Origin of the sequence: Promicromonospora sp. NPDC050262 (genome assembly GCF_040655935.1) — a bacterium.
GTDB lineage: Bacteria > Actinomycetota > Actinomycetes > Actinomycetales > Cellulomonadaceae > Promicromonospora.
On record NZ_JBFAKX010000021.1, the window covers coordinates 1 to 56679 of the forward strand.

The following is a 56679-nucleotide window of genomic DNA, read 5'->3' on the forward strand; positions in this document are numbered from 1 at the left end:
TGGCCGTGCCGGAGCAGCACGAGCTGCGGGTCGCGCGTGGGCCGCAGGGCGGGGGGCCGCGCCGCGGTGGGCGGGGGCGGCAACGTCTCGCTCCGTGTCTCGACGAGCCCGGCCACCGGTCGCGCCACGCGGGCGTCGCACCGAAGCGACGACACGACGATGACACAGCGGAAGATGACCGGAAGATGACATGGCCGTCCTGACACCTCAACGATCAGCACCGGGGTCCGGTGCACCACAGCGCGAGTCGCGCAGACTCGGCTTCTCCCAGCGGCTCGGCCGCTGGGACGTGAAGCTCTCCCCGTACCTGTACATCTCGCCGTTCTTCATCCTGTTCGCGGTGACCGGCCTGTTCCCCCTCGCCTACACGGCGTACGTGTCGGTGCACGAGTGGAGTCTCCTGGGCGGGCAGGGCGACTTCGTGGGCCTGCAGAACTTCGTGGACGTGCTGAACCAGCCCACGTTCTGGAAGTCCCTGGTCAACACGCTGTCGATCTTCGTGCTGTCCTCCGTACCGCAGGTGATCATCGCCATCACCATCGCCGCCCTGCTGGACCAGAACCTCCGGTCCGCGACCTTCTGGCGCATGGGTGTTCTGATCCCCTACGTGGTCGCCCCCGTGGCGGTGTCGATGATCTTCGGCCGCCTGTTCGCCGACCAGTACGGCCTGATCAACTCGCTGCTCGGCCTGGTCGGGCTCGACCCGATCGCCTGGCACGGCGACCGGTTCGCCAGCCACGTCGCCATCGCGAGCATCGTGAACTACCGCTGGATCGGCTACAACGCGCTGATCTTCCTCGCCGCCATGCAGGCCGTGCCGCGCGACCTCTACGAGGCCGCCGTGATCGACGGCGCGGGCCGCGTGCGCCAGTTCTTCTCCATCACGGTGCCGCAGATCCGCGCCACGATCATCTTCGTCGTGATCACCTCGACCATCGGTGGCCTGCAGATCTTCGACGAGGTCCGCATGTACGACGCGACCGGGCTCGGCGGTCCGGACAAGAACTGGATGACCACCGTCCTGTTCCTGTACGACGTCGCGTGGGGCAACCAGCACAGCCTCGGCCGGGCCTCGGCCGTCGCCTGGATGCTGTTCCTCCTGATCATCCTCATCGGCTTCGTCAACTTCCTGGTCACCCGCCAGATCTCGACGTCGGGCACCGACAAGAAGCCCAAGCGCAAGCGCATCACCAGGGGGAACGCATGAGCTCCGTCGCCGTCACCGCCCAGACCGCCGGCGAGCGCGCGGCCCGGGCCGCCGCCCGCCGCCGGGACCGCAAGGCCGCCGGCAGCGCCACCCGCCGCGCGAGCTGGATCGTCTACGCGCTGCTCGGGATCGTGCTGCTGATCTCGATCTTCCCGCTCTACTACACGCTGCTCCTCGGCTCGTCCGACCCGGTGGAGATCTCGCGCAACGCGGTGCCGCAGTGGTACCCCGACCTGTCGCTGTTCACGCAGTTCCGCACGGTCATCGAGTCGACCCAGATCAACTTCTGGAAGGCGCTGACCAACTCGGTGATCATCGCGGTCGTCGTCTCGGCCGCCGTCGTGCTGTTCTCGACGCTCGCCGGCTACTCGTTCGCGAAGCTGCGCTTCCGCGGCCGCGGGCCCCTGCTCGTGTTCGTCATCGCCACGATGGCCGTGCCGACCCAGCTCGGCGTGATCCCGATGTACATCCTCATGTCGGACCTGCACTGGATCGGCAAGCTCCAGGCCGTCATCGTCCCGGTGCTGGTCAGCGCGTTCGGCGTGTTCTGGATGACGCAGTACCTGTCGGAGTCGCTGCCCTACGAGCTGATCGAGGCCGCCCGCGTGGACGGCGCCTCGATGATCCGCACGTTCTGGAGCATCGCGCTGCCCGCGGCCCGCCCGGCCGCCGCGATGCTCGGCCTGTTCACGTTCGTGCAGCAGTGGACCAACTTCTTCTGGCCGTCGATCGTGCTCAGCTCGGAGAACCCGACGCTGCCGCTCGTCGTAAAGTCGCTGCAGTCGAACTACTTCGTGGACTACTCGTTGGTCATGGGCGGTGTGTTCCTCGTGACGCTGCCGCTGCTGGTGATCTTCGCCTTCGTCGGCAAGCAGCTCGTCGCAGGAATCATGCAGGGAGCCGTGAAGGGATGAACCAGATGACCCGCGACCTCACGCAGAGCTTCAAGACCGACCCGGCGGCGCCGCGTGTGCCCGCCCCCGGCAACGCGCTGCCGTACACGCCGAGCGCGCCGCGCACCGCGCCGTCGTCGAACGCGACCGGGAGCGTGGCCTTCCCCGACGGCTTCCTCTGGGGCGCGGCCACCGCCGCCTACCAGGTGGAGGGCGCCGCCCACGAGGACGGCCGCGAGGACTCCGTGTGGGACGTGTTCGCCAAGGTCCCGGGCGCCGTCCTGAACCAGGAGGACGGCGAGGTCGCCTGCGACCAGTACCACCGCTACCCCGCCGACGTCGCGCTCATGAAGGACCTCGGCATCAAGGCGTACCGGTTCTCGACGTCGTGGTCCCGGGTCGTGCCCGGCGGGCGCGAGGTCAACCCGGCCGGCCTGGCCTACTACGACCGGCTCGTGGACGAGCTGCTGGGCGCGGGCATCCTGCCGTGGCTCACGCTCTACCACTGGGACCTGCCGCAGGCGATCGAGGCCGAGTCGAACGGCTGGGTCAACCGCGACACCGCGTACCGGTTCCGCGACTACGCCGTGACCATGCACGAGGCGATCGGCGACCGCGTCGACGTGTGGACCACGCTCAACGAGCCGTGGTGCGCCGCCTTCCTGGGCTATACGGGCGGCCAGCACGCGCCGGGCCGGCAGTCCCGCGAGGACGGCCTCGCCGCCGCGCACCACCTCATGCTGGCCCACGGCCTGGCCGTGGAGGCGCTGCGCGAGCGCGCGCCGGACGCGAACCTGGGCATCACGCTCAATTTCGAGGTCGAGGACCCGCTGAACCCGGACGACCCCGCTGACGTCGACGCCGCGCGCCGGCTCGACGGGGGCTTCACCCGGATCTTCGCCGACCCGATCCTGCGCGGTGCGTACCCGCTGGACGTGCTGGAGGACGTGCGCGAGTACGGCCTGGAGCAGCACATCCAGGAGGGCGACCTCGAGATCATCTCGACGCCCATCGACTCGCTCGGCGTGAACTACTACCACGGCAACGCCGTGGCCGCGGTGCCGGCCGAGCGCCCGCTGGACGGCGGCGCGCCGGTGAGCCGGCCGTCGTCCAACCCGTTCCCGGGCGGCGACGGCGCGTACACCCACCCGCGCGGCCTGCCCGTGACCACCCAGAACTGGGAGGTGCAGCCCGAGGGCCTCACCCGCCTCCTGCTGCGCCTGCAGCAGGACTACACGGGTCCGCGCGGCATCGCCCTGTACGTCACGGAGAACGGCAGCGCGTACGACGACGTCGTGGGCCCGGACGGGTTCGTGGACGACCAGGAGCGCCTCGGCTTCGTCGACGTACACCTGCGCGCCGTCAAGGACGCGATCGACGAGGGCGTCGACGTGCGCGGCTACTTCGGCTGGTCCCTGCTCGACAACTACGAGTGGGCGTGGGGTTACGGAAAGCGCTTCGGCCTCGTGCGCGTGGACTTCGAGACGCAGGAGCGCACGGTCAAGGCGTCCGGCCGCTGGTACGGTCAGGTCGCGCGGGCCAATGCCGTTCCGGAGCGAAGTGCCGCACCCGTGCCGTACCCGACCGGCGACGACGGCGGAGACAAGGCGGTTCCGACGGAGTGACGACCTCAGGCCCACCCACCCTCGATGACGTGGCCCAGGCGGCCGGGGTGTCCCGGTCGACCGCGTCGCGTGCCATCAACGGCGGCCTGCGAGTCTCCCCCGAGGCGCAGGCGGCGGTCGACGACGCCGTCGCCCGCCTCGGGTACGCACCGAACCGAGCCGCCCGGTCCCTCGTGACCCGGCGCACCGACTCGATCGCCCTCGTGGTGCCCGAGCCGGACCAGCGCATCCTCACCGACCCGTTCCTCTCCGGCACCCTCGCGGGCGTCAGCGAGGGGCTGGCCGGGACGGACCTCCAGCTCGTGCTGCTGCTCGCCCGCCCGGGCGAGCAGCGCGGGCGGGTGGGCCGCTACCTGCGCAGCGGCCACGTCGACGGCGTCATCGTGGCGTCGCACCACAAGGGCGACCAGCTCGAGACGGAGCTCGGGCCGGCGGCGCTGCCGGCCGTCTTCGTGGGGCGGCTGTTCGAGCCCGACCCGTTCTTCTCGCGCGGCCTGCGCTACGTCGACGTCGACAACGTCGCGGGCGGACGCATCGCCACCCAGCGGATGATCGACCGGGGTCGCCGGCGCATCGGCACCATCACCGGGCCGCTCGACATGCCCGCCGGGGTGGACCGGATGACCGGCTGGCGGGACGCCCTGCGCGACGCCGGCCTGCCCGACGACGCGCTGGTCGAGGGCGACTTCACCGTCGCCGGGGCGCTCGTCGCGGCCGCACGGCTCCTGGACCAGCATCCCGACCTGGACGGCATCTTCGCGGCCTCGGACCTCATGGCGGAGGCCACGCTGCGCGTGCTCGCCGAGCGGGGCCGGTCCGTGCCGGGCGACGTCTCGGTGGTCGGGTTCGACGACCTCGGCATCGCCGAGACCACGTCACCGCGGCTGACGACCGTGCACAACCCGGTGGTGCAGATGGTCGGCGCCGCCACGAGCATGCTCGTGGACCTGGTCGCGGGCCGCCCGGTCCGCGACGAGCGCCGGATCTTCGCCCCCCGCCTGATCGAGGGCGAGTCCGCGTAACCGTTGAGTGCTGGGTTTTCGCCCTTCTGAGGTACGAGGAAGGGCGAAAACCCAGCACTCAACGGCGGCTCTACGGTGGCTCTACGCCGTGCGGAGGTGGCCGTAGCGGTGCATCGTGCGGCTGACCGCCTGCTCGCGGAGCATCGTCAGCAGCTCGCGGCGGCCGCTCGCCAGCACCGGTCCGTCCAGCACGGTCACCGAGCCGAGGCGGCTCGCCGCCGCGTCGCGCAGCCCGGGCGCCTCGCCCACCACGCGGATCCGGCCGGTCACCACGCCGTCGGCGACGGACTCGGCGAACGCCTCGTCGCTGGTCTCCTGCCCCACGACGGTCGCCGTGACGCCCGCCCGTGCGGCCGCGGCCAGCACGCGCTGCACCTCGGCGTCCGGCGCGCCCGCTCCGACGCGCACCGTGATGCCCGGGACGGGCCGGTAGCGGAACACGTTCGACTCGACGCCGAGCCCGGACGGGTCGTGCGCCTGCGAGAACTCGGTGAGCCACGCGCGGGCGTCGTCGGCGCGGGCCCAGGCGAGCCAGCCCGCCGGGTCCTCGGTGCGCGACGGCACGTCGGGCGCGTCGGCCCACCGGCCGAGCTGCGCCACGTAGTTGGGCCCGCCCGCCTTGGCGCCGGAGCCCACGACGGAGGCCTTCCAGCCGCCGAACGACTGGCGCTGCACGATCGCGCCGGTGATGTGCCGGTTCACGTACGCGTTGCCGACCTCGACGCGGTCGAGCCAGTGCTCCACCTCGGCGTCGTCCAGCGAGTGGATGCCGCCCGTGAGGCCGAACGACACCGCGTTCTGCAGCGCGAGCGCCTCGTCCAACGTGCGGGCGGTCATGATGCCCAGCACCGGTCCGAAGGCCTCGGTGAGGTGGAAGAACGAGCCGGGGCGCACACCGTCGCGCACACCTGGCGTCCACAGGCGGCCCTTGCCGAGGCCGGCCTCCTGCGCCACCGCGTCCAGCCGGCGCGGCCGCACGAGCCAGCTCTCGCCCGTCTCCAGCGTGGTCAGCGCGCGCAGCAGCTTGCCCTGCGCGGGCTCGGTGAGCGGGCCCATCACGGTGGCCAGGTCGGTGGCGGGCCCCACGGCGAGCGAGGACACGGCGTCGACGAGCTGGCGGCGGAACCGCTCCCCCGTCACGGTGCGCGGGTCGCCCACCGAGCCGACGAGGATCACGAGCGACGCCGCGGAGCACTTCTGCCCCGCGTGCCCGAACGCCGAGCGCACCACGTCGGCGACGGCCAGGTCGAGGTCCGCCGACGGCGTCACGACGATCGCGTTCTTGCCCGACGTCTCCGCGAGCACCGGGAGCTCGGGGCGCCAGGACGCGAACATCTCCGCGGTCTCGATCGCGCCCGTGAGGATCACGCGGGACACGCCGTCGTGCGTGACGAGGCGGCGGCCGAGGTCGCCGTCCGGCACGCGGACGAACTGCGCGACGTCACGCGCGATGGCCGGGTCCAGGCCGATCTCGGGCGCCACCTCGTCGAGCGCCGCGTGCACGGCCTCGACGGCGATCTCCAGGCAGCGCGGCGTGGGCGGCGCGGGCTTGGCGATCACGGAGGAGCCGGACGCGAGGCCGGCGAGCACGCCGCCGATCGGGATCGCGACGGGGAAGTTCCAGGGCGGCGTGACCAGCGTGACGCCGTCCGGCGTGTACCGGGCGCCCGGCCAGGCCTCCGACGTCGGGTCGAGGGCCTCGGCCGCCTGCGCGTAGTAGGCGGCGAAGTCCACGGCCTCGCTGACCTCGGGGTCCGCCTCGGCGACGGTCTTGCCGGCCTCGTGCACCATGGCGGCGACCAGGTCGGTGCGCGCGGCCTCGAGGTGCTGGGCCGCGGAGCGCAGCACGCGGCCGCGGTCTGCGGGGGCCACCTTGGCCCAGGCCGCACCCGCGCGGCGGGCGAGCGCCACGACGTCGTCCACCTGGGCGGATGTCGCCAGCGGCTCGGCCAGGGCCGGCACGTACCCCGAGCGCGTGCCCGTGACCTGCTGGGCCCAGGCCCGGTGCTCGGCGACCGCGGGGTCGGTGTCGGCGGCGTTGTGGAACGGCCCGGTCACCTGCTCCGGCGCGGGGCGCGGACGGCGGCGCGGGGCCACGTCGTCGGGCGCGTAGTGCACGCCCAGCTCGACGGAGGCGCGGAACGCGGCCTCCTGCCGGTCCATCGCTGACGTCGGGACGGCAGCGCTCTGCGGCGCGAACGCCGCGTGCAGGAAGTTCTGCTCCGTGGCGTTCTCCTCCAGGCGGCGCACCAGGTAGGAGATGGCGACGTCGAAGTCCTCGTCGCGCACGACCGGGGTGTAGAGCACCACGCGGCCGCTGTCCTTGGCGACCTCGTCGCGGACGGCGGCGGCCTCGGTGGGCGCCATGCCCTGGAGCATCTCGATGTCGAGCGCCTCGGAGACGCCGCGCGCCCGGCCGAGCAGGATCGCGAGCGCCACGTGGAACAGGTTGTGCGACGCCGCGCCGATGCGGACGGCGTGCGCGCGCTCGGGGCGCAGCGCGTGGTCGAGCATGCGCACGTAGTTGGCGTCGACGTCGGGCTTGGTCGCGTAGGGCGCCTGCGCCCAGTCGTGCAGGGCGGCCTCGACGTGCTCCATGGCGAGGTTCGCGCCCTTGACGATCCGCACCTTGATGCGCGCGCCGCCGTCCGCGACGCGCTTCGCGGCGAACTCGGTGAGCCCGTCCAGCGCGCCCAGGGCGTCGGGCAGGTAGGCCTGCAGCACGATGCCGGCCTCCAGGTCGCGGAACTCGTCGCGGCCCAGGATCTCGGTGAAGACCGCGGTGGTCAGGGCCAGGTCGCGGTACTCCTCCATGTCGAGGTTGAGGAAGACGCCGTGGTCGCGCGCGGCGCGGTAGAGCGGCAGGAGCTGCTCGACGACGCGGTCGCGGGAGCCGTCGAGGTCCCACGTGACGAGCTGCGCGGCGACGCTGGAGACCTTGATGGACACGTAGTCGACGTCGGGACGCTCGACCAGCGCGACGGTGCGGGCCAGACGGCCGGCGGCCTCGTCCTTGCCGAGCACCGCCTCGCCCAGCAGGTTCACGTTGAGGGTGTAGCCCTCGGCCCGGGTGCGGGCGAGGTGGGCGGTGAGGCCGTTGCCGGCGTCGGCCACGAGGTGGCCCACGAGCTGACGCAGCCGGGCGCGGGCGGCGGGGACCACGATGCCCGGGAGCACGGGGGCGGTCAGCGCGCCGGCCCGGAACAGCGCGCGGTCGCTCGCGCTGAGGAACGTGGCACTGCCGGCCTTCTTGCCGAGGCGGGCCAGGGCCTTGGCGGCGACGTGGACGTCCTGCGGGCGGGCGACGTCGTCGACGAACCCGACGGCGAGCTCCAGGCCCGCGGGGTCGGAGACGAGCGCGCCCAGGGCGGCGGAGGCGCGGGCGACGGCCTTGTCGGTCTTCGAGCCGGCGGTGCCGTCGGTGCCGGCGGCGGCCCCGGTGGCGGTGCCGATCCAGGTCCGGGCGAGGGCTACGGCGTCCTCGACGAGGGTGTCGGCGGCGGGCTTCGCGGGCGGCTCGGTCGGAGCCTGCGGCGTCGCGCTGTCCGGTGCGCCTGCGCCCCCGGTCGGGACGTCGGCGGTGTCGGCGCTCCCGCGCCGGGCAGAGGTCTTCATGACACCAGGGTGCACCCGGGGCCGCTCGCGTGTATTGGCAGGATCACTCGCGATCCGCACCTGTTTCGGCCAAGGGGTGGTGGGGTGCGCCGCGTACGATCGGGACCCGATGAGCAACCCGCCGAACGGCGCCGCTCGGCCCGAGGCGCGGGCCCTGCTGGCCGCACTGCACCCCGCCATGGTCGCCCTGATGGACGAGCTGTCCGGCGTCATGTTCTGCGCCAAGGACGCCGACGGCCGGTACGTGCTGGTCAACCAGGTCTTCGTGGGGCGCACGCGCGAGCGGTCGCGGCGCGACGTGATCGGCAAGCGCGCCGTGGACCTGTTCGTCCCCGAGCTGGCCGAGCGCTACGAGAGCCAGGACGAGCTGGTCCGCACCACGGACAAGCCGCTGCGCGGCGAGCTGGAGCTGATCCGGCACGTCGGCGGGGCGCCGGGCTGGTTCCTCACCTCCAAGCTGCCGCTGCACGACGAGTCCGGCGCCTACGTGGGCCTCGTCTCCGTGTCGCAGGACCTGCGGTCGGGCGACGCCGACGACGCGACGATCCAGGCCATGGCCCGGCTGCGCGGGCAGATCGAGGACCTGCTGGAGCACGGCGAGGTGCCGTCGGTCGCGGACCTCGCCGTGCTCGCCGGGTGTGCCCCCGCATCCCTGGACCGCCGGGTGCGCCGGGTCTTCGGCCTCTCGCCGCGGCAGCTCGTGCTCCGGCTGCGCGTGGACCGCGCGGCCCACCTGCTCACGTCGACCACGGTGCCGCTCGCGGACGTCGCGAGCGCGGCGGGCTTCTACGACCAGCCCTCGTTCACCCGCACGTTCGCGCGGCTGACGGGCGAGACGCCGTCGTCGTTCCGAAGAAGGTCACCCTCTCAACGCGACAGCCGCCGGTAGGCGCGCGCCGTCAGCGGCAGGAACACCAGGGTGAGCACGGCCGGCCACAGCGCCGCGAGGAGCAGGGCGTGGTCGGCCAGGACACCCCCGGTGATGCCGGTCGGGTTGCCGAACAGCTCGCGGCAGGCGGCCGCCGTCGCGGAGATCGGGTTCCACTGCGCCAGGACCGCCAGCCACCCAGGCATCGACTCGGGCGCGACCAGCACGTTGGACAGGAACCCGAGGGGCCACACCAGCACCTGGACCGCCGTCACGCCGCCCTCGCCGCGGAACGTGAGCCCGAGGAACACCCCGAGCACGAGCATCGCGAACCGCAGCCAGAGCAGCAGCACGACGCCGAGCACGGTGGCAGCGACGCTGCCGGACGCGCTCCACCCGATGAGCAGCCCGCCGACCATGAGCACCGCGAGCTCGGCCGCGGAGTTCACCAGGTCGGCGCCGGCCCGGCCGAGCGGGACGGCGGCGCCGCTGATCGGCAGCGAGCGGAAGCGGTCGGTGACACCCTTCTTCGAGTCGTTGGCGATGGCGCTCATCGTGGCCTCGATGCCGAACATCATCGAGAGCGCGAAGATGCCCGGCATCAGGTACGCGAGGTAGTCCCCGCCGCCGGGCAGGGCGATCGCGCCGCCCAGCAGGTAGCCGAAGACGAGCACGAGCATCACGGAGAACGCGATCCCGAAGACGGGTGTCCACGGCTCGCGCTGCCAGTGCTTGAGGTCGCGCAGGGTGATCACCCAGCTCTGGCGCAGGGTGGCGGCGACGGCGTTCATCGCAGGGCTCCTTCGGTGGGCGAGATACCGGCTGGCGCGGCGTCGCGCGCCGTGAGGTGCAGGAACACCTCGTCGAGGGTCGGGCGGCGCAGCAGGATGTCGTCGACCTCCAGGCCGGCGGCGTCGAGCGCGCGGACGACGGCGGTCAGCGCCGCCGCCCCGCCGTCCTGCCCCGCCTCGACGGTGACCTGCCGCAGCTCGGCGTCGGCCGTGCCGCCGAGCGCCGCGGCCAGCCGGTCCAGGTCGGCGTGCGCGGGGGCCGTCACGAGCACCCGGTCGCCGCCGAGGCGCCGCTTGAGCTGCTGGGGCGAGCCCTCGGCGACCACCTTGCCGGCGTCCATCACGGTGATCCGGTCGGCGAGCTGGTCCGCCTCGTCGAGGTACTGGGTGGTGAGCAGCACGGTGGTCCCGGCGTCCACGATCTGCCGCACCGTCTGCCAGACCTCGTTCCGGGCCCGGGGGTCGAGCCCGGTGGTGGGCTCGTCGAGGAACAGCAGCGCCGGGCGGCGGATGAGCCCGGCGGCGATGTCCAGCCGCCGGCGCATGCCGCCGGAGTAGGTGGACACCTTGCGGTCGGCGGCGTCCAGCAGCCCGAAGGTGCCGAGCAGCTCGTCGGCCCGCTCGCTCGCGGCGGACTTCGACAGGCCGTACAGGCGGCCGAACATCACGAGGTTCTCGCGGCCGAACAGGATCTCGTCGAGCGCCGCGTGCTGGCCCACCAGCCCGACGGACGAGCGGACAGCGGCGGGCTCCTTGCGCACGTCCCGGCCGGCGACGCGCACCTCGCCCTCGTCGCAGCGGGTCAGGGTGGCGAAGGTGTTGACGGCGGTGCTCTTGCCGGCGCCGTTGGGGCCGAGCAGCGCGTGGACGGCGCCGGACTCGATCTCGAGGTCGAACCCGTCCAGGGCGTGGGTGTCGCCGTACCGCTTGCGCAGTCCGCGGGCGACCAGGGGTGGGAGGGACATGGTGTCTCCTTTTCCGTACAGCGTACGACTAACAGCTCGCCCAGCGTAGCACTCATTCCGTACGGCGTACGAAAAAGTTACGGTGGGTCCATGTCGGACCACCCGGACCCCGTTCTGCGCCTCCTGTGGCGCTACGACGACGGCACGCCGTCCGCGCCGCGGCGCGGGCGCAAGCAGCGGCTGAGCGTGGACGACGTCGTCGACGCCGCGATCCGGATCGCCGACCGCGACGGCCTCCCCGGCCTGTCGATGCGCCTGCTCGCCACGGAGCTCGGGCTCGGCGCGATGAGCCTGTACACCTACGTGCCCGGCCGGGACGAGCTCGTGGTGCTGATGGTGGACCGGGCGCTGGGCCGCCGGGAGCTGCCCGCGATGCCGGACGACCTGCGTGACCGGATGGCGCTGATCGCTCGCTTCCACTACGAGGAGTGCCGGCAGCATCCCTGGCTGCTCGAGGTCTCCGGGCTGCGCGCCTGGGTCGGGCCGGGCGCGTCCGACCTGTACGAGTGGCAGCTCTCCGCGATCGAGGGCGCCGGGCTCGACGACATCGAGATGGACCAGACCGTCGCGCTGCTCATCGGCTTCGCCGGGAACGTCGCGCGCGCCCAGGAGAGCATCCGCGCCGAGGAGCGTGCGTCGGGGATGACCCAGGCCGACTGGTGGGCGGCGAACGCCGACGAGCTCGGCGTGGTGATGGCCGGGCGCGAGTACCCGCTCGCCGGACGCGTCGGCGCCGCCGCGGGCGAGGCGTACCAGGCGGCGACGGACCCCGGCCGGGAGATGGAGTTCGGTCTGGCCCGCATCCTCGACGGCCTCGTCGCCCACATCGAGCACAAGCGGGCGGCCGCGGGCTGATGCCGCACCTGTACGACCCGCACAACTGGGGACACCCGTTCCTGGCCACAGGGACGACTGCCCGACCGGCCGCGGAGCGCCTAGGGTCGATCACCATGACGACCATCGCGTTCCCCCTGGTCCCGCGCTCCAACCCTCGCCGCGTGCTGGCCGACCTGCTTCCGGGCACCGTCGCGCGCGACATCGCGCTCGTGCTCGGCGTCGCCGCGCTCACCGCGCTCGCCGCACAGCTGCGCATCCCGATCCCGGGCCTGCCCGTCCCGGTCACCGGCCAGACCTTCGCCGTGCTCCTCGGCGCGGCGGCCATCGGCCCTGTGCGCGGCGCGCTCGCGCAGGTGCTCTACATGACGCTCGGCGTGGTCGGCCTGCCCGTGTTCACCGGCGGCGCCTCGGGCGTCGAGGTGATCCTCGGCGCGTCCGGCGGCTACGTCGTGGGCTTCGTCGTGGCCAGCTTCGTGGTGGGCGCCCTCGCCCGGCGCGGCCTGGACCGCGGCGTGCTCGGCACGGTGCTCGCGTTCGCCGCCGGCACCGCGACGATCTACGCGATCGGCGTGCCGTGGCTCGCCGTGACGACGGGCATGGCGCCCGGCGCCGCACTCGTGGCCGGCGCGGGGGTCTTCCTCGTCGGCGACGCCATCAAGGCCGCCCTGGCCGGCGTCCTTCTCCCCGGCGCTTGGCGGCTGACGGAACGCTGATTCCCAAGCAATGGCACGATCACCGGAAAATCACCGGCCGACACCCCGCGGCCGGGCACATTCGCCCATCGAAGCGATACGGTGAGACCGAGGCGCAAACCCCGCGCCGCGCAACCCGCGCCCCCGCCCCGAGGCGGTCGGCGCCGTTCTCCCCCGGAGGACCCACGTGACGACGACAACGACGTCCACCACTACCCCACCGCCCAACTTCGCCCCGTCCGACGCACCCGCGGAGGGCTCCGCGCTGGCAACCGCCCACGCGCAGCTCGCCACCGCGGCCGAGATCCTCGGCTACGACGAGGGCCTGCACCGCATGCTGGCGACGCCGCGCCGTGAGATCCACGTCGCGGTGCCGCTGCGGCGGGACACGGGCGAGACCGTGCTGTTCCACGGCTTCCGTGTGCAGCACAACGTGAGCCTCGGCCCGGGCAAGGGCGGCCTGCGCTACCACCCCTCCGTCGACGTCGACGAGGTGCGGGCGCTGGCCATGTGGATGACCTGGAAGTGTGCGGTGGTCAACCTGCCGTACGGCGGCGCCAAGGGCGGCGTCGCCATCGACCCCCGCGGTTACTCGCAGGCCGAGCTGGAGCGCGTGACCCGGCGGTACACGTCGGAGATCATGCCGATGATCGGCCCCGACACCGACATCATGGCGCCCGACATGGGCACCGACGCCCAGACGATGGCCTGGGTGATGGACACCTACTCGGTCAACCGCGGGTACACGATCCCCGCGGTCGTCACCGGCAAGCCGCTGGCGGTCGGCGGCTCGCTGGGCCGCGGCACCGCGACGTCGGCGGGCATCGTGCACGTCACGGGCGCCGCGCTCGCCGAGGCGGGCGTGGGCCTGAGCGACGTGTCCGTCGCCATCCAGGGCTTCGGCAAGGTGGGCTCGCACGCCGCGGAGATCTTCGCGGCGCGCGGTTCGCGTGTCGTCGCCGTGAGCGACCAGTACGGCGGCATCCGGAACGACGCGGGCCTCGACGTGCCGCGCCTCATGGACCACGTGCGGCGCACGGGCTCAGTCGTCGGGTTCGACGAGGCCGACCCGGTCACCAACGCCGAGCTGCTCGCGCTGCCCGTCGACGTGCTGGTCCCGGCCGCGATCGAGGGCGTGCTCGACGAGGTCACCGCGGGCGCCGTCAAGGCCCGCTGGGTGGTCGAGGGCGCCAACGGCCCGACGACGGAGGCCGGCGACGCCCTGCTCGCCAAGAACGGCATCACGGTCGTCCCCGACGTCCTCGCGAACGCGGGCGGCGTGGTCGTCTCGTACTTCGAGTGGGTCCAGGCGAACCAGACCTACTGGTGGACCGAGCAGGAGATCGCCGACAAGCTCGAGCACCGCATGACCACGGCGTACGCCGAGGTGTCGGCGCTGGCCCAGCGCGAGGCGCTGTCCCTGCGCGACGCCGCCCTGGTCATCGGCGTCAAGCGCGTCGCGGAGGCGCACCAGATCCGGGGCCTGTACCCCTGATCCGGCCTCCGGCCCGTGAACGTGCCGGACCCCCAGGTCACTTCGGTGACCTGGGGGTCTGACACGCTCACCTACGCTTGCGGCGTGGAACAACTTGTCGCGCGCCTGCGCGCCGCCGGCTGCGTGTTCGCCGAGGACGAGGCCCGGATCCTGCTCGAGGCCGCGACGGCCGACGGCACGACCGATCCCGTCCGGCTGGAGTCCCTCGTGGCGGCGCGGCTGGACGGGCTGCCGCTGGAGCACCTGGTGGGCTGGGCCGAGCTCGACGGCCGCCGCTGGCTGGTGGCGCCCGGGGTCTTCGTCCCGCGGCAGCGCTCGGAGCTGCTGATCCGGGAGGCGACGGCGCGCGCCCTGTCCGACGCCGTCGTCGGCACCCCCGCGGCCGGTGCGGCGGCCGGCCCCGTCCTGGTCGTCGACCTGTGCTGCGGCTGCGGCGCGCTCGGCGGGGCGGTCGCGGCCCGGCTCCTGGCGGCGGGGCACGACGTCGAGCTGCACGCCGCCGACGTCGACCCCGTGGCCGTGGCCTGCGCGCACGAGAACCTGGAGGCGCTGGCCGCGGAGCCCTTCGCCGCGCGCGCCGCGGGGACCGGACGGCTCACCGCGCACACCTGTTCCGGCGACCTGGCAGATCCGCTCCCGCGCGAGGTGTGGGGCCGCGTCGACGTCCTGGTCGCGAACGCGCCGTATGTGCCCACCGAGGCGATCGGCATGATGCCGCCGGAGGCCCGCGAGCACGAGCCGCACACCGCGCTCGACGGCGGGGACGACGGCCTGGTCATCCTGCGCCGCGTGATCGACGTCGCCCCGGCGTTGCTGCGCCCGGGCGGCCACCTGCTCGTCGAGACGGGCGAGACCCAGGTGAGCGCCGCCGTCGGCCACCTGGAGGCGGCGGGCCTGAAGCCGACGGTCCTGACGGACGACGACCTGGGCGCGACGGCCCTGGCCGGGACCCGCCCGGCTGCCTGACCCGCCGGGACGGGCCCGGCCCGTCGGGCTGCCAGACGCATTTCGAGACCCACGTTTCTGCGCTTCCGGCTGTCGAGAGCGACGAGACGTGGGTCTCGAAGGGGAGGTCGACCGGGGCGAACCGGCCGGCCGGGTCAGCTCAGGGGCTGGCGGTCCGCCCAGTCGGCCAGGAGCGTGCGCGGGCCCGTGAAGAACGGGACCTCCTCGCGCACGTGCCGGCGGGCCTCGGTCGCGCGCAGGTCGCGCATGAGGTCGACGATGCGGTGCAGCTCGTCGGCCTCGAACGCGAGGATCCACTCGTAGTCACCCAGCGCGAACGCGGAGACGGTGTTGGCCCGGACGTCCTTGTAGGGGGCCGCCGCCATGCCGTGGTCGCGCAGCATGGTGCGGCGCTCCTCGTCGGGCAGCAGGTACCAGTCGTAGGACCGGACGAACGGATACACGGACAGGTAGTCGCGCGGCGCCTCGCCGGCGAGGAACGCGGGCACGTGCCCGCGGTTGAACTCGGCCGGGCGGTGCAGGGCGGCGACCGACCACACCGGCTCAAGGGAGCGGCCCAGCTCGGACGCGCGGAGCCGCTGGTAGGCGCCCTGCACGGCCTCGATCGACGGGCCGTGGGTCCAGAGCATGAGGTCGGCGTCGGAGCGCAGGCCGCCCACGTCGTACCAGCCGCGCACCACGAGGTCGCCGGAGGTGGCGGCCGGGTCCACGGCACCGCCGACGGCGGCCTCGGCGTCGGCCACGACGGCCTTGCGCTCGTTCTCGTCCGCCGGGAGCGTCTCGGTCAGCGAGAAGACCGAGAACATCGTGTACCGGATGCCCTCGTTGATCGCGGTCGTGTCGATCTCGTGCCCGGAGTCCCCGTGCACGTGCGTGTCGTTCATGTCTGCCTCTCTGTCATGGGCGGTCGCGGGCACCGCGTGGACCTCAGGAGTACAGGTCCGTGCTGCACAGGACCGGGACGCCGCTCGGCTCGCCGTCCCGGCGCAGGCAGCAGCCCGGCGCGCAGACCGAGCGGAGGGCCGGGAGCGACCCCTCGGTCGCCTCGGTGACCTGCTCGCCACGAGCCAGCGCGGCCCGCTCCAGCAGCAGGTCCACCAGGCCGCTCACGAACGGTTCCCGCACGCCGACCGTACCGGCTCGCACGGCGGTGATGCCGAGGTCCTTCGCCGTGGCGAGCGCCTCGGTGTCGAGGTCGTAGGCGACCTCCATGTGGTCGGAGATGAATCCGATCGGCGACAGGACCACGTCGCGGACGCCGTCGGCGGCGAGCGACTCCAGGTGGTCGTTGACGTCCGGCTCCAGCCACGGCTGGCTGGGCGGGCCGGAGCGCGAGCAGTAGGCCAGGTCCCACGGCACCTCGTGCCCGAGCCGCTCGGCGGCCCGCGCCGCGACGACCGCGGCCAGGTCCAGGTGCTGCTCGGAGTACGTGGCGTGCGAGACCCGCGACGCCGCCTCCATGGTGTCCGGGATCGAGTGCGTGACGAAGACGAGCCTCGCCGCCGCCCCGGACCCGCCGTCGGCCTCGAGCGTGGCGTACGCCTCGACGACGGCGTCGACGTTCGCCTGCACGAAGCCCGGGTGGTTGAAGTAGGGGCGGATCTTGTCGAACTGCACCCCGGTCGACCCCTCGGCGCCGAGCTGGCCGCGCTTGTCCAGCGTGACGGCGAGGTCCTCGCGGTACTGGCGGCAGCCAGAGTAGGACGCGTAGGCGCTGGTCACGAGCGCGACGGCGCGCTTGGCACCCAGCTCCTCCAGCTCGTCGACGGCGTCGTTCGTGTACGGCGCCCAGTTGCGGTTGCCCCACACGACCGGGAGGTCGAGGCCGCGGGCGGCGAGCTCGGCCTCGAGCGCCGCCTTCAGCGCGAGGTTCTGCTCGTTGATGGGGCTCTTGCCGCCGAACCCGTAGTAGTGCTCGCCCACCTCCTCGAGCCGCTCGTCCGGGATGCCCTTGCCCGCGGTGACGTTGCGCAGGAACGGCACCACGTCCTCGGGCTGGTTCGGGCCACCGAAGGAGTAGAGCAGGAGGGCGTCATACGGCGCGGCGTCGTGCGCCGCAGGCTGGGGGGAAATCGCGGGCATGCGCACATCCTTCCACCGTCGGGCACGCGGGACCGACCGGAGAGGCGCCAACGGGACGTGACATCGAACCGACGCCCTGTCAGAACCACCCGCTCAGGCGCGGGCGTGCGCGTTCCCCTCCCGCAGGCGCTCGCGCAGCCCCGGGAGGGCGCCAAGGAGGGCCGGCGGCACGGGGCTCCGCGTCACCATGGACAGCGTGACGCGCCCGCGGAACGGCGCCGGCACCGTGCGGTCGCCGGGGGCCGCGTACCAGCGGGCCACCATGTCGGGCACGACGGCGGCGCACCGCCGCTCCCGCGCCGTCCGGACCGCGGCCTCCGCCGTCGCCCCGGGTCGCGCGTGCGCGCCCAGCTCCGTGAGCCGCCGGTGCAGGACGTCGCCCGTCAGGTCGAGCGGGCAGTAGACGACGGTCTGCCCCTCGTACGGGCGCCGGCCGGATCCCGGCACGGGGGCGCCGGCGGGCAGCAGCGTGACCAGATCGTGCCGCCCCACCTCGGTGACCACCAGACCGCGCGCGATCGGGACCTGCTTGGCGATGCCCGTGAACGCCGCGTCGAGGGTGCCCCGCTCGACCCACTCCAGCAGCCGCGGGCCGTGGTCCACCTCCGGCTGCACCACCACGTCGTCGAGCAGTACGTCGAGCGCCGCGAACAGCGTGCCCGCGATGCTGGGGAACGCGCCCACGGAGACGGTGCGCGACTGCGCCGCCGCCAGGGCGCGCTCGACGATCGTGCCCAGGTGGTCCAGGACGTGGGCGGCCTGATCGCAGAACTCCCGCCCCGCCGCCGTCGGCCGGGCGCCGGTGGTGTCGCGGTCGAACAGGCTCGTTCCCACGCGCCGCTCCAGCGCGGCCAGCCGCTGGCTCGCCGACGGCTGGCTCACCAGCAGCTCGCGGGCCGCGGCGCCGAGCGACCCGTGCCGGGCGACGGCGTCGACCAGCCGGAGGTCCTCGACCGTGGGATATGAGGTCATAGGTCCAGCCTATGGCTCGCCATGTCCGGCAGACGTCTACCGGCCGCCCCGCGCCGGCCGCAGGATGGCAGCGTGCGCCACCCACACCTCGCCACGCTGACCGCCACGACGTTCGTCACCTGGACCGGCCAGCGCATCACCGCCGTCGCGCTGCCGCTGGTCGCGCTCGACCAGACCGGCGACGCCTGGACCACCGGCCTGGTCGGCGGGTTCGCCGGCCTGCCGCTGCTCACCTCCGGGTGGTGGGGCCGGCGCCTGCGCGCGCACCTGGTCTCGGGACGCGCGCTGGCCGTGCTGCTCGCGGTCCAGGTGCTCGGGCTCGCCCTGGTGCCCGTCGCCGCGGCGACCGTGGGCGTCGGCGCGGTGGTCCTGTGCGCGACCGGCCTGGTCACGGGCGCGACGTCGGCACTGCTCTCGCCCGCGCAGCGGGCGCTGACCGCGGACCTGGCCGAGCTGCCCGGCAACGGGCCCGGTGTGGGCGCCCGGGCGCTGGCCTGGCAGGACCTGGCGCACCGCGCCTCCATGATCTTCGCGCCCGCGCTCGGGGCCTGGCTGCTGGTCGCCTGGGGCGCCGAGCCGCTGCTGTGGTGGGAGGCTGCGGCGGTCGCGCTGGCCGCCGTCGCGATGCTCACGGTCCCGGCGGCGCACCCGGGCGAGGCGGGCCCCGCGGGTGAGGAAAGCCGGGGCGCGCCGGGCGAGGGTGAGGCAGCCCAGGCGGGCGAGGCCGGCAGGGCCGCCGCCGAGCCGGCCCCTCCCCTGCGCGCGGTGCTGCGCGGCAACCCCGAGCTGGCCGTCGGCCTCGGCCTCGCGGGCGTCGGCGGCGTCACGTGGTTCGCCTTCGCGCTGGGCCTCGCCCTGCTCGGTGTCGAGCTGGACCGACCGGGTGAGCTGATCGCGGCGGGGATGGCGGGGTACGGCGTCGCGACCGTCGGCGTCTCGTTCATCGTGCCCCTGGTGGTGCACCGGGTGCCCCGCATCCCGGCGATCGTGACGTCGTGGGTGGTGTTCGGCCTGGCGTACCTGGCGCTGCCCGCGGCCGCGCCGAACCTGCTCGCCGTCGGCGTGGTGTCCGCGCTGGGCGGCCTGGCCATGCCGTTCGGCATCGCCGCGCTCAACGCGCTGATCGTGGACCGCACCACGGGCGCCGCACGCCGCACGGCGTTCACCGCGGAGACCGTGCTGCACGCGGGCGGCGCCTCGGCCGGGCTGCTCGTGGGCGGGGCGCTCATCGGCGCGTTCGGCGCCGGGCCGGTGCTCGTGGCGACCGGTGCGCTGCAGGTCGTCGCGGCCCTGGGGGCGACGGTCTGGCTGCGCGCCCGGCGGTCCCCTGCCCGGGTGTCTCCGGCAGCTCGGTCCGGCGAGCTGCTGACCTGAGCCCGGCGCCTTCCACGGTCGCTCCGTGTCGGCGGCTTGCCCGCAGGATCGGCGGCCCGTCCCCGAGGTCGGCACCTTGCCTCCTCGGTCGGCAGTTTGCCCGGAGGTCGGCACAGGCCTGTGCCGACCTCGATGCAAGGTGCCGACTTGCGCGGCAAACTGCCGACCTCACGCAGCTGACTGCCGTCCCCCCCGGGCCGGCCGCCGCTAGCCGCGGGCGGCGCGGACCAGGCTGGTGACGGCGGCCGCGAGGTCGCGCAGGCGGGGAGCGGTGCGGGCGATCAGGTCGTCCAGCCCGACCGGGCCGGGCGCGATCGAGAACGCGGCGGCGATCCCGGCGGCCCGTGCCTGCGCCTCCGGCAGCAGCACCTGGCCGGCCAGCACCACGACGGGCGGCCGGGTGGGCGACGCCGCGGCGAGGCGCGCGACACCGTCGGCCACCTTGCCGCCCACCGACTGCGAGTCGAAGGACCCCTCCCCCGTGATCACGAGGTCGGCGTCCGCGAGGGCGGCGGGCAGGCCGACCGCCTCGGCGACCAGCTCCGCGCCCGGGGTGGTCTCGGCGCCGAGCACCGCGACCAGCCCGGCGGGCACGCCGCCGGCCGCGCCGGCGCCCGGCAGGCCCGCGACGGCGGACCCGGTCGCCCGCCACAGCACGTCGGCCCAGTGCACGAGGGCGGCGTCGAGGAACTCCGCCTCGCCGTCCCGGGCGCCCTTTTGCGGGCCGAACACGCGGGCGGCGCCGTGCTCGCCGACCAGCGGGTTGGTGACGTCGACGGCGAGCCGCCAGCGCACCTCGCGCGCCCGCGGGTGCAGCCCGGACAGGTCGAGGGACGCGACGGAGGCCAGCCCCTCGCCGCCGTCGGGCACCTGGTCGCCCTCGGCGTCGAGGAGCCGGACGCCGAGGCCGGTGAGGATGCCCGCGCCGCCATCCGTGGAGGCGGAGCCGCCCAGGCAGACCAGGATCTCGGCCACGCCCGCGTCGAGCGCGGCGCGGACGAGGTCGCCGGTGCCGCGCGTGCTCGCGTGCAGCGGCTGCAGGGGCACGTCGGAGACGCCGGGCAGGCCGCTGGCCTCGGCGAGCTCCACCACGGCGGTGCGCCCGTCGGGCGAGACCGCCCACCGGGCCGACGCCGGCCGCCCGATCGCGTCCACCGTGGCGGTGACCTCCGCGGCGCCGCCCCAGACGGCGAGCAGCGCGTCGAGGGTGCCCTCGCCGCCGTCGGCCATGGGCAGGCGCGTCACGACGGCGCCGGGTGCGGCGTCCAGGACGCCGTCGGCGATCGCGGACGCGACCTCGGACGCGGACAGGCTGCCCTTGAACGAGTCCGGGCAGACGACGATGTGCAGCGGCTCCACGCGCCGATCGTAGGCCGTCGCGGCCGTCACGCCCCCAGGATCTCGGCCACCGGGACCGCCTCGGCGCCGAACGCCGCGGCCACCCCCGCGTTGGTGATGTGCCCGGCGTGGGTGCTCAGCCCGCGGGCCAGGGCCTCGTCGGCCCGCAGCGCGTCGCGCCAGCCCCGGTCGGCGAGTGCCACCACGTACGGCAGCGTCGCGTTGGTCAGCGCGCGGGTCGACGTCGCGGGCACCGCTCCGGGCATGTTCGCGACGCAGTAGTAGAGGGTGTCGTGCACGGCGAACGTCGGGGCGTCGTGCGTGGTGGGGTGCGAGTGCTCGAAGCAGCCGCCCTGGTCGATGGCGATGTCGACGAGGACGGCGCCCGGCTTCATCACCTTGACCATGGCGTCCGTGACGATCTTGGGCGCGGCGGCGCCGGGGATCAGGACCGACCCGATGACCAGGTCCGCGGCGGCGACCTGGTCGGCCACCTCGTACGTGGTCGACACCCGGGTGCCCACGGCCCCGCCGAACCGCGCCTCGATACGGCGCAGCGCGGGCAGCGACACGTCCAGCACGGTGACGTCGGCGCCCATGCCGAGCGCGTTCGCGGCCGCGTGCTCCCCCGCGACGCCGCCGCCGATCACCACGACCTTGGCCCGGGGCGTGCCGGGCACGCCGCCCATGAGCACCCCCGTGCCGCCGTGCGGCCGCATCAGGTGATAGGCACCCACCTGCGCGGACAGGCGTCCGGCGACCTCACTCATGGGGCTCAGCAGCGGGAGCGAGCGGTCGGGCAGCTGCACCGTCTCGTAGGCGATGGCGGTGGTGCCGGCGGCGAGCAGCGCGTCGGTGCAGGGCGCGGACGCCGCGAGGTGGAGGTAGGTGAACAGGGTCTGGTCCGGGCGCATGAGCTCGTACTCGGGCTCGATCGGCTCCTTGACCTTGACGAGCAGGTCGGCCTCGGCCCAGACCTCCTCGGCGGCGGCGACCGTGCGGGCGCCGGCGAGCCGGTAGGCGTCGTCGTCGAAGCCCGAGCCCTGCCCGGCGCCGGCCTGCACCAGCACGTCGTGGCCACGGCGGACCAGCTCGTGAGCACCGGCGGGCGTGAGCGCGACCCGGCTCTCGTTGTTCTTGATCTCCGTGGGAACGCCGATGTTCATAGGCTGACGGTAAGCACCTCGCGGTGTGCGGGTCCAGACCACGTTCCCGAATAGAATGTTCGGCGAACCTGCACAAGGATGTGCCCATGCTCAACCCGTGGCGCCTGCGCCTCCTGCACCAGCTGCACCTGCTCGGGACGGTGCGCGCCGTCGCCGACGCGACGCACCTGAGCCCCTCCAGCGTCTCCCAGCAGCTCTCCACGCTGGAGACCGAGGCCAAGACCCAGCTCTTCGAGCGCGTCGGACGGCGCATCCGGCTCACGCCCGCCGGCGTCACGCTCGCGGGCCACGCCGCGCAGATCCTCGACCGCATCGCGGCCGCCGAGGCCGACATCGCGGACCTGCACTCGGAGCCCACCGGGGTGGTGCGGCTGTCGGCGTTCACCAGCGTGTTCCACGGCATCGTCGTGCCCGCCGTCGCGGCCCTCGCCAAGGAGTACCCCCGCATCTCCGTCCAGCTCACCGAGGCGGAACCCCAGGTCAGCCGGGGTGCGCTGCAGCGCGGCGAGGTGGACGTCGCCGTCTGCGCGGACTTTCCGGACGCGCCCGTCCCGCCCGACGCCGACCTCGCGCGCCTGCCGCTGACGGGCGACCGCGTGGTGCTCGTGACGGCGCGCGACACCGTGACCGGCGAGCGCTCGGGACGCGTGGACCTGACCACCCTGGCGGACGAGCCGTGGGCGTTCGAGCACCCCGGGGCGCACCTGGCCGACCTCGCCGAACGCCTGTGCCGGCGCGCGGGCTTCACGCCGCGGGCCGTCGCCCGGTTCGAGAGCCACGGCACGCTGCTGAGCCACGTCGAGGCGGGGCTGTCGATCACCCTGCTGCCGCTGCTCGCGGTGCACGACCGCTACGCCGTGCGCACGCTCGACCTCGTCGACCCGCCCCGGCGCGACATCCACCTGGTGGCGCGGCGCACCACGCTGGACCGCGCCGCGGTGCGCATCGTCGTGGAGGCGCTCCGCGGCCAGGCGCGAAGCGCCTGATCAGCGGTCCGGTCCCGGACCCGTCAGAAGTCGTCGATGTCCGCCTGCGCCCCGCGCAGCGCGTCGGCGAGCTGGCGCAGGTGGTCCAGGTCCTCCGCGTCCAGGGCAGGCCCCACGTAGTGGGCGATGGAGCGCACGTGCCGGCGCCCGAGCTCCTTCTGGGTCTCCGAACCCTCCGGCGTGAGGCTCACCAGCACGCCGCGGCCGTCGTCGGGCGAGGGGTGGCGGCGCACCAGGCCGCGCTTCTCGAGCCGCTCCACCATGCGCGACAGCGAGGACTGCGCCATCAGGATGTTCTCGTTGAGCTCCCGCAGCCGGAGCGTCTCGTCGGGCGCGAGCGCGAGCGTGAACAGCACGTCGTACTCACGCATGCTCAGGTCGCCCCAGATGTCGTCCGCCAGGAGCCGGCGCATCACCGTCACCTGAGCGCGAAACAACGACTCCCACGCCTCGGCGGCCTCCCGCGCCGAGGGCACCCGTCGCTCGGTCATCAGTGCGCCCACCTTGTCATCTTCGGCACGCTACCTGACTGAACTTTCAGTCACCTACCTGGGCGCGTGGTGGCGAATTTCACCATGCGAATTCCCAGCCGGTACGTGGTATCGGGCCGCGCCCGGGAAGACACCGGTCACCGTCCGAGGCGGCGTTCCCGGAGGGAGAAGTCGCGCAGCGCGCGCAGGAAGTCGACGCGCCGGAACGCGGGCCAGTAGGCCTCGCAGAAGTAGAACTCGGTGTGCTGGCTCTGCCACATGAGGAACCCGCCGATGCGCTGCTCCCCGGAGGTGCGGATGACCAGCTCCGGATCAGGCTGCCCTTTCGTGTACAGGTGCTCGGCGATGTGCTCGACGTCGATCGACTCGGCGAGGTCCGCGAGCGTGGCCCCGTCCTTCGCGCGCTCGGTGAGGTAGGAGCGGACGGCGTCGGCGATCTCGGTGCGGCCGCCGTACCCGATGGCGACGTTGACCTGGAGGCCCTTGACCCCGGCGGTGCGGTCGGCGGCGGCGCGCAGGGCGGCGGCCAGCCGTGCCGGGAGCAGGTCGAGCCGCCCGATGACGCGCAGGCGCCAGCGGCCGGACTCGGCGAGGTCGGAGACGGCGTCCTCGATGATGTCCAGCAGGTTGCTCAGCTCGTCCGCCGACCGGCTCAGGTTGTCGGTGGAGAGCATCCACAGCGTGACGACCTCGATGCCCAGCGACTCGGCCCAGCCGAGGAACTCGGTGATCTTGTCTGCGCCGCGGCGGTGTCCCGTCGCCGCCGTCTCGCCGAACGAGCGCGCCCAGCGGCGGTTGCCGTCGAGCATCACACCGATGTGCCGGGGCAGCGTGGCGCCGTGCAGGGCGGACGCCAGGCGTCGCTCGTAGAGGCGGTACAGCGGGCTGGGCAGGCGCACGGATACCTCAGGGGATCGGGGCCGTCGGACCCGCGGTGCGCGGTCCGGACGGCAGCTCTGACGCTGGGCTTCGTACCCGGCAGGACGTGGACAAAGGTACCCCTCGAACACGCATGTTCCTGCCGCCCCGGGCCCTTCGAGGCCGCTGGACGGGCGACTCCCGCCAACCCGGCGCAGGATCTTCACAAGGCCGTTGTCCGGCCTGCGAACCCCCAACCTACGCTAGAGTAAGTTACGCGACCGTAGGTAGTGTCCCGGCACCCGGAGGGCACCGGTCGCCCGACGGTGAGGAGACCATGTGGTAGCCCAAGCAGACGGGCCCGACCGCCCGGCCAGCCGCCTGGACGAGGTCACGAGCAAGGTCTCGGAGACGCTCGACGACGTGCGCGACAAGGCCACCGACGTGGTCCAGGTCATCTCCACATCGGTGTCCTCGACCGTCGAGAAGAAGGTCAAGCCCCGCCTGCGCGGCTGGATCCACGCCGGCACCTTCCCGCTGGCCCTCGCGGCCAGCATCGTGCTGATCGCGCTCGCGCCGACCGCGGCGGGCAAGATCTCCGCGTCGGTCTTCGGCCTGAGCGCCTGCCTGCTGTTCGGCGTCTCCGCCGTGTACCACCGCGGCAACTGGTCCCCCCGGACCGAGGCGGTGCTGCGGCGGCTCGACCACACCAACATCTTCTTGATCATCGCCGGGACCTACACCCCGCTCGCGGTGCTGCTCCTGCCGCCGGGCCAGGGCACCGTGCTGCTGGCGATCGTGTGGAGCGGCGCGCTGGTCGGGCTGCTGGCCCGCGTCTTCTGGCTGAACGCGCCCCGCTGGGTCTACGTGCCGGTCTACCTGGCGCTCGGCTGGGTCGCCGTCGCCTACATGGGCCAGTTCTGGGCCACCGGCGGTCCGGCGGTCGTGTGGCTCATCGCCGCGGGCGGCGTGGCCTACACCGCCGGAGCGATCGTCTACGGCACCAAGAAGCCGGACCCGAGCCCCACCTGGTTCGGGTTCCACGAGATCTTCCACGTGTTCACCGTGCTCGGGTTCGCCTGCCACGTGGTCGCGATCTACCTGGCCAACCTCGCCATCTGATCGTCGGCCGCGGTGCCGTTCAGGCCCTCGCGGAACAGCTCCTCGAAGAGCTCGCCGTCCGCCGTCGTGCCCACGTGCTGGGGCGTCCCTCCCGGGACGTCCACCGTGCGGCCCGACGACGGCCCCTCCAGCACGACGTCGACCGGGCGCACCCGGTAGCCGACGCCCTCACCGGTCACGAGCGAGACCGCGGCCAGCGCGTCCCACCAGAACATGACCCCCTGCCCGATCAGCTCGGGCATGCCCGGCTGCGTCACGATGGCGTGCACCGTCCGCGCCTCGTAGGTCGCGGCCCCGGCCGCCAGGCGGTCCACGAAGGCGGGCGTGATCGGCACGTGGTTCGTGGCGTCCAGCCCGACGATGCTCACCCGGGCGCGGGGCACGGTCGCGAACACGTGGTCGGCCGCGGGCGGGTCGATCCACATGTTCACCTCCTGGGTGCTGTCGAACCCGGCGGTGGTCGAGCCGAAGAGGTTGCCGCCCACGTCGAACGCCCCGCCCATGACGACCACGCGGCCCAGGCGGTCGCGCAGCGTGCGCGGGCCCATCCGGTCCAGCGCCGCCGACACGTTGCTCAGCGGCCCCGTGGCCAGCACCGTCACCGGGGTCCGCGAGGCGCGGACGGTGGCCGCGATGAGATCGGCCGCCGACGTCGGCCCCGGCACGTCCGGGACGTCCGCGTCGCCGAGGGCGCCGGACAGGACCTGCTCGAACAGCTCGCGCGCCTCCGGCGGCGGCTCGTTGACCCACTCCGGCGACCCGTCCGCGACCGGCACGTCGGGCAGGCCGCAGTCGGCCAGGATGGTGCGCGCGTGCGTCAGCGAGCGCCCCGGCGTGCCCACGCCGTTGTTCACGACCGTGACGGCGCGCAGGTCGATCAGCCCGCGCTTGTCGGCCTGGCAGAGATACAGCAGGGTCGCGGCGTCGTCGAAGTCCAGGTCGGAGTCGTAGACGACGGGTACGGGCCGGCCTGCTCCGCCGACGTCGGTCCCGCCGGGCCGCTCGACGGCGGCGGCCGGCGTCACCGCGCCACCGGCCACGCCCAGGGCGAGCGCCGCCGACGCGAGTGCGCGAACGCTCGACGGGAACCTCCGGACGACCACCATGGCACTCTCCCTCCGACGACGGATGGAGCCATGGTGCTCGCGCGGCCGGCGCCTGCCCACGACATTCGGCGCTGTCCGAAGGCGCTCAGGCGCCGGTGGGGACGACCGTGTACCGGCGGTTCGCCAGCGACGGGTTGGCCTTGCGCACCTCGGCGAGCGGTGCGGGGTCCAGGTCGACCGTGCGGTAGGCCTGCTCCTCGCCCATCTCCAGCCCCACCACGCCGTCCGGCCCCGCGAGCAGCGTGCGGCCCGTGACGCCCTTGCCCGTCATGCCGACGCCGATGACCACGGCGGTGTTCTCGATGGCCCGGGCCCGGAGCAGGGTGCGCCAGTGGTCGGCCTTGAGCGGGCCGGCGACCCAGGCCGCCGGGTAGACCAGCACGTCCGCCCCGGCGTCGACCACGCGGCGCGCCGACTCGGGGAACCGCAGGTCGTAGCAGGTCAGCACGCCGAAGGTGAGCCCGCCCAGGCGCAGCGTGACCGGGTCCGCGTCCGCGGGGCCCGGTTCGAGCAGCTCCGACTCCTGGTACCCGAACGCGTCGTACAGGTGCACCTTGCGGTAGACCCCGGCGAGCTCGCCCGAGCCGTCGACCACGACCAGGGCGTTCGCCGCACGAACCCCGTCCGATCCCGGCAGCGTGACGCCGGCGATCGCGGCGATCCCGTGCTTGCGCGCCCGGTCCCGCAGCAGCGTGACGAACGGGCCGTCGAGCGGCTCGGCGTGCTCCGGCCCGACCCCGCGCGGGTCGTAGGCGGACGCGTACTCCGGGAGCACCAGCAGGTCGGACCCGACCCGGTCGGCGACCTTGAACGCGTCGAGCACCGTCTGGCGGTTGGCCGCGTGGTCGTCGGAGACCGCGACCTGACCGACGGTCACGCGCACGGCGCCGGCCTGGTCAGCCAACGGAGCCGCTGCCCTTGGTGTTGCCGCTCCCGGCGCCGTCGGCACCGGGTGCGCCGTCACCGTCCGGCGTCGAGGTTCCGTCGGTCCCGGCGTCGGGGCCGTCGCCCTCGCCCGCCGCGCCGTCCTCGCCCGGACGGCTGAAGCTGATGACCTCCGGCTCGGGGACCGGCAGCCCCTGCTGGCGGGCGTTGTGCCCGGCCCGGCGCAGGTGCTTGCTCATGTTCAGGAACAGCAGCACGCACGCGACGGCCAGCGCGAACGTCACGAGGAAGCCGACCAGACCCGGCGAGACCTGCCACGGCTCCAGCCCCGGGCGGAGCTGGCCCTCGGTGGGGTTGGGCGACGGGTCGGCAGCGAGCGCGAGCGCGCCGGCGAACAGCGGGCTCATGCGTGGACCTCCGACCGGACACCCTCGAACAGGTCTTCCTCGTACTCGCCGGGAGCGCGCTCCGGCAGCGGCACGCGCGACTCGGCGAGCTCGTACTCGTCCCAGGGCCAGACGTCGACCTCGAGGTCGCGCGGCACCGCGAAGAAGAACCCGGTGGGGTCGATCTGCGAGGCGTGCGCCGTCAGGGCGGCGTCCCGGTTCGGGAAGAAGTCGGCCACCGGCACCAGCGTGGTCACGGTGCGCTCGGGGATCTCGCGCGCGTCGCGCGACTCGACCCAGTCGCCGAACGGCGACTCCAGCCCGGCGCCCTCCATGGCCTCGTGCACCGCGCGGATGCGCTTCATCGAGAACCCGTGGTTGTAGTAGAGCTTGAGCGGCTCCCACGGCTCGCCCGTCCCGGGGTAGCGGTCCGGGTCGCCGGCCGCGGCGAACGCCTCGAACGACACGTCGTGGCACTTGATGTGGTCCGGGTGGGGGTATCCGCCGGACGGGTCGTAGGTGGTGATGACGTGCGGCCGGAACTCGCGCACCGCCCGCACCAGCGGCTCCGCCGCCTCCTCGAGCGGGACCAGCCCGAAGCAGCCCTCGGGCAGCGGGGGCAGCGGGTCGCCCTCCGGCAGGCCGGAGTCCACGAAGCCCAGCCACTGCTGACGCACGCCCAGCGCCTCGGCGGCCTGGGCCATCTCCAGGCGACGCACGGCCCGGCGACCCTCGATCGACTCGAACTCGTGCCCCTCGGGCACCTCGAACGACGGGTTCAGGACGTCGCCCCGTTCGCCCCCGGTGCACGTCACGACGAGGACCTCCACCCCCTCTGCGGCATAGCGGGCCGTCGTCGCGGCCCCCTTGCTCGACTCGTCGTCAGGGTGCGCGTGCACCGCCATCAGACGGAGCGGCTCGCGCTCGGGTACGGACACTGGGTCCTCCTGTGGGGCAGGGACTGGGACTGAGTCTGAGAGTCTGAGCGTCCGGAGAGACAATCACTCTCATGGACCATGATGGTCCACGGACAATCTTGCTACGAACCACCGACACCCCCGATCCGAGCGAGCTGTGATGAGCGACCAAGACCCAGCCGTCCCCACCGGCGACTCGAACGAGCCGGCGCCGGACCTCGCCGCGCGCTACGGCCGCGGGAGGACCGGCACCCGGCGGCCCGCCGCGCGGACCGGCCAGGACGACCCGTGGGACGAGGCCGACGGCGTCCGCCCGCGGCCCAGGCTGTCGGTCGGCGCGCGGATCGCCGTGGTCCTGGCGCTGGCCGCCGGCGTCGCGATCGCCGCGTGGTTCACGATCGTCGACACCCAGCGCGACCCCGTCAGCTTCGTCGACGTCGGGTTCTCCGTGGCGAGCGCCGAGGAGGTCGAGGTGACGTTCGACGTCAGCATGCCGCCCGGGACCGAGGCCGTGTGCACCGTGACCGCCCTCGCCCGGAACTTCGCCGAGGTCGGCGCGGTCGACGTCGAGGTGGGCCCGGAGGAGACACGCACCACACGCCACGTGGTGACGATCGCCACGACGGAGCTCGCCACCACGGGCCTCGTCGACCACTGTGACCTGCGCTGAGAGTTCGTCCTCGGAAATAGATACACCGTCCGCTCAGAGCGGAACCGGGGAATGTCTTGGCATGTCTTTCCCGGCAATTGGTATTCTCGTCGTTTCACACGCTGTGTTGACCGGCTGACGCGCGTGCCCGATCCGCTCCGTCGGCCGGGACCTGCGCGCTGCCAAAACTGTGGCTCGAACGAGCAACGACGAAAGGAGAGCCCCCGTGGCCGACGCTTCTGTCACCTGGCTCACCCAGGAGGCGCACGACAAGCTCAAGGCTGAGCTGGAGCATCTCTCCGGCCCTTACCGGTCGGAGATCACCGAGCGCATCGCCGCTGCCCGTGACGAGGGCGACCTCAAGGAGAACGGCGGATATCACGCCGCACGCGAGGAGCAGGCGAAGAACGAGGCACGCATCCTCGAGCTCACCGAAAAGCTTCGTAACGTCCACGTCGGCACGCCGGCGGACGACGGCAAGGTCGAGCCGGGCATGGTCGTGACCGCTATCGTCGCCGGCGACGAGATGAACTTCCTCTTCGGGTCGCGCGAGATGGCCGGGTCCACGGACCTCGACGTCTACTCGCCGACGTCGCCCCTGGGCGCCGCCATCGACGGCAAGTCGATCGGCGCGAAGACGAGCTACCACGCTCCCAACGGGAACGACATCCCCGTTGAGATCACGGGGGCCAAGCCCTTCCAGGGCTGATCCCGGCAGTCCGACAGGCCCGCCCGACGTCCGCCCACCTCAGGTGGGTCGAACGTCAGGCGGGCCTGTCGGCGTCCGCCAGCTCCGCGAGCCGCCGGCTCAGGAGCCGGCGGTCCCCCTCCCGGTCCACCTGACCCAGCGCACGCTCGTACTGGACGGCGGCCTCGGCCGGCCGGCCGGCGCGCCGCAGCAGGTCGGCCCGCACCGCCGGGAGCAGGTGGTAGGTCGCCAGCTCGGGCGCGGACGCCACGGCGTCCAGCTCGGCCAGGCCCTCCTCGGGCCCGCGCAGCATCCCCACCGCGACCGCCCGGTTGAGCGCCACCACCGGCGAGCGCGTCATGTCCAGCAGGACGTCGTAGAGCGCGGTGATCTCGGCCCAGTCCGTCTCGTCGGCCGACGCCGCCCGCGCGTGCAGCGCCGCGATCGCCGCCTGCACCTGGTACGGCCCCGGACGCCGCGCCGCGAGCGCGTCGTCGAGCACCGCGAGCCCCTCGGTCGTCTCGTCCTGCCGCCACAGCGAGCGGTCCTGCTCCTCCAGCGTGCGCGGCACGGTGCCGGACTCCTCGCCGGACGCCGTGCCGGACGCCGTGCCGGACGCCGTGCCGGACCCACTGGCGGACCCCTTGCCGGACCCGGCGACAGGTGACCGGACCGGCCCCAGCCGCGCCGCCCGCCGCGCGTGCTGGAGCAGCAGGAGGGCGAGCAGCCCGCGCGCCTCGGGCTCGTCGGGCAGGAGCCGGGCGACGAGCCGGGCCACCCGCACGGCGTCGTCCGCGAGGGCCCGGCGCGCGGCGGCGCCCGCGACATCGCCCGCGGGCTCGGCCCACGCGTCGTAGCCCTCGGTGAACAGCACGTACAGCACCGCGAGCACCGCGGAGACGCGCTCGTGCAGCAGCTCGGGCGGCGGCACCCGGAACGCGATGCCCGTGCTGCGGATCTTGCGCTTGGTCCGGGTCAGGCGCTGCGCCATGGTGGTCTCGGACACCAGGAAGGCCCGCGCCACCTGCGCCGTCGTCATGCCGGTCAGGGAGCGCAGCGTGAGCGCCACGCGGCCCTCCAGCGGCAGCGCCGGGTGGCAGCACGTGAAGACCAGGCGTAGCAGGTCGCCGTCGGGCTCGTCCGGTCCGACGGCGTCCCACGCCGCGCCGTCCAGCGTGCTCACCGCCGCGTCACCCACCGGGTCGGGCTCCGCCGCGCCGTCGTCGGCCCCGGGCACCCCGCCGGCCCGGTAGGCGAGCCGGGCCGCGGTGGCGGTCTTCTCCCCCTCCACCTTGCGGCGCCGCAACCGGTCCAGCGCACGGTTGCGGGCCGTGGTGGTGAGCCAGGCGCCCGGCCGGTCCGGCACGCCGTCGCGCTCCCACGTCCGCAGCGCCACCGCGAACGCCTCCTGCGCGCAGTCCTCCGCCAGGTCGAGGTCTCCCGTGCTGCGCGCGACGGCGGCGAGCACCCGGGCCCACTCGTCCCGGAAGGCGGCGGAGACGGCCTGCCCGACGTCGGTCACGCCTCGGCCGCGGCGCCGTCGTCGAGGCCCAGCGGCCAGAAGGGGCGCAGCTCGATCGCGCCGGTGTGCGCCATCGGGTGGGCGGCGGCGATCCGGATGGCCTCGTCGAGGTCGGGGGCGTCGAGCACGTCGAAGCCCGCGATGACCTCCTTGGTCTCGGAGAACGGGCCGTCGGTGACGATCACCTCGCCGGTGCGCACCTGGACGCCGACCGCGTCCGCGGGCGGGCGCAGCCGGTCACCGAGCACGGCCCGGCCGCTGCCGTAGGTGTCCCGCACCCAGTCCTCGATCTCGGGCACGTTCTCCGGGTCGGCCGGGGCGTCGGGGGTGGACAGGACGAGCATGAGGTAACGCATGGCGTGCTCCCTTCCGGGGTGGTCCCCGGTCACATGGTGGCGCGGCCGGACGGCCGCGTCACCCTGACGACGAACGGGAGCACGCCCGCGCGACACCCGGTCCCGCTCAGAACGCGGCGACCTCGTAGCCCTCGGACTCCAGCCGCTCCACGACGGCGGTCCGGTGCTCCTCGCCCTTGGTCTCGAGCTGCAGGTTGACCGACACCTCGGACACCGAGAGCGAGACGTCGGTGCGCGTGTGGTCCACGGCCACGATGTTGGCGCCGGCGGCGGCGATGGTCTCCACGAGCCGCGCGAGCGCACCGGGCTTGTCCATCAGCCGCACCTGCAGCTTCAGGTACCGCCCCGCGGCGACCAGGCCGTGCTGCACCACGCGGAGCAGCACGAGCGGGTCGATGTTGCCGCCCGACAGCACCGCGACCACCGGCCCCTGGAACACGCCCGGCCCGGCGGCCATGATCCCGGCGACCCCCGCCGCGCCCGCCGGCTCGACCATCAGCTTGGAGCGCTCCAGCACCGCGAGCAGGGCGCGCGAGAGCTGGTCCTCGGTGACCGTGCGGACCTCGACGCCCTCCTTCTGCACGATCCCGAACGGCACGTCGCCCGGCAGGCCCACGGCGATGCCGTCGGCCATGGTGGCGCCGAGCGTGCCCGCCATCGGCTTGCCCGCCTTCAGCGAGCCGGGGTAGGCCGCGGCCGACGCCGCCTGCACGCCCACGACCTTGACGTGCGGCGCGGCCTCGGCGAGCACGGCCGCGATCCCGGCGACCAGCCCGCCGCCGCCCAGCGGCACGACGACGGTGGCGACGTCGGGCACCTGCTCCAGGATCTCCAGGGCGACGGTGCCCTGGCCGGCCACGACGTCCACGTGGTCGAACGGGTGGATGAGCACCCGCCCGGAGCGGGCTGCCTCGACGCGCGCGGCGGCGAGGGCCTCGTCCACGGAGGTGCCCACCATGCGCACCTCGGCCCCGTACCCGCGGGTCGCGGCGACCTTGGGCAGGGCCGCGTCCACGGGCATGTAGACGACGGTGTCGATGCCGAGCATGCCCGCGGCGAGCGCCACGCCCTGCGCGTGGTTGCCGGCGGAGGCCGCGACGACGCCGCGCTCGCGCTCCTCGGGCGACAGGCGGGCGAGCCGCACGTAGGCGCCGCGCACCTTGAACGAGCCGGCGCGCTGCAAGTTCTCGCACTTGAGCAGCACCTTCGTCCCGGCGATCGTGGAGAGCGCGCGGCTCTCGGTCACGGGCGTACGGGTGATGACGCCGTCGAGAAGCTCGGCGGCAGCCCGGGCGTCGTCGGCGGACACCGTGAGGTGACCGCCGTAGGACTCCAGGTCGAACGGATCCAGTGGCACAGCGCGCATGTTGCCCGACTGCGCCGCGAGATGCACGTTCAGGGCTTCGGATCACCCTCCGGCGCGGCGGGCTGATCGTCGGTGGACACGTCCTCGACGGCGTTCTCGGCCAGCACACCGGGGCTGCGGCGGAGCCGGAGCGGGATCGGCGGGGCGTCGGCGGCGCGCCATCGGATCGGTAGCGCGTCCTCGTCGCCGAGCTCGGGGAACTTGTCGTGCCCGTTGAGGTACAGGATCACGGTGTTGAGCACGGCCGCGAGCGGCACGGCGAACAGGGCGCCCACGATGCCCGCGGCGAACGAGCCGGCGGCCACCGCGAGGATCACCGCGACGGGGTGCAGCGAGACGGCCTGGCCCATGAGGAACGGCTGCAGCGCGTGCGACTCGATCTGCTGCACCAACAGCACCACGCCGAGCATGATGAGCGCCGCGACCCAGCCGTTCGACACGAGCACGACGACGACGGCGATGGCGCCGGTGACGATGGCACCGACCACGGGCACGAACGACCCGACGAACACGAGGATCGCGATGGGCAGCGCCAGCGACGGGACGAAGAACACCGCGCCGATGCCGATGCCGAAGGCGTCCACGGCCGCGACCAGGATCTGCGTGCGGGTGTAGGCCGCCAGCGTGACGGCGCCACGCCGCCCCGCCTGGTTGACCCGCTCGCGGGCGGACATCGGGAGCAGCCCGACCATCCAGCCCCAGATGCCGCGCGGGTCGTGCAGGAAGAAGAAGGTGCAGAACAGCGCGATCAGCGCCCCGACCAGCACGCTGCCCGCTGTCGCGGCGGCGCCCAGGGCGCCGCTGACGATGGCGCTCTGCTGCGCCTCGAGCTGGTCGAGGATGTCCGTGCTGTAGCTCTCCAGCTCGTTCTCGAGCCCGAACGTCGCCGAGAGCTGCGACCACAGCTCGTTGAAGCCGCTGATGGCCTGCGTCCGCAGGTCGGCGAACCCGTTCGCGATCGACTGCCCGGCCAGGGTGATCAGACCGGCGACCACCAGGATCAGGCCGATCAGGGAGAGCCCCGCGGACAGCCCGCGCGGTACCCGCAGCCGCTCGTTCAGCAGCCGCCGCACCGGCGTGAGCATGATCGTCAACAGCAGCGCGACCGCCACCGGGACCACGATCGTCTTGAGCAGCGCGAGCAGCCACAGGACCGCCGCGACGAACACGCCGATCAGGAGCATGCGCCACGACCAGGAGGCGGCGGCCCGGATGGCGGGCGGGACGGCGCCCGACTCGTCGGTGCGGGGCGGCGCTGTGGTCTGGCTCGACGTCACGCTTGTCTCCTCGGTCTGCGGCACGGACAACACCCTAGGGGAGCACACCGACACCCGGCCGGCACGCTCACGCGCCGCACGGAAGGTGCACCGGGCGCACACGGATCCGACAGATGTCGGAGGCAACGCCCGACACCTGACCGATGACGCCGCGCGCGGGCGCTCGTAACCTCGCGGCACGGCCCGGTCCGGGTCGTGCCACGGACGATCGGGAGGGCGACCCGCATGAGGCTCCGACGAGGCACACGACCGGCACCGACCATCACGACCAGCGGCGGGACCAGCGGCAGAGTCGTCCGGCGCACGGCGGCCGTCGCGGCCGCCGCCGCGCTCGCCGTCCCGCTCACCCTGCCCCTGGCGGGGGCGACGTCGACCGCGGAGGCGACCGGACCGGCGTCGGGCAGCCCGGTCGCGGCGCCGGACCCGCAGGACTGGACCGACCAGGCCGAGATGACCTGGGAGGACTACACGCCGGTGCGGCCCGCGGAGTGGGACTCGGCGGAGACCTCGTCGGGCAGCGACGTGCAGTACCGGACGGCGGTGATCCTGCTGGAGTTCGAGGACCAGCCGTTCCTCATCACGCAGGACCCGCAGTCGCACCCGTTCGGCAACCCGGCCAGCGGGTTCCAGCCGGTGGCGCCCGAGGACGTGAACCAGTGGTTCTACGACTACTACGCCACCCCGAACGAGTACAACGGCGGCCAGACCCTGCACGGGTACTGGATGGAGGACAGCCACGGCCGGATCGGCGTCGACGTCGAGGTGTTCGGGCCGTACGAGCTGCCGGGCAAGCTGCACGAGTACGGCTACGACGCGTCGTTCAACGCGCCCGTCGAGGAGTTCTGCCCGCAGGGCGACGAGTGCGGCAAGAACATCCGGCAGGCCGGCTTCGCGGCCTGGCACGAGGACCTCGGCGGCTGCGCGGAGCAGCTCTGCGGCTTCGACAACGCCTTCTGGGTGACGGCGGGGCACGACGAGACCTCCACGTGGGAGGAGTTCGGGCAGATGATGTTCGAGTCACCCGAGGACGTGCCGGACGCGCTCGGCCCGCCGCGCGGCCCGGACGGCGAGGCGCCCCTGAACCAGAACGGCGACCCGATGCCGAACTGGGCGCACACCCGGTACGTGGGGTGGACGTCCTGGCAGTCGGCGGCCAACCACTGGCCCAACGCGAGCGGCGGCACCTCCACGCAGGCGGAGAGCTCCGGCCTCAGCGTGTTCGCGCACGAGTTCAGCCACCTGCGCAGCCTGCCGGACAACTACAACAACCCGTTCGCCGACAACACCCGGGCCTACACCGGCTACTGGGAGATGATGAGCCGCGGCTCCTTCAACGGGCCGGGCGGCACCCACAACCGGTGGCAGATCCCGAACGCGGGCGGCTCCGCCCTCGGACCGCACCACATGCTCCACTTCAAGCAGGACCTCGGCGTGCTCACCGAGGAGGACCAGGTGCTGCTGACCCGGTCGGGGCTCGCGGAGCAGGGCGTGGCGGTCGCCACGCTGCAGGCCCGCTCCGCGGTGCCGGCCTCGCAGGGCGGCGACGGCACGGTGGGCCTGGAGGTCGCGCTCGACGGCGGGTACACCGCCGGCCAGTGCGCCGTGGACGTGCCGGAGGACACCGACTTCTGGTGCCCGGACGGCACGGCCTGGACCGACTACACGATGGAGGTCGTGGACCGGGTGGGCAACGACTCGTTCACCGCCGGCCACGGCGTCCTGCTGGCCCAGAACCAGCCCCGGGGCACCCCGCGCGAGTGGGTCGTCGACGCCAACCCCGCGGACATCGGCCGCATCGACTACTACCGGCCGGACGGCACGCCCGTCCCCGTGGTGCGCGGCGACCCCCGCCAGCTCGACGACGCGACGTTCCACGCGGGCACCGGCTCGGGCAGCTCCTTCGAGTACGTGGACGAGCCGAACGACCTGCACGTGTACGTGCTGGACGCCGCCCGCGACGCCTCCGGCACGCTCACCTACGACGTCGCCGTGCGCAACCGCCAGGCCTCGGGCACGTTCGAGCGCGGGGCGCGGCTCGGCCGCGCGGAGCAGCACCCCGTGGGCGCCGGCACCACCCTGGTGAACGTGCCGCTGCGCAACACGGGCGAGGCCGGCGAGGGCGTGCACGGCTCCGACGTGTACCGGATCTCCGCGTCCGTGCGGGGCCGGGGCTGGGACGTGGCGCTGCCCTACGAGGTGACGGCGGTCGAGGCGGGCGGCACGCTGCCCGTGTCGGCCTGGGCGACGGCGTCGGACGGCGCCGCGCGGTCCGCGACCCTGACCCTCACCGTCACCAGCGAGTCCGACCCGGCCGTGTCGAGCGCGGTCCGCGTGCCGCTGCGCGCGAAGGCGCCCACCCTGCGCTCCCTGTCCGACCTGGTGGACGACTACCGGGAGCGCGGTGTGCTCACCCGCGAGGAGGCCCGGGGGCTGACGGCGCTGCTCCGTGTCGCGGCCCACGCGCACGGCGGCGCGGCGGACGCGGCGCTGGCCCGGTTCGCGCAGGACGCCGCGGGCCTGGCCGACGTCGGGCAGCGCAACCTCGCCGCCGCCGCGCTGGCCGCGGCGGCCGGCGACCTGCGGGAGGCCGGGTGAGCTCGCGGGGCGGGCGTGGTCCCTGGCGGGGCGGGCACGGCCAGGTCGGGCGGTGGCCGGCGGTCGTCGTCGGCGCCTGCCTGCTCGGGGTGGTGGCCGGGTGCTCAGGTGGGGCTGCGGGCGCCGGGGAGACGCAGGCCGTGCGCCTCGTGGTGCCCGACGCGAACATCCGCGAGCCCGCCGACCCGTGCTCGGGTGCGCGGGCCTTCCGGTACGCGCACCCGGAGGCGCCGTACGAGCTGGTGGCCGACGGCGACGTGCTTGCCGCCGGCGCGCTGCCCGAGGGCCGGGCCGAGAAGGCCTTCTCGATCGACCTCGGTACCGAGCGGCAGCCCACCGTGTGCGTCATGTCGATCGAGGTCCCGGCCTCGGTCGACCTGGCGGGTGCCGAGCTGACGATCGACGGCCACGGCCCGGTGCCCGTCGAGCCCAACCCCGCCCTCGACGACGCGCCCGAGGCGGTGCTGCGGTGAGGCGCACCCTCGCGGCGCTGCTCGCGGCCGGGCTGGCGATCGGCGCCCTCGCCGGCTGCGCCGGGGCCCCGCGGGGGCAGCTGCCGGGGCCGGTCCCCTCGGGCGTGGAGTTCCGCGCCGCGCCCGACGGCGCGCCTCCGGCGCCCCCGCTCACCCTGGAGCTGACCGACGGCACCACGCTGGACCTGGCCGGGCAGTGGGCGGAACGGCCCGTCGTGCTCGTGTTCTTCGAGAGCTGGTGCACCCGCTGCGCGGGGCAGCAGGGCCCGATCAACGACGTGGTCGACGAGTACGAGGACCGCGTGCTGTTCCTCGGCGTCGCGAACCTCTCCGACCCCGACGACGTCGCGGCCTACGTCGAGGAGAACGACATCACCTATCCCGTGGCGGTGGACCCGACCGGCGACGCGTGGCTCATGTACGCCGTCGCCGAGGCGCCGCTCGTGGCCCTGGTCGGCAAGGACGGCAGCCTGCTGCGCGGCTGGCCGGAGGGGGTCACGGGCCGTGAGCTGGGCGCCACCATCGCTGAGCTGGCGGTGGGCTGACCTGGCCGGGCGCTGACCCGGCCGGGCGCTGACCCGGCCGAGACCGGTCGGAGGCCGGGCCGGTCACGCGCCCGGCGCGGCCGCCTGGTCGGGAAGCCGTCCCGCCGCCCGGGCGACCCTGAGCGCGAGGTGGAGAGCGAGCCGCTCGGTGCCGTCCTTGAGGTCGGTGCCGGCGAGCAGCTCGACCCGTTGGAGCCGGTAGTACAGCGAGGTGCGGTGCAGGTGCAGCGCCTCCGCCGTCGCCCGCGCGCTGCCCGCGAGCTCCAGGTACGTCTCCAGCGTGCGGAGCAGGAGGGCCGCCTCTGGCAGGCCGAGCAGGGCCTCCAGTCCCGGGTGCACGCAGACGCCGTCGGCCGCCAGCCGTGCGGCCACCGCGTCGAGCGCACCTGCCGCCGTCGTGCTCCGGGCGGCGGGAGGAGCGGGGCGAGCGGCGCCGGACGGCGCTCCGGGGGCGGTGGGGACGAAGGTGACCAGCACGTCCCCCGACTCGAGCCGCAGTACGACCTCACTGTCCACGGCCCTCCCCGGTCTCGGCGCTGCCAGGAACCGCCGCTGCCGGAAACTCTAGTGAAGCCGCTCAGCGGATCTCAAGGACGCTTTCAGGGCAGCTCCCGGGCAGATCGCGGCCGCGCTCAGTCCTCCAGCTTTCGCTTCTGCGGGTAGACCGTCTCGCCCCGCTCGAGCATGCCCACGAACTTGGCGATGTTCCGCTCCCGGGTCTCCGCCCTCTTGACGCCGGTGATGCGCAGGAGGATCGCGAACCGGTTCTGCGCCGTGAGGATCCCGAACATCGCCGTCGCCCGCGGGCTGGCCGCGAGCGCCTCGGCCAGGTCGGGCGGTACCTCGATGTTCTTGCTGCCCTCGTACGCGACGTCCCAGCGGCCGTCGGCCTTGGCCTTGTCGACCTCCTGCCGGCCGCGGGGCCGCATGCGCCCCTCGGTGGTCAGGCGGTCCACGATGCGCACGTTCCGCGCGGACCAGCGGCTGCGCGACCGGCGCGGGCAGAACCGCTGCAGCGACGTCGTGTCGTCCCGGCTGCGTCCCTGCGCGTCGATCCAGCCGCTGCACAGCGCCTCGTCCAACGCCAGGTCGTAGGTCAGGTTCGTCGGGGCGTCCTTGCCCTTCCGCGCGAGGATCAGCCAGACGCCGTCGGACGTCTCCTCGTTCTCGTCGAGCCAGGCGCGCCACGCCGCGACGTCGGTGAACAGGACCTCGGTGTCGGTGTCGGCCATGGACAGGACGGTACGCCGGACCACTGACATCGCCACTGACACCTGCGGTGACAGCGGCACCGACGATGACGCTGACACGGTCACTGACACGGGCGGGCCGCCGAGACTACGGTGGCGGGATGACGACCTGGCGGATCGGCACGACTGCGGGCGACCCCGCGCGGGTCGCGACGATCCTCCCGGGCAGCGGGTACACCGCGCAGTGCCCGCTGCTCTGGTACGCCGCCAAGGCGCTGCGCGCGGCCGGCTGGACCGTCCGTACGTTCGCCTGGGACGAGCTCTCCCCGGACTGGACGGAGGCCCGCCGGACCTACGGGGAGGCGCTCCGGAGCGCGTCGGTGCCCGACGGCGGCCGCCACCTCGTGGTCGCCAAGTCGCTCGGCTCGTTCGCCCTGCCGGTCGCGGTGGACCTCGGCCTCCCGGGGGCCTGGCTGACGCCGGTGCTCACCGGGAACGCCTCAGGGCCGGTCCGCGCCGCGCTCGCCGCCGGGACGGCGCCGGCGCTGCTGGTGGGCGGCACGGCGGACCCGCTGTGGGACGGCGGTGTGGCGACCGCCCCGGACACGGAGGTGCTGGAGGTCGACGGCGCGGACCACTCGCTCGAGGTGGGTGACTGGCGCCGGTCGCACGAGGTCCTCGCCCGCGTCACCGGGGCGGTGGAGCGCCTGGCGGCTCAGCTCTGAGCCGCCCGCCCGTCCCGCGGGCCGAACGCCCGCAGCGCGTCGACGTCGCTGTTGGCCGACGTCACGTACTGCCGCGCCCACTCCTCCGCCGCGGGGTAGGCGCTCCCGGCGGCGACCGCGGTGACGGCCGCCTCGACGTCGACCGGGGTGTGCCGCAGCTCGACCTGGCCGTCGCGCAGGAGGGCCCACGACCCGCCGGCGCGGCCGTAGGGCATGCCGACGCTGCCGGGGTTGACGCACAGGCGCCGGTCGACGAGCCGGACGAACGGCATGTGGGTGTGCCCCATGACCACCGTGGTCACGTCGGGGTCGAGGCCGCCGAGCACGTCCGCCCAGCGCTCCAGCGAGGAGTCGACGAGCACCACCTCCTCGTCGTCGCGCGGGGTGCCGTGGCAGAACACGACGCGACCGAACCCCCGCACCGTCAGCTCGACGGGGTGCGGCAGGCCGGCGAGCAGCGCGACGTCGTCGGGCCGCAGCCGGGACGCGGCCCAGGGCGCGACCGGGTCCGGGATGTCGGTGGTGCCGCCGCGGGCGAGCGCCACGAGCTCACGGTCCGCGTTCCCGCGGACCAGCACGGCCCGCTCCCCCAGGGCCCTGAGGCGGTCCAGGACCTCGACGGGCTGTGGCCCGGCGGCGTGGTCGCCGGTGACGACCACGCGGTCGGCGGCCGCCACGTCGGGTTCCGCGAGCACCGCCTCCAGGACGGGGAGCACCCCGTGGACGTCCGACAGGACCGCTACCGTGGAGACCTCGCTGCTCATGTGCCGACGATGGCCTGCGCGGGCTCGTGGTGCCACCGGATCTGCCGACGGCAGAAGGATTCGGCCGGAACACCGCTGCTCCCGTGCGTGTTGTGATGGACAAACGTGCCACCGCACGAATCAGACCCAAAGGATGTGTGTTCGATGACCTTCCTGAACTCCCTCTTCGGCCCCGGCTCCGGTTCGAGCAAGACCACCATGGTGGCCCCCGAGGACGCCCTGCCCGGGCGCTCCGCACCGCTGCTCCAGGCCCCGCGCCCGCACACCGTGCTGGGCTCGTCGATCACGGGGCCGTGGGAGCCGGGTACGCGGGTGCTCTACCTGGCGATGGGCTGTTTCTGGGGCGCCGAGGAGATCTACTGGCAGGTCCCCGGCGTCGTGAGCACCGCCGTCGGCTACATGGGCGGGACCACGCCCAACCCGACGTACGAGGAGGTCTGCACCGCGCGGACCGGCCACACGGAGACCGCGCTGGTGGCGTACGACCCGACCAAGGTCAGCGAGGCCGAGCTGCTCAAGATCTTCTGGGAGCGGCACGACCCGACGCAGGGCTTCCGCCAGGGCAACGACGTGGGCACGCAGTACCGCTCGGGCATCTACTGGACCACGCCGGAGCAGGCCGAGGCCGCGCAGGAGACGGCCAAGCGGTACGCCGAGGTGCTCAGCGCCAAGGGGTACGACGCCATCACCACGGAGATCGCCCCCGCGGCCGAGGCCGGGCCGTTCTACTACGCCGAGGACTACCACCAGCAGTACCTGTCGGACGCGAAGAACCCGAACGGCTACCGCTGCCACGCGACCACGGGCGTCCCGTTCCCGGACGCCGCCTGACCGCCCGTGCGGATGACCGCCTGACCGCCTGAACCCGGTGCCCCGCCGCCCGCGGCGACGGGGCGCTGTCCGTGGGGCACCACCGGTGGGGCGCTGTCAGTGGGTACCCGTAGGGTCGACCGCATGATCCGGATGCCCGCCACAGAGCTCACCGTCAAGGGTGAGGACTGGTACGCCCGCGACCTGTCGGGCGAGGACCACATGGCCACGCTGTTCGCCGACGTGGACCTGACGGAGGCCACCGGGACGGGCGCCACGTTCGACTCGTGCGTGTTCCGGGGCGTGCGCTTCAACAGCGCGCACCTCACCGAGCTCGCGTTCACGTCGTGCGTCTTCGACGCGTGCGTCTTCTTCGACACCACGCTGGAGCGCTGCAAGCTCGTGGGCTCGCAGTTCAACAACTGCCGGTTCGACCTGCTCAAGGTCGAGGGCGGCAACTGGTCCTTCACCAACCTGCACCGCGCCGCCCTGGCCGGTGCGCAGCTCGACGGCGTCCGCCTGCGCGAGGCCGACCTGTCGGGCATCAAGGCGGCCGGGGCGGTCCTGGTCGGCTGCGACCTGTCCGGCGCGGACCTTGCCGAGGCCGACCTCACCAACGCCGACCTGCGGGGCAGCGACCTGTCGTCGCTCGACCCCCTCGGCGCGAACCTGACCGGCGCCGTGGTGGGCGAGGCCCAGGCGATCCTGCTGGCGGAGCGGCTCGGCCTGGTGGTCCGGCCCGACTGAACGCCGTGCCGAGGGCGTGCGAACCGACCGGTGATATCGGTTCGATCCGCGGCGACGCGCACCCTATGCTCGGGTCCGCTCGCACACGCACTGAGCGCACGCTCTGGGAGGACGAGGATCGATGAAGATCAGCCGCGACCTGACCGAATGGACCCTGACCGCGACGGGCGGCCCCGTCCCGGCGGACCTCGCCGGGGTCCCCGTCCCGGCGACGGTCCCGGGCACGAGCCACACCGCCCTGCTGGAGCAGGGGCTCATCCCCGACCCGTACCTCGGCACCAACGAGACCTCGCTCGCCTGGATGCAGCGCGCCACCTGGCGGTACGCGACCGTCCTGGACGAGCCGCCCGCCGCGGACGACGAGCGGGTCGACCTGCTCTTCGAGGGCATCGACACGGTGGCCGGCGTGGCCGTCGACACGGACGTCGAGCACGCCGCCGTCGGCCAGGGCCGTACGGAGCTGGGCCGCACCGCGAACATGCACCGCTCCTACCGGTACGACGTGCGCGGGCTCGTCGGCACGCCGGCCAACCTGGTGGTCGACCTCGACTCAGCGCTCGAGACGGCAGAGGCCGAGGTGGAGCGCCTCGGCGCGCGACCCTCGGCCAACACCCATCCGTTCAACATGGTGCGCAAGATGGCCTGCTCCTTCGGCTGGGACTGGGGCCCGGACCTGCAGACGGCCGGCCTGTGGAAGCCCGTGCGGGTCGAGCGCTGGCGCGTGGCCCGGGTCGCGCGCGTGACGCCGCTTGCCACCGTGGCCGACGACGGCAGCGGGCTGGTCGACGTGCATGTCGAGATCGAGACGTCCGGCCTGGCCGACACCCCGCAGCTGACCGTCGACGTGTCCGTCGGGGACCGCGGAACGACCACCGGCATCCCGGCGGGCTGGTCCGGCGGCGTCCTGGACGTCCGCGTGGAGGCGGGCGACGTCGACCTGTGGTGGCCCGCCGGCCACGGCGACCAGCCGCTGTACCCGATCGAGGTGGCCGTCTACGCGGGCGACGGCGAGGACCGCTCCAACCCGCTGGACACGTGGTCGGGCCGGGTCGCGTTCCGCACCGTCGAGGTGGACCGCGAGCGCGACGAGCACGGCACGGGCTTCACGTTCCTGATCAACGGCAAGCGGATCTTCGCGCGCGGGGCCAACTGGATCCCCGACGACCACCTGCTGACACGCATCACGCGCGAGCGCCTGGAGCAGCGCGTCGACCAGGCGCTCGGCGCGAACCTCAACCTGCTGCGGGTGTGGGGCGGCGGCATCTACGAGTCGGACGACTTCTACGACGTCTGCGACGAGAAGGGCGTCATGGTCTGGCAGGACATCCTGCTGGCCTGCGCCGCCTACCCCGAGGAAGATCCCCACTGGGGCGAGTTCGAGGCCGAGCTGCGGGAGAACGCCGCCCGGCTGGCGCCGCACCCGTCGCTGGTGCTGTGGAACGGCGGCAACGAGAACATCTGGGGCCACGAGGACTGGGGGTGGAAGGAGCGGCTGGGCGACCTGACCTGGGGCGCCCGCTACTACTACGAGCTCTTCCCGAAGGTGCTGGCCGAGGTCGACCCGACCCGCCCCTACTCGGACGGCTCGCCCTACTCCCCCGGCTTCACGCCCGAGCAGGTGCACCCCAACGACCCGGACCACGGCACGCACCACCAGTGGGACGTGTGGAACCGCGTGGACTACACCCACTACCGCGACGACGTACCGCGGTTCGCGTCGGAGTTCGGCTTCCAGGGCCCGGCCACCTGGGCGACCCTCCAGCGGGCGATCCTTCCTGACAGCGCTGCCGTTCCGGAGGGCTTCAAGGAGTCCGAGGCCTTCCTGCTGCACCAGAAGGCGATCGACGGCAACGGCAAGCTCGACCGCGGCCTGGCCCCGCACCTGGACGTCCCCGACGACTTCGTCGACTGGCACTGGGCCACGCAGCTCAACCAGGCGCGTGCGGTGCGGTACGCCGTGGAGCACTACCGGTCGTGGTGGCCGCGCACCGCGGGCGCGATCGTGTGGCAGCTCAACGACTGCTGGCCCGTGACCTCCTGGGCGGCCGTGGACGGCGACGGCCGGCGCAAGCCGCTCTGGTACGCGCTGCGGCAGGCGTTCGCCGACCGTGTGGTCACGGTGCAGCCCCGCGGGGACGAGCTGGTCGCGGCGCTGGTCAACGATACCGACGAGCCGTGGGCCGGGCAGGTGGCGGCGGCCCGGACCACGCTGGGCGGCGAGGTGCTGGCGACGTCGGACCGCGAGGTGGTGGTGCCGCCGCGCTCGGTGTTCCTGGTCCCCCTGGCGGGCGACCTGGTCGCCGTGGCCGACGCCGCGCACGAGGTGCTGGTCGTGACCCTCGGCGCGGAGCGCGGGCTGCACCGCTGGGCCGAGGGCAAGGACCTGGCACTCGACCCCGCACCTCTGGAGACCGCGGTGACGGCCCAGGACGGCGGCTACCGCGTCGAGGTGACGGCGACGTCGCTGGCGCTGGGCGTGTCCGTGCTGGCCGACCGGCTCGACCCGGACGCCGAGGTGGACGAGCAGGTGGTCGACCTCCCGGAGGGTGCGACGGCCGTGTTCCACGTGACGACGAGCCGTGACCTCGATCCGGCGGCACTGGTCTCCCGGCCGGTGCTCCGCACCGAGAACGACCTCGTGGCGCGCTAGGCACGTCATCCGCGGCACATCACCCGTACGAGCAGGACGAAACCCGATCCCATGTCAGTGACCGCGCGTACGGTGTGGTTCAGGGGGCGAGAGGACAGCACGATGCACAGGTTCGACGAGGTCTCCAGCTGGTCGGTGCTGCGCCGCGACGGTGTCGCCGTGGTCGTGGCCCACCCCGAGCGCGGGCTGCCGCTCGTGCTCCACTGGGGGTCCGACCTGGGCGACCTGTCGCCCGCCGACCTGCAGGGGCTCGACTCGGCGACCAGCCGGCAGACCGCGCCCGGCACGCTCGACGCCGCGTGGCGGCCCTCCTTGCTGCCGCAGGAGTCGGACGGCTGGGCGGGCCGCCCCGGCCTGCTCGTGGCGGCGGGCGGCGTCTCGCTGTTCCCGCGCTGGACCGTCACCGAGGCGGAGCGGGACACCGCGGACCTGCTGGTCACGGCACACGACCCGGACCTGGGGCTGACGCTGCGGTCGCACCTGGAGATCGGCTCGGGCGGGCTGGTCCTGCTGTGGCACGAGCTGACGAACGAGGGACACGACCCCGTGGACGTGCACTGGCTGGAGGCCACGCTGCCCGTGCCGCGGTCCGCGGACCACCTGACCCAGTTCACCGGCCGCTGGTCCCGCGAGAAGTCGCCCGTCACCACGCCGATGCCGGGCGGCAGCACGGCCCGGCAGACCCGCCGGGGCCGGTCGGGTCACGACGCGCCCTGGGTGACGGTGGCGTCGTCGGGCACCCCGCGCCACCGCACCGGCGAGGCATGGGCCACCCACCTGGGGTGGAGCGCCGACGTGACGCACCGCGTGGACCACCTCACCGAGCACGCCACGCTGCTCGGGGCGGGCGAGCTCGTGCGCCCGGGCGAGGTCCGGCTGGCGCCCGGCGAGGCGTACCGCACGCCGGTCGCGTACTTCGCCTGGTCTCCGCGGGGCCTGGACGGCGTCCAGGACCGGTTCCACACGTGGATGCGGGCGCGTCCGCAGCACGTGACGAGCCCACGGCCGCTGGTGCTGAACACCTGGGAGGCCGTGTACTTCGACCACTCCCCGGCCAAGCTGGAGCGGCTCGCGCGGCGCGCCGCCGCGGTGGGCGTGGAGCGCTTCGTGCTCGACGACGGCTGGTTCCACTCCCGGCGCGACGACACCACCGGGCTGGGCGACTGGGTGGTCGACCACGACGTCTGGCCCGACGGCCTGGGCCCGCTCGCGGGCCTGGTCCACGAGCTGGGCATGGAGTTCGGGCTGTGGTTCGAGCCCGAGATGGTCAACCTCGACTCCGACCTGGCGCGCGCCCACCCGGAGTGGATCCTCTCGAACACGGCGGCCGTCCCGTCGCCGGACGGGCTGTCGTTCCGCACGCAGTACGTGCTGGACCTCGCCGTCCCCGAGGCCTGGGAGCACGTGCGCGGCCAGATCTCGGCCCTGGTCACGGAGCTGGGCATCGACTTCATCAAGTGGGACCACAACCGCGACCTCACGGAGCCCGTCCACGTCGGGGCCGACGGCGTGGGGCGGCCGGGCACCCACGTGCAGACCCTCGCCGCGTACGCGCTGATCGCGCGGCTCAAGGCGGACCACCCGGGGCTGGAGATCGAGTCGTGCTCCTCGGGCGGCGCGCGCACCGACCTGGGGATCCTGGAGGTCACCGACCGCGTGTGGGCCTCCGACTCCAACGACCCGGTGGAGCGCCAGGACATCCAGCGGTGGACGTCGCTCGTGCTGCCGCCCGAGCTGATCGGCGCGCACGTCGGGCCGTCGCCGGCGCACTCGTCGGGACGCACCACCGACCTCTCGTACCGGGTGGCCACCGCGCTCCAGGGCCACGCCGGGTTCGAGTGGGACCTGCTGGCCTGCACGGACGACGAGCTGATCGCGGTCACGGCGTACGCGGCGCTCTACAAGGAGCTCCGCTCGCTCGTGCACACCGGAACGGTCGTGCACGGCGACACGGTGGACCCCGCGCTGCGGGTCACGGGCTTCGTCTCCCCCGACCGGGCGGCGGGCGTGTGGACGGTGGCGACCGTGGCGTCGCTCCAGGACGCGCTGACCGAGCGGGTGCGGCTCGACGGGCTCGACCCGGACCGTCGCTACAGCGTGCGGGTGCGCGACGAGGTGGGGTCCGCCAAGTGGATGGGCGGCATCACGCCCGGCTGGCTCGGCAAGGAGGCGATGGACGTGCCCGGCTCCGTGCTGACCGAGGTCGGGCTGCAGCTCCCCACGCTGTGGCCGATGCAGGCGCTGATCATCCAGGTGACGGCGGTCGGCTGACGCGAGACAGGGCGGGTCGGGACCGGTGCTCCGGTCCCGACCCGCCCTGCTGCCGTAGGGGTGTACGGACTGCTCAGCTGCCGAGCGCGCCCCTGCGCCGCAGCACGAGCAGGGTCACGCCACCGCCGACGAGCGCGAGCGCGATCAGCGTGAAGCCGACGACGGTGCTGGCACCGGTCGCGGCGAGCACGTCGGGCTCCTCGGCGGAGGGGGACGTCGTGGCGTCGGCACCCGCAGCGGGGGCCGACTCCTCGGCCGGCGCGTTGCCCTCCTCGGGCTCCCCGGCCTCGGGCTCCTCGACGGCGGGCGTCGACGGCTCGGCGCCGGTGTCCTCGGTGGGCTCCTCGCCCGGCACCGTCGGCTCCTCGCTCGGCACGCTCGGCTCCGGCGTCGGCTCGGCCTTGACCGTGATCAGCGTGTAGTGGCTGATCGCCTTGCCGGACGAGTGCGAGATCGTCACCTCGGCCGCGGGCGGGTCGACGACCACGTCCTCCGGACCCAGGCCCTGGTTGGCCGAGCCGGCCTTCACGCAGTACCCGGTGATGAGGTAGCCGTCGGGCGCGGTGACGACCAGGGTGGTGTGCTCACCGCTGACGTCCACCTTGCCGTCCTTCGGGCAGGTGGCCGAGCCGGTGGTCGCGACAGGAGCGCCGGCGACGGGCGCGGCGAACGCGGCGGTCGAGGGGACCAGAAGTCCCGCGACGAGGAGCGCGGATGCTCCCAGGACAGTCATCTTGCGCACTGCGCGCTCCTTCGAGACGGGGATCGGACGGGTGCCCGACGCAGGGCACGTTCCCCGGAGCGTAGCGACAATGGTGCAGATCGCCAATATCCGTTTATCTCAGTAAAATCCCTTACAAGGACTTTTCTTACGCCCTACCGGCCTTTGCCTTTTTTCTTTCCTTGCGGCGCGGAGCGCCCACCCTTGCCGCGCTGGACGCCCCCGCGACCTCCGGCAGCGGCCGCACCCCGCCCCGCACCAGACCTCTTCTTGGCCCCGGACACGCTCTTCGAAGAATTCTTCACCCCGGTCCGCGCGGATTTCGCTGTCGGCGCATCGGCAGACGCCCCGTCCTGTCCCTTGCGCGACGACGGCCCGCCACGGCCGCGCGAGCTGTTGACCGTGCGCCCCCGGACGATCCCGATGAGCTCCTCGACGAGGTCCGTGGTGCGGTCGACCGGCCAGACCAGGCCCACCGGCGCCGTCGGGCCGTCGGAGAGCGGGCGGTAGGTCACGTCCTTGCGGCGGTGCAGCCGCGCCAGCGACATCGGCAGCACCGCCACCCCGACGTTCGCGGCGACGGTCGCGACGACGTCGGCGGTGGTCGGGACCCGCTCCAGCGGGTTGCCGTCCGGATCCGCCGGCACCGTGCCCGGGACGGGGCGGCCGCCGGTGAACAGGACGTCGTCGCCAGGCACCCAGACGGGGTCCTGCGCGAGGTCCGTGGCGGACACCGTCTCGTCGTCGGCGAGGGCGGCGAGCAGGTGGTCCCGGGAGAAGAGGACCACCGACGTCTCCTCGTAGAGCGGGATCGCGGAGAACACGTCCTTGTCCACCGGGAGGCGGCCGATCGCGGCGTCCACGTCGCCCGTCTCCAGCGCAGCCACGACCGCGGCGGCCTCGACCTGGACCAGCTCCAGGCGCACGTCGGGCAGCCGCTCGTGCCACACGCTCGCCCACTTGCCCGGCGTCGCGCCCGGCACGTAGGCGAGGCGGAAGCGGGGCTGGTCGGCGTCGGTGGAGTCGGCGTCGGCGGTCGCGTCGGGGGTCTCGTCAGGGACCTCCCCGGGAGGGACGGATCCGACGTCGGGCACGGGCTGGTTCACGCCCCCAGGCTACGGGGCCGGGGTCGATCCGGCGGCGGCGTTGCGGGCCGCGCACGAGCACCCGGGGCGAGCGGCGGGACAAGCAGCCACCACGAGCGGCGAGGATCACGCCCGCCATGGAGAGCGCGGGGGGCGCACGCCGATACCCTGGGAACATGAGTTCCTCCTTCGCCTCGCAGCGGTTCAAGCCGTCCAACGCCGCCAAGCGACTCGGCGTCTACCTGCCTGCCACGCCGCAGGAGTTCCAGGACACCCCGATCTCGCGCGCGGAGCTCGAGGAGCTGGAGACCAACCCGCCCGAGTGGCTGGCGGAGCTGCGCCGTAACGGCCCGCACCCGCGGCCGGTCGTGGCCGGCCGCCTCGGCATCTCGATCGCGGGCCTGGCCCGCGGCGGCATCACCGACCCGCTGACCACCGAGCAGATCGACGAGCTGCGCGACAACCCGCCGGAGTGGCTGGCCCAGGAGCGCCAGACCGCCGCCCAGGTGCGGGCCGAGGAGGAGCGCGTCGAGGAGGCCCGCAAGGCGGCCGAGAAGAAGGCCCGCTCCGCCCGGTGAACCCCGAGGTGGAGGCCGTCCTCGCGCGGCTGCAGCCGTATCCCGAGGACGGGTCGCGGGCCGACGGCCCGGTCGCGGCCGACGCGACCGACCGGCTCCTGCTCGACGAGGCCGCCGCGCTCGTCCAGGAGCACCCCGACGGCGTGGTGGTGCTCGGCGACCGGTTCGGGGCGCTGACCCTGGGCGCGCTGGCGAGCGGCGCCCACCAGGTCCGCACCCAGATGGACGCGGTCACGGCCGAGGCGGCCCTGTCCGCCAACTCCAGGCGGGTGAGCAAGGTCCTGTGGGACGGGCATGCCCGGACCGCCGCGAGCGCCCCCGCTCCGCACGAACCCGCCGGGCTGGGGTTCACCCAGTACGACCGGCTCGAACCCCGGCTCCTCGAGGGCGCCCGCCTCGTGCTGCTCCAGCTCCCGACGTCGCTCGCGGAGCTGACCGAGATCGCCGAGCACGTGGCCCGGTACGCCGACCCCGCCGTCACGCTGCTCGCGGGCGGCCGGGTCAAGCACATGACGCACGCGATGAACGACGTGCTCGGCGCGTCGTTCGCGCAGGTCGGCGCATCGCTCGCCCGGCAGAAGTCGCGGCTGCTGATCGCCCGGGAGCCGCGGGCCGGCGTCGGGCCGCTCACCTACCCCGTCACGGCGCGGCTGACCGACCGGGAGATCCTGGACGCGATCGTCCCGCCCGGTACCGCCCCAGGAAGCGCAGGTCCGGACGAGCCCGCGGGCCTCACCGTCGTCGCGCACGGCGCCGCGTTCGCCGGAGCCACCCTGGACCACGGCACACGCTTCCTCCTGGCCCAGGCGCACCGCTGGCCCCACCTGTCAGACCTCCAGGTCACCCCGGCGACCTCGACGTCGGACCCGTCCGACACCCCGATCCCCGGCATGGACGCCCACCCGGTCGCCGTCGACCTCGGGTGCGGCACCGGTATCCTCGCCGCCGTCCTCGGCCTCCGGTACCCCACCGCGCACGTGCTCGCGTCGGACCGGAGCCGGGCCGCCTGCGACTCGGCCGCCGCGACGCTCGCCGCGAACGGCGTCGGGGGCCGGGTCGTGCGGGACGACGCCGGGGCCCTGCTCCCGATCCCCGACGGCTCGGCCGACCTGGTGCTGCTCAACCCGCCCTTCCACGACCGCGCCGCGCTGAGCACCGACGCGGCGCACCGGATGTTCGCCACGGCGGGCCGCGTGCTGCGCGACGGCGGCGAGCTGTGGACCGTCTTCAACACGGGTCTGCACTACCGCCGCGCGCTGGAGCGCGCCGTCGGGCCCACCGAGCACGTGGCCCAGGACCGGCGGTTCAGCGTGACCCGGAGCGTGCGGAAACTACTTACCGACATGTCAGTGACCGGCGGTTAGCCTGGCTGGGCGCTCGCCCGGGCGCACCCGCACGGCAGCACGCCCGGCCTGGGCCGGCCTGCCCCGAGCACGAAGGAACTGTCGATGAGGACACTTCGCACCACCCTGCGCGGCGCCGCCGTCGCGGCGGTCGCAGCATCGCTCGCCGCGGGAGCCGCGGTCACGGCGCTACCTGCCGCCGCCGCGCCGACCGCCGTCGGCGAGGGCAGGACCATGGCAAAGGCCTCCGCGACGAAGCAGGCCGGACCGGCCGCACACAAGCCGGCCAGGCACAAGCCGACGAAGCCGAAGACGCCCAAGCCGAAGAAGGCTGCCGCCGACCCCGACTTCGGCCCCAACGTCACGTTCATCGACGAGACCTGGACCGTCGACCGGATCAACGCGTTCCTCGACACGGTGAACGACGAGGCGGAGTTCAGCCAGGACCGGCACCAGGTCTTCTTCGAGCCCGGCACCTACGGGAGCGCCGCGGGCCAGGACGACCCGGCCACGGCCACCGGCATCGTCAACGCCCACGTGGGCTACTACGAGTCGATCGCGGGCCTCGGCGGGCAGCCGGGCGACGTGCTGATCAACGGCGCCCTGCACGTCGAGCCCGTCGTCGGCTGCCCGAACAGCCCGTGGGCGTGCGGCGACCCCGGCTCCCTGACCCGGTTCTGGCGGTCCATGTCCAACCTGGCGTTCAACCCGATCCAGCGCCCCGTGGGCGACGACGCCGCGCTGCCGTACCCGGCGGGCGTGGCCGAACCGCACCAGATGCGCTGGGCCGTGTCGCAGGCGGCGCCGATGCGCCGCGTCGACATCCGCGGCAACCTGACGGTCTTCGGCCGCTACGGCGAGTTCGCCTCAGGCGGCTACCTGGCCAACTCCCGCGTGTCCGGCACGATCGCCACCGGCTCCCAGCAGCAGTGGTTCACCCGCAACACCGAGGTGGGCGGCTGGGACGGCGGCGTCTGGAACATGGTGTTCTCCGGGGTGCGGGGCGCCCCGGCCACCGACTTCGGACAGACGCTGTCCGGCGGTGCCAAGGGCGTGAAGACCACGCTCGACAGCACGCCGGTGAGCCGTGAGGCGCCGTTCCTCTACCGGGGCACCGACGGCGAGCTCAAGGTCTTCGTGCCCAACGCCACGACGAACAGCCAGGGCGTGGACTGGGGCACGGACGCGGCGTCGGGCCGCTCGATCCCGATCGGCGACGTCTACGTGGCCCGCTCGGACACCGACACGGCCGCCACCATCAACGCGGCCGTCTCGTCGGGCAAGCACCTGCTGCTCACGCCCGGGGTCTACGACCTCGACGCCCCCCTCCGGATCGACCGGGCCCGCACCGTCGTGCTCGGCCTCGGCTACGCGTCGCTCACCCCGACGTCGGGCAACGCGGCCGTGGAGATCGGCGACGTCCCGGGGGTCGTCGTCGCGGGGATCACCGTGGACGCGAACGTGCCGGAGTCGGAGACGCTCGTGCGCGTCGGCACGCCGGGCGGCGGGGGCGGCGACGCCGCCGACCCGACGACGCTCAGCGACGTGTTCATCCGCGTGGGCGGGCCGTGGGCCGGCAAGGCGGTCACGTCGGTCGAGGTGAACAGCGACCACACCCTGCTCGACCACATCTGGGCCTGGCGCGGGGACCACGGCCAGGGCATCGGCTGGGACACCAACACGGGTGCGCACGGCGTGGTGGTCAACGGTGACGACGTCACCGCGACCGGCCTGTTCGTGGAGCACTACCAGGAGAACCAGACGGTCTGGAACGGCGAGCGCGGCCGTACGGTCTTCTACCAGAGCGAGATCCCGTACGACCCGCCGTCGCAGGCGGCGTTCATGGACGGCAGCCGGCTGGGCTACGCGTCCTACCGGGTCGCCGACGGCGTCACCACGCACGACGCGGTGGGCCTGGGCGTGTACTCGTTCTTCAACCAGGGCGTGGACATCCGCGTCCAGTCCGGGATCCAGGTGCCGGACGCCGCGGGCGTGCGGCTGAGGTCCATGACGAGCGTGTTCCTCAACGGCTCCGGCGGTATCAACCGCGTCGTCAACGACACGGGCGAGCCGGCGGTCGGCAGCTTCGCCAGCCCGCAGGTGGTCAGCTACCCCTGACCCACCCGCAGAACGACCGAGTGCGGGGTATCCGCGGTCTGACCGGCGTCAGTCCCGCAGGTACCCCGCACTCAGCGGTCTTCAGGTCAGGTCACTTGACGTCGACGACGTCCACCACGAAGACCAGGGTGTCACCGCCGCCGATGCCGGCCTGCGGCACGCCGCGCGAACCGTAGCCGTGCTCCGGCGGGATCGAGAGCAGCAGGCGCGAGCCGACGTTCTGGCCGACCATGCCCTTGTCCCAGCCACCGATGACGGCGCCGACGCCGATCGGGAAGTCGATCGTGGTGCCGCGGTCGTAGGAGTTGTCGAAGACGTGGCCGCCCCAGGTCTGGCCCAGGTAGTTCACCACGATGGTGCGCCCGGACTCGACGACCGGGCCGCTGCCCTCGGAGAGCACCTGCACCTGCAGGCCGGCGGGTGCGCCACCCTCGGGGAAGGTCAGCTCCGGCTTGTCACCGAAGGACCCGGAGGCGGTAGGAAGCGTGGTCACGAGGATTGCCTCTCGCTCGGGATGACGCCGGTCGCCCGGCGTCGGGTACCTGCCCACCCTATGCGGCGACCACCGCTGCCCGCGAAGCGACGGCGGCCTGGCGCAGGGCCTCCAGCGCGGCGATCGCGGGCGGCGTGTGCGCGACGGCGTCCTGCAGCACCGCGTAGATCGAGCGCACCGGGGCGGGCCGCACCACGGGCACGGCCACGGTGCCGGCCGGGAGCTGGACGGCGCCGAGCTCGGGCAGCACGGTCATGCCGATCCCGGCCTCGACGAACGCGACGGCCGTCGGGTAGTCGTGCGCCTCGACGTGGAACGTGGGGCTGAACCCGGCGGCCGTGCACGCCTCCAGCAGGTTGCGGCGGCACCAGCCGCGCGCGAAGTCGTTGTCGACCCACGACTCGTCCGCCAGCTCGGCGAGCTCGATCTCGTCCTGGTCGGCGAGCCGGTGGTTGCGCGGCAGCACGGCGACGTACGGGTCGTCGAGCAGGTGGTGCGCGGTGAACCCGCTGCCGGCGTCGAACCCCGTCTGGGCGACGGCCACCTGGAGGTCGGCCCGGTCCTCGGTCTTGTCCGGGATGTGCTCGGCGAGCTCCAGGTCCAGGCGGACGCCGGGAAAGTCCCTGGTGATCACCCGGACGACGTCGGGCAGCCAGGCCGAGCCCACGGACGCGAAGTAGGCGATCGAGAGCGAGCCGGTACGGCCGGCACGCAAGTCGGCGACCATGGACTCGGCCTCGCCGAGCCGTTCCAGCACGCCGTCGGCCTGGGCGGCCAGGGCCCGCCCGGCGGCGGTGGGCCGGATGCCCCGGCCGTGCCGGGCCAGCAGCTTGAGGCCGGTCTCGCGCTGGAGCGCGGAGACGTGCTGGCTGACGGCCGACGGTGTGTAGCCGAGGTTCGCCGCCGCGGCGCCGATGGATCCGGACGCGACGACGGAGCGGAAGACGCGGAGGCGGTGGACGTCGAGCATGCGCTCCACTGTACAGCCAGACTGAATCCAGATGTAGGAACAGTCGCTGGTGCTTCACAGTGGTTCGGACGAGGATCGCACCATGACCAACGCCACGGCCGATAGCCGCCAGACGCCGCCGCTCGCGCCGGGCAGTGTTGCGGGCATGACCCCGACCGCCACGACCCCGGCCGCCCCGCCCGCCGCCTCCACGCCCGCACCGGGCGCGAGCGCGCCGCCGGCCACGCACCGCCTCCTGGTCCCGGCCGCCGCCGCGGTCACCGTGGTGCTGTGGGGCTCGGCGTTCATCGGAATCCGGTCCGCGGGCTTCGACTACTCGCCGGGCGCCCTCGCCCTGGGCCGCATCCTCGTGGGCACCCTCGCGCTCACCGTGATCGCCGCCCTGGCCGGCAAGCTGCGGCTGCCCCGGGGCCGGGCCCTGGTGGGGGTCGCCGTCTGGGGCGTGCTCTGGTTCGGGCTCTACAACCTCGCGCTCAACGCGGCGGAGCGCACCCTCGACGCCGGCACAGCCTCGCTCCTGGTCGGCCTCGCGCCCATCCTCATCGCGGTGTTCGCCGGCATCTCGCTGGGCGAGGGCTTCCCCGCACGGCTCCTGGTGGGCATCGGCATCGCGTTCACGGGCGTCGCCGGCATCGCGCTGGCCACCTCGAGCGGGGCGTCCGACGTCGTCAGCGTGCTCCTCGGGCTGGTCGCCGCCGTCGTCTACGCCGGGAGCACCATCCTGCAGAAGCGGCTGCTGCCCCAGGTCGACTCGCTGACCATGACCTGGCTGGGCTGCCTGGCCGGGACGATCGCCTGCCTGCCGTTCGCGCCCGTGCTCCTGCACGAGCTCGCCGCAGCCCCGGCGTCGGCCACCCTGAGCGTGGTGTACCTGGGCGTCTTCCCCACCGCGATCGCGTTCGTCACCTGGGGCTTCGCCCTCACCCGGACGACGGCGGGCCGGCTCGGCGCCGCGACCTACGCCGCTGCGCCCCTGGCGGTCCTGATGTCCTGGGCGCTGCTCGGCGAGGTTCCGACGCCGGTCGCGCTGATCGGCGGCGGCCTGTGCCTGGCGGGCGTCCTGGTGGCCACGCTCAGGCTCCGCTGAACAGGCTCCGCCGAACCGCTTGGTTTACCGATTGACCACATAGGATGGCGCTCGAGATGAGCGCCCCATGACAACACCCAGGACAACGCCCCGATCGCGGGGAAGCGGCCGTGTGACCATCAGCGACGTGGCCGCGCTGGCGGGCGTCTCGCCGGGGGCCGTCTCCAAGGTCTTCAACGGGAACGGCCGCATCTCGGAGGCGACGTCGGAGCGGATCCGCGAGGCCGCCCGCAAGCTCAACTGGCGCCCCAACGCCGCCGCCATCGCGCTGCGCACGGCACGCTCGCAGGCGATCGGGCTGGTGCTGACGAGCGACAGCAAGGTGCCGGGCGTCGGCGCCGGGAACATGGACTTCATCTCCGGCATCGAGTCGGTGCTCAGCCCGCGGGAGTACGGGCTGCTGCTGAACGTCTTCATCACCGGCCAGCACGACGAGGACCACTTCTACCGCACGCTCGCCGAGCGCCAGCGGATGGACGGGATCATCCTCACCAACTCCCGGGTCAGCGACACCCGGCCCGAGCTCATGTCCCGGCTCGGCCTCCCCGCGGTGCTCGTCGGGGCCCCGTGGCAGCCCGGCGCCATCGAGTACGTCGACGCCGACCCGCCGAGCGCCGGCATCGCGGAGACCGTGGACCACCTCGTGTCCCTGGGCCACGAGCGCGTCGCGTTCATCAGCGGGCCCCGGCACTTCGTGCTGCCGGAGCTCCGCCGCGAGGCCTTCGTCCAGCGCCTGGCGGACCACGGGCTGCGACCGCACGCCGTGGTCCCGGTCGAGTACTCGCCGGCGCGCGCGGCGGAGGAGACCTCGGCCCTGCTGGCCGGCCCGGTTCGGCCGACGGCGATCCTGTACGGCACCGACACCATGGCGATCGCCGGGATGCGGACGATCCAGGCGGCGGGCCTCCGGGTGCCCGACGACATCTCCGTGGTGGGCTTCGAGGGCCTCACGCTCGGCGAGTGGGTGGACCCGCCGCTGACGACGGTCCAGCGGTTC

General features: G+C 73.7%; 52 protein-coding genes (1 of these 52 only partly in view). 27 read left to right on the plus strand and 25 right to left on the minus strand.

Annotated elements, in window-relative coordinates; all coding sequences use genetic code 11:
- The first annotated feature begins 190 nt into the window (after positions 1–190).
- Genes AB0I29_RS23610 through AB0I29_RS23625 form a run of 4 tightly spaced genes read left to right on the plus strand, consistent with a single transcriptional unit; the run spans position 191 to position 4747 of the window.
- Positions 191–1207: a sugar ABC transporter permease gene (locus AB0I29_RS23610; RefSeq protein ID WP_285105888.1), complete on the plus strand. Its 1017-nt coding sequence runs from the start codon at positions 191–193 to the stop codon at positions 1205–1207.
- Positions 1204–2121, plus strand: a complete 918-nt coding sequence (locus AB0I29_RS23615) for a carbohydrate ABC transporter permease (protein WP_357486326.1) — start codon at positions 1204–1206, stop codon at positions 2119–2121. The genes AB0I29_RS23610 and AB0I29_RS23615 overlap by 4 nt, the downstream gene beginning before the upstream one ends.
- 5 nt (positions 2122–2126) lie before the next feature.
- A complete protein-coding gene (locus AB0I29_RS23620) occupies positions 2127–3725 on the plus strand; it encodes a GH1 family beta-glucosidase (RefSeq protein ID WP_357486328.1) in 1599 nt (532 codons plus the stop codon).
- Between the two features lie 29 nt (positions 3726–3754).
- A complete protein-coding gene (locus AB0I29_RS23625) occupies positions 3755–4747 on the plus strand; it encodes a LacI family DNA-binding transcriptional regulator (protein ID WP_285105883.1) in 993 nt (330 codons plus the stop codon).
- An 81-nt stretch (positions 4748–4828) separates the two neighbouring features.
- Here the strand turns inward: AB0I29_RS23625 and AB0I29_RS23630 are convergent, their stop codons facing one another.
- The gene (locus AB0I29_RS23630; protein WP_357486330.1) at positions 4829–8362 is read right to left on the minus strand and encodes a bifunctional proline dehydrogenase/L-glutamate gamma-semialdehyde dehydrogenase; all 3534 of its coding nucleotides are present in this window, start codon (positions 8360–8362) and stop codon (positions 4829–4831) included.
- 109 nt (positions 8363–8471) lie between these two features.
- Between AB0I29_RS23630 and AB0I29_RS23635 the strand changes: the two genes are divergently transcribed.
- Positions 8472–9251, plus strand: a complete 780-nt coding sequence (locus AB0I29_RS23635) for an AraC family transcriptional regulator (protein ID WP_285105879.1) — start codon at positions 8472–8474, stop codon at positions 9249–9251.
- Here the strand turns inward: AB0I29_RS23635 and AB0I29_RS23640 are convergent.
- On the minus strand, positions 9230–10021 hold the full coding sequence (locus AB0I29_RS23640; protein ID WP_285105877.1) for an ABC transporter permease: 792 nt from the start codon (positions 10019–10021) through the stop codon (positions 9230–9232). The two genes, AB0I29_RS23635 and AB0I29_RS23640, sit on opposite strands and share 22 nt — an antisense overlap.
- Positions 10018–10986 (minus strand): ATP-binding cassette domain-containing protein, encoded by a 969-nt coding sequence (locus AB0I29_RS23645; protein ID WP_357486333.1) that lies wholly within the window; start codon positions 10984–10986, stop codon positions 10018–10020. The genes AB0I29_RS23640 and AB0I29_RS23645 overlap by 4 nt, the downstream gene beginning before the upstream one ends.
- A 90-nt stretch (positions 10987–11076) precedes the next feature.
- Here AB0I29_RS23645 and AB0I29_RS23650 point away from each other — a divergent pair, with 90 nt between their 5' ends.
- From AB0I29_RS23650 to AB0I29_RS23665, 4 genes are all read left to right on the plus strand, one after another.
- Positions 11077–11841 (plus strand): TetR/AcrR family transcriptional regulator, encoded by a 765-nt coding sequence (locus AB0I29_RS23650; RefSeq protein ID WP_285105873.1) that lies wholly within the window; start codon positions 11077–11079, stop codon positions 11839–11841.
- A 95-nt stretch (positions 11842–11936) separates the two neighbouring features.
- The gene (locus tag AB0I29_RS23655; RefSeq protein ID WP_357486335.1) at positions 11937–12536 is read left to right on the plus strand and encodes a biotin transporter BioY; all 600 of its coding nucleotides are present in this window, start codon (positions 11937–11939) and stop codon (positions 12534–12536) included.
- A gap of 244 nt (positions 12537–12780) precedes the next feature.
- Positions 12781–14010, plus strand: a complete 1230-nt coding sequence (locus AB0I29_RS23660; protein WP_285105919.1) for a Glu/Leu/Phe/Val dehydrogenase — start codon at positions 12781–12783, stop codon at positions 14008–14010.
- An 84-nt stretch (positions 14011–14094) separates the two neighbouring features.
- On the plus strand, positions 14095–14976 hold the full coding sequence (locus AB0I29_RS23665; protein WP_357486337.1) for a putative protein N(5)-glutamine methyltransferase: 882 nt from the start codon (positions 14095–14097) through the stop codon (positions 14974–14976).
- 134 nt (positions 14977–15110) lie between these two features.
- Here the strand turns inward: AB0I29_RS23665 and hemQ are convergent, their stop codons facing one another.
- The 3 genes from hemQ to AB0I29_RS23680 form a co-directional block, all read right to left on the minus strand.
- Complete coding sequence (hemQ, locus tag AB0I29_RS23670) at positions 15111–15860, minus strand: hydrogen peroxide-dependent heme synthase (protein WP_285105869.1); 750 nt, start codon at positions 15858–15860, stop codon at positions 15111–15113.
- Positions 15861–15903: 43 nt separating this feature from the next.
- Positions 15904–17058 carry a ferrochelatase gene (locus AB0I29_RS23675; protein WP_357486340.1) on the minus strand — a complete coding sequence of 385 codons (1155 nt, stop codon included), beginning with the start codon at positions 17056–17058 and terminating at the stop codon, positions 15904–15906.
- Between the two features lie 93 nt (positions 17059–17151).
- Positions 17152–18030, minus strand: a complete 879-nt coding sequence (locus AB0I29_RS23680; protein WP_357486342.1) for a LysR family transcriptional regulator — start codon at positions 18028–18030, stop codon at positions 17152–17154.
- A gap of 72 nt (positions 18031–18102) precedes the next feature.
- Here AB0I29_RS23680 and AB0I29_RS23685 point away from each other — a divergent pair, with 72 nt between their 5' ends.
- Positions 18103–19404: an MFS transporter gene (locus tag AB0I29_RS23685; protein ID WP_357486344.1), complete on the plus strand. Its 1302-nt coding sequence runs from the start codon at positions 18103–18105 to the stop codon at positions 19402–19404.
- Between the two features lie 207 nt (positions 19405–19611).
- Here AB0I29_RS23685 and AB0I29_RS23690 read toward each other — a convergent pair whose 3' ends face one another.
- Positions 19612–20763: a glycerate kinase gene (locus tag AB0I29_RS23690; protein ID WP_357486346.1), complete on the minus strand. Its 1152-nt coding sequence runs from the start codon at positions 20761–20763 to the stop codon at positions 19612–19614.
- Between the two features lie 26 nt (positions 20764–20789).
- Entirely contained in the window at positions 20790–21908 is a 1119-nt protein-coding gene (ald, locus tag AB0I29_RS23695; protein ID WP_285105860.1) for an alanine dehydrogenase, read from the minus strand.
- 86 nt (positions 21909–21994) lie between these two features.
- On the opposite strand from ald, the gene AB0I29_RS23700 reads away from it, so the two are divergent.
- Positions 21995–22894, plus strand: a complete 900-nt coding sequence (locus tag AB0I29_RS23700) for a LysR substrate-binding domain-containing protein (protein ID WP_357486348.1) — start codon at positions 21995–21997, stop codon at positions 22892–22894.
- 23 nt (positions 22895–22917) lie between these two features.
- On the opposite strand, the gene AB0I29_RS23705 is transcribed toward AB0I29_RS23700, so the two are convergent.
- On the minus strand, positions 22918–23385 hold the full coding sequence (locus tag AB0I29_RS23705; protein ID WP_285105856.1) for a MarR family transcriptional regulator: 468 nt from the start codon (positions 23383–23385) through the stop codon (positions 22918–22920).
- Positions 23386–23522: 137 nt separating this feature from the next.
- Entirely contained in the window at positions 23523–24284 is a 762-nt protein-coding gene (locus AB0I29_RS23710) for an isoprenyl transferase (RefSeq protein ID WP_275006590.1), read from the minus strand.
- Between the two features lie 298 nt (positions 24285–24582).
- Here AB0I29_RS23710 and AB0I29_RS23715 point away from each other — a divergent pair, with 298 nt between their 5' ends.
- Entirely contained in the window at positions 24583–25365 is a 783-nt protein-coding gene (locus tag AB0I29_RS23715; protein WP_357486351.1) for a hemolysin III family protein, read from the plus strand.
- Here the strand turns inward: AB0I29_RS23715 and AB0I29_RS23720 are convergent.
- From AB0I29_RS23720 to mca, 4 genes are all read right to left on the minus strand, one after another.
- The gene (locus AB0I29_RS23720; protein WP_357486353.1) at positions 25341–26471 is read right to left on the minus strand and encodes a nucleoside hydrolase; all 1131 of its coding nucleotides are present in this window, start codon (positions 26469–26471) and stop codon (positions 25341–25343) included. The genes AB0I29_RS23715 and AB0I29_RS23720 overlap by 25 nt on opposite strands.
- 85 nt (positions 26472–26556) lie before the next feature.
- The gene (locus tag AB0I29_RS23725; protein ID WP_357486355.1) at positions 26557–27375 is read right to left on the minus strand and encodes a carbon-nitrogen hydrolase family protein; all 819 of its coding nucleotides are present in this window, start codon (positions 27373–27375) and stop codon (positions 26557–26559) included.
- Entirely contained in the window at positions 27368–27763 is a 396-nt protein-coding gene (locus tag AB0I29_RS23730; protein WP_357486357.1) for a hypothetical protein, read from the minus strand. The genes AB0I29_RS23725 and AB0I29_RS23730 overlap by 8 nt, the downstream gene beginning before the upstream one ends.
- Entirely contained in the window at positions 27760–28647 is an 888-nt protein-coding gene (mca, locus tag AB0I29_RS23735) for a mycothiol conjugate amidase Mca (RefSeq protein WP_285105917.1), read from the minus strand. The genes AB0I29_RS23730 and mca overlap by 4 nt, the downstream gene beginning before the upstream one ends.
- A 172-nt stretch (positions 28648–28819) precedes the next feature.
- On the opposite strand from mca, the gene AB0I29_RS23740 reads away from it, so the two are divergent.
- Positions 28820–29329: a DUF4307 domain-containing protein gene (locus AB0I29_RS23740; RefSeq protein WP_285105846.1), complete on the plus strand. Its 510-nt coding sequence runs from the start codon at positions 28820–28822 to the stop codon at positions 29327–29329.
- 205 nt (positions 29330–29534) lie between these two features.
- Positions 29535–30017, plus strand: coding sequence for a transcription elongation factor GreA (greA, locus tag AB0I29_RS23745; RefSeq protein WP_108495916.1), 483 nt, complete (start codon positions 29535–29537; stop codon positions 30015–30017).
- 55 nt (positions 30018–30072) lie between these two features.
- On the opposite strand, the gene AB0I29_RS23750 is transcribed toward greA, so the two are convergent.
- From AB0I29_RS23750 to AB0I29_RS23765, 4 genes are all read right to left on the minus strand, one after another.
- Positions 30073–31518: a sigma-70 family RNA polymerase sigma factor gene (locus AB0I29_RS23750; protein WP_357486360.1), complete on the minus strand. Its 1446-nt coding sequence runs from the start codon at positions 31516–31518 to the stop codon at positions 30073–30075.
- The gene (locus AB0I29_RS23755) at positions 31515–31874 is read right to left on the minus strand and encodes a YciI family protein (RefSeq protein WP_357486362.1); all 360 of its coding nucleotides are present in this window, start codon (positions 31872–31874) and stop codon (positions 31515–31517) included. Before AB0I29_RS23755 ends, AB0I29_RS23750 begins: the two co-directional genes overlap by 4 nt.
- 106 nt (positions 31875–31980) lie before the next feature.
- Positions 31981–33231, minus strand: coding sequence for a threonine ammonia-lyase (gene ilvA / locus AB0I29_RS23760; protein WP_357486364.1), 1251 nt, complete (start codon positions 33229–33231; stop codon positions 31981–31983).
- 38 nt (positions 33232–33269) lie between these two features.
- On the minus strand, positions 33270–34517 hold the full coding sequence (locus AB0I29_RS23765) for an AI-2E family transporter (RefSeq protein WP_285105839.1): 1248 nt from the start codon (positions 34515–34517) through the stop codon (positions 33270–33272).
- A gap of 225 nt (positions 34518–34742) precedes the next feature.
- On the opposite strand from AB0I29_RS23765, the gene AB0I29_RS23770 reads away from it, so the two are divergent.
- From AB0I29_RS23770 to AB0I29_RS23780, 3 genes are read left to right on the plus strand one after another with little or no spacing between them, the layout of a single operon-like run.
- The gene (locus AB0I29_RS23770; protein WP_357486366.1) at positions 34743–37112 is read left to right on the plus strand and encodes a M6 family metalloprotease domain-containing protein; all 2370 of its coding nucleotides are present in this window, start codon (positions 34743–34745) and stop codon (positions 37110–37112) included.
- Complete coding sequence (locus AB0I29_RS23775) at positions 37109–37585, plus strand: hypothetical protein (protein WP_357486368.1); 477 nt, start codon at positions 37109–37111, stop codon at positions 37583–37585. The genes AB0I29_RS23770 and AB0I29_RS23775 overlap by 4 nt, the downstream gene beginning before the upstream one ends.
- Positions 37582–38130: a TlpA disulfide reductase family protein gene (locus AB0I29_RS23780; RefSeq protein WP_357486370.1), complete on the plus strand. Its 549-nt coding sequence runs from the start codon at positions 37582–37584 to the stop codon at positions 38128–38130. The genes AB0I29_RS23775 and AB0I29_RS23780 overlap by 4 nt, the downstream gene beginning before the upstream one ends.
- Positions 38131–38193: 63 nt before the next feature.
- On the opposite strand, the gene AB0I29_RS23785 is transcribed toward AB0I29_RS23780, so the two are convergent.
- Both AB0I29_RS23785 and AB0I29_RS23790 read right to left on the minus strand, forming a co-directional pair.
- Entirely contained in the window at positions 38194–38646 is a 453-nt protein-coding gene (locus AB0I29_RS23785) for a helix-turn-helix domain-containing protein (protein ID WP_285105834.1), read from the minus strand.
- A gap of 116 nt (positions 38647–38762) precedes the next feature.
- A complete protein-coding gene (locus tag AB0I29_RS23790; protein WP_357486372.1) occupies positions 38763–39362 on the minus strand; it encodes a YdeI/OmpD-associated family protein in 600 nt (199 codons plus the stop codon).
- A gap of 119 nt (positions 39363–39481) precedes the next feature.
- On the opposite strand from AB0I29_RS23790, the gene AB0I29_RS23795 reads away from it, so the two are divergent.
- Positions 39482–40045, plus strand: coding sequence for a hypothetical protein (locus tag AB0I29_RS23795; protein WP_357486374.1), 564 nt, complete (start codon positions 39482–39484; stop codon positions 40043–40045).
- Here AB0I29_RS23795 and AB0I29_RS23800 read toward each other — a convergent pair.
- Positions 40036–40809: a metallophosphoesterase family protein gene (locus tag AB0I29_RS23800; protein WP_357486376.1), complete on the minus strand. Its 774-nt coding sequence runs from the start codon at positions 40807–40809 to the stop codon at positions 40036–40038. The genes AB0I29_RS23795 and AB0I29_RS23800 overlap by 10 nt on opposite strands.
- Before the next feature lie 144 nt (positions 40810–40953).
- Between AB0I29_RS23800 and msrA the strand changes: the two genes are divergently transcribed.
- The 4 genes from msrA (at position 40954) to AB0I29_RS23820 (ending at position 47287) form a co-directional block, all read left to right on the plus strand.
- Positions 40954–41640: a peptide-methionine (S)-S-oxide reductase MsrA gene (msrA, locus tag AB0I29_RS23805; RefSeq protein WP_357486378.1), complete on the plus strand. Its 687-nt coding sequence runs from the start codon at positions 40954–40956 to the stop codon at positions 41638–41640.
- Between the two features lie 123 nt (positions 41641–41763).
- Complete coding sequence (locus tag AB0I29_RS23810) at positions 41764–42366, plus strand: pentapeptide repeat-containing protein (RefSeq protein ID WP_285105829.1); 603 nt, start codon at positions 41764–41766, stop codon at positions 42364–42366.
- 121 nt (positions 42367–42487) lie between these two features.
- On the plus strand, positions 42488–45016 hold the full coding sequence (locus AB0I29_RS23815) for a glycoside hydrolase family 2 TIM barrel-domain containing protein (RefSeq protein WP_357486381.1): 2529 nt from the start codon (positions 42488–42490) through the stop codon (positions 45014–45016).
- 102 nt (positions 45017–45118) lie between these two features.
- Positions 45119–47287, plus strand: coding sequence for an alpha-galactosidase (locus AB0I29_RS23820; protein ID WP_357486383.1), 2169 nt, complete (start codon positions 45119–45121; stop codon positions 47285–47287).
- Positions 47288–47360: 73 nt separating this feature from the next.
- Here AB0I29_RS23820 and AB0I29_RS23825 read toward each other — a convergent pair whose 3' ends face one another.
- On the minus strand, positions 47361–48029 hold the full coding sequence (locus AB0I29_RS23825) for a hypothetical protein (protein WP_357486385.1): 669 nt from the start codon (positions 48027–48029) through the stop codon (positions 47361–47363).
- A 134-nt stretch (positions 48030–48163) separates the two neighbouring features.
- The gene (locus AB0I29_RS23830; RefSeq protein ID WP_357486387.1) at positions 48164–49114 is read right to left on the minus strand and encodes a LysR family substrate-binding domain-containing protein; all 951 of its coding nucleotides are present in this window, start codon (positions 49112–49114) and stop codon (positions 48164–48166) included.
- A gap of 155 nt (positions 49115–49269) precedes the next feature.
- Here AB0I29_RS23830 and AB0I29_RS23835 point away from each other — a divergent pair, with 155 nt between their 5' ends.
- The 3 genes from AB0I29_RS23835 (at position 49270) to AB0I29_RS23845 (ending at position 53132) form a co-directional block, all read left to right on the plus strand.
- A complete protein-coding gene (locus AB0I29_RS23835) occupies positions 49270–49671 on the plus strand; it encodes a DUF5997 family protein (RefSeq protein ID WP_285105820.1) in 402 nt (133 codons plus the stop codon).
- Positions 49668–51035, plus strand: coding sequence for a methyltransferase (locus tag AB0I29_RS23840; protein ID WP_357486391.1), 1368 nt, complete (start codon positions 49668–49670; stop codon positions 51033–51035). Before AB0I29_RS23835 ends, AB0I29_RS23840 begins: the two co-directional genes overlap by 4 nt.
- 84 nt (positions 51036–51119) lie before the next feature.
- Entirely contained in the window at positions 51120–53132 is a 2013-nt protein-coding gene (locus AB0I29_RS23845) for an adenylyl cyclase (RefSeq protein ID WP_357486393.1), read from the plus strand.
- Between the two features lie 91 nt (positions 53133–53223).
- On the opposite strand, the gene AB0I29_RS23850 is transcribed toward AB0I29_RS23845, so the two are convergent.
- Together AB0I29_RS23850 and AB0I29_RS23855 are read right to left on the minus strand one after the other, a co-directional pair.
- Positions 53224–53625, minus strand: coding sequence for an FKBP-type peptidyl-prolyl cis-trans isomerase (locus tag AB0I29_RS23850; RefSeq protein WP_285105817.1), 402 nt, complete (start codon positions 53623–53625; stop codon positions 53224–53226).
- Positions 53626–53683: 58 nt separating this feature from the next.
- Positions 53684–54595, minus strand: a complete 912-nt coding sequence (locus AB0I29_RS23855) for a LysR family transcriptional regulator (protein WP_285105816.1) — start codon at positions 54593–54595, stop codon at positions 53684–53686.
- 82 nt (positions 54596–54677) lie between these two features.
- On the opposite strand from AB0I29_RS23855, the gene AB0I29_RS23860 reads away from it, so the two are divergent.
- Positions 54678–55682 carry a DMT family transporter gene (locus AB0I29_RS23860; RefSeq protein WP_357486396.1) on the plus strand — a complete coding sequence of 335 codons (1005 nt, stop codon included), beginning with the start codon at positions 54678–54680 and terminating at the stop codon, positions 55680–55682.
- A gap of 112 nt (positions 55683–55794) precedes the next feature.
- Positions 55795–56679, plus strand: partial view of a LacI family DNA-binding transcriptional regulator gene (locus AB0I29_RS23865; RefSeq protein ID WP_357486398.1) — the 5' portion only. It continues 132 nt past the right edge of the window; only the first 885 of its 1017 coding nucleotides appear in the window; its start codon is at positions 55795–55797; its stop codon lies off the right edge, out of view.

Coding starts and splice junctions, on each gene's coding strand:
- AB0I29_RS23630 (WP_357486330.1), bottom strand. CDS start 8,362: ATGAAGACCTCTGCCCGGCGCGGGAGCGCCGACACCGCCGACGTCCCG.
- AB0I29_RS23730 (WP_357486357.1), bottom strand. CDS start 27,763: ATGAGCCCGCTGTTCGCCGGCGCGCTCGCGCTCGCTGCCGACCCGTCG.
- AB0I29_RS23645 (WP_357486333.1), bottom strand. CDS start 10,986: ATGTCCCTCCCACCCCTGGTCGCCCGCGGACTGCGCAAGCGGTACGGC.
- AB0I29_RS23795 (WP_357486374.1), top strand. CDS start 39,482: ATGACGACCTGGCGGATCGGCACGACTGCGGGCGACCCCGCGCGGGTC.
- AB0I29_RS23675 (WP_357486340.1), bottom strand. CDS start 17,058: ATGCCCGCGATTTCCCCCCAGCCTGCGGCGCACGACGCCGCGCCGTAT.
- hemQ (WP_285105869.1), bottom strand. CDS start 15,860: ATGAACGACACGCACGTGCACGGGGACTCCGGGCACGAGATCGACACG.
- AB0I29_RS23700 (WP_357486348.1), top strand. CDS start 21,995: ATGCTCAACCCGTGGCGCCTGCGCCTCCTGCACCAGCTGCACCTGCTC.
- AB0I29_RS23640 (WP_285105877.1), bottom strand. CDS start 10,021: ATGAACGCCGTCGCCGCCACCCTGCGCCAGAGCTGGGTGATCACCCTG.
- AB0I29_RS23655 (WP_357486335.1), top strand. CDS start 11,937: ATGACGACCATCGCGTTCCCCCTGGTCCCGCGCTCCAACCCTCGCCGC.
- AB0I29_RS23755 (WP_357486362.1), bottom strand. CDS start 31,874: ATGCGTTACCTCATGCTCGTCCTGTCCACCCCCGACGCCCCGGCCGAC.
- AB0I29_RS23635 (WP_285105879.1), top strand. CDS start 8,472: ATGAGCAACCCGCCGAACGGCGCCGCTCGGCCCGAGGCGCGGGCCCTG.
- AB0I29_RS23800 (WP_357486376.1), bottom strand. CDS start 40,809: ATGAGCAGCGAGGTCTCCACGGTAGCGGTCCTGTCGGACGTCCACGGG.
- AB0I29_RS23610 (WP_285105888.1), top strand. CDS start 191: ATGGCCGTCCTGACACCTCAACGATCAGCACCGGGGTCCGGTGCACCA.
- AB0I29_RS23855 (WP_285105816.1), bottom strand. CDS start 54,595: ATGCTCGACGTCCACCGCCTCCGCGTCTTCCGCTCCGTCGTCGCGTCC.
- AB0I29_RS23815 (WP_357486381.1), top strand. CDS start 42,488: ATGAAGATCAGCCGCGACCTGACCGAATGGACCCTGACCGCGACGGGC.
- AB0I29_RS23740 (WP_285105846.1), top strand. CDS start 28,820: ATGAGCGACCAAGACCCAGCCGTCCCCACCGGCGACTCGAACGAGCCG.
- AB0I29_RS23720 (WP_357486353.1), bottom strand. CDS start 26,471: ATGGTGGTCGTCCGGAGGTTCCCGTCGAGCGTTCGCGCACTCGCGTCG.
- AB0I29_RS23705 (WP_285105856.1), bottom strand. CDS start 23,385: ATGACCGAGCGACGGGTGCCCTCGGCGCGGGAGGCCGCCGAGGCGTGG.
- AB0I29_RS23680 (WP_357486342.1), bottom strand. CDS start 18,030: ATGACCTCATATCCCACGGTCGAGGACCTCCGGCTGGTCGACGCCGTC.
- AB0I29_RS23820 (WP_357486383.1), top strand. CDS start 45,119: ATGCACAGGTTCGACGAGGTCTCCAGCTGGTCGGTGCTGCGCCGCGAC.
- AB0I29_RS23790 (WP_357486372.1), bottom strand. CDS start 39,362: ATGGCCGACACCGACACCGAGGTCCTGTTCACCGACGTCGCGGCGTGG.
- AB0I29_RS23810 (WP_285105829.1), top strand. CDS start 41,764: ATGATCCGGATGCCCGCCACAGAGCTCACCGTCAAGGGTGAGGACTGG.
- AB0I29_RS23620 (WP_357486328.1), top strand. CDS start 2,127: ATGACCCGCGACCTCACGCAGAGCTTCAAGACCGACCCGGCGGCGCCG.
- AB0I29_RS23650 (WP_285105873.1), top strand. CDS start 11,077: ATGTCGGACCACCCGGACCCCGTTCTGCGCCTCCTGTGGCGCTACGAC.
- mca (WP_285105917.1), bottom strand. CDS start 28,647: ATGGCGGTGCACGCGCACCCTGACGACGAGTCGAGCAAGGGGGCCGCG.
- ald (WP_285105860.1), bottom strand. CDS start 21,908: ATGAACATCGGCGTTCCCACGGAGATCAAGAACAACGAGAGCCGGGTC.
- AB0I29_RS23835 (WP_285105820.1), top strand. CDS start 49,270: ATGAGTTCCTCCTTCGCCTCGCAGCGGTTCAAGCCGTCCAACGCCGCC.
- AB0I29_RS23845 (WP_357486393.1), top strand. CDS start 51,120: ATGAGGACACTTCGCACCACCCTGCGCGGCGCCGCCGTCGCGGCGGTC.
- AB0I29_RS23770 (WP_357486366.1), top strand. CDS start 34,743: ATGAGGCTCCGACGAGGCACACGACCGGCACCGACCATCACGACCAGC.
- AB0I29_RS23615 (WP_357486326.1), top strand. CDS start 1,204: ATGAGCTCCGTCGCCGTCACCGCCCAGACCGCCGGCGAGCGCGCGGCC.
- AB0I29_RS23860 (WP_357486396.1), top strand. CDS start 54,678: ATGACCAACGCCACGGCCGATAGCCGCCAGACGCCGCCGCTCGCGCCG.
- msrA (WP_357486378.1), top strand. CDS start 40,954: ATGACCTTCCTGAACTCCCTCTTCGGCCCCGGCTCCGGTTCGAGCAAG.